General features: G+C 38.5%; 48 protein-coding genes and 1 tRNA gene (1 of these 49 running past the window's edge). 31 read left to right on the top strand and 18 right to left on the bottom strand.

Annotation, left to right across the window (positions count from 1 at the left end; all coding sequences use genetic code 11):
- A protein-coding gene (locus HRT55_RS00245; protein WP_291613031.1) for a VC0807 family protein crosses the window boundary here: on the top strand, nt 1-328 show its 3' portion. The gene continues 365 nt to the left of window position 1, outside the view; the window shows 328 of its 693 coding nt (coding positions 366-693); the start codon falls outside the window, past its left edge; it ends in the stop codon at nt 326-328.
- A 605-nt stretch (nt 329-933) separates the two neighbouring features.
- On the top strand, nt 934-1,662 hold the full coding sequence (locus HRT55_RS00240) for a hypothetical protein (protein ID WP_291617928.1): 729 nt from the start codon (nt 934-936) through the stop codon (nt 1,660-1,662).
- Nucleotides 1,663-1,871: 209 nt separating this feature from the next.
- Here HRT55_RS00240 and HRT55_RS00235 read toward each other — a convergent pair whose 3' ends face one another.
- From HRT55_RS00235 to HRT55_RS00225, 3 genes are all read right to left on the bottom strand, one after another.
- Nucleotides 1,872-2,405, bottom strand: a complete 534-nt coding sequence (locus HRT55_RS00235) for a hypothetical protein (RefSeq protein WP_291617927.1) — start codon at nt 2,403-2,405, stop codon at nt 1,872-1,874.
- A complete protein-coding gene (locus HRT55_RS00230) occupies nt 2,395-3,138 on the bottom strand; it encodes a DNA/RNA non-specific endonuclease (RefSeq protein WP_291613025.1) in 744 nt (247 codons plus the stop codon). The genes HRT55_RS00235 and HRT55_RS00230 overlap by 11 nt, the downstream gene beginning before the upstream one ends.
- A gap of 440 nt (nt 3,139-3,578) precedes the next feature.
- Nucleotides 3,579-4,886, bottom strand: a complete 1,308-nt coding sequence (locus HRT55_RS00225; protein ID WP_291617925.1) for a hypothetical protein — start codon at nt 4,884-4,886, stop codon at nt 3,579-3,581.
- Between the two features lie 316 nt (nt 4,887-5,202).
- Between HRT55_RS00225 and HRT55_RS00220 the strand changes: the two genes are divergently transcribed.
- The gene (locus tag HRT55_RS00220; RefSeq protein ID WP_291617923.1) at nt 5,203-7,356 is read left to right on the top strand and encodes a PKD domain-containing protein; all 2,154 of its coding nucleotides are present in this window, start codon (nt 5,203-5,205) and stop codon (nt 7,354-7,356) included.
- Between the two features lie 79 nt (nt 7,357-7,435).
- Here HRT55_RS00220 and HRT55_RS00215 read toward each other — a convergent pair whose 3' ends face one another.
- On the bottom strand, nt 7,436-7,819 hold the full coding sequence (locus HRT55_RS00215) for a hypothetical protein (protein WP_291617922.1): 384 nt from the start codon (nt 7,817-7,819) through the stop codon (nt 7,436-7,438).
- A gap of 529 nt (nt 7,820-8,348) precedes the next feature.
- Between HRT55_RS00215 and HRT55_RS00210 the strand changes: the two genes are divergently transcribed.
- Nucleotides 8,349-11,618, top strand: a complete 3,270-nt coding sequence (locus tag HRT55_RS00210) for a collagenase (RefSeq protein WP_291617919.1) — start codon at nt 8,349-8,351, stop codon at nt 11,616-11,618.
- Between the two features lie 149 nt (nt 11,619-11,767).
- Here the strand turns inward: HRT55_RS00210 and HRT55_RS00205 are convergent, their stop codons facing one another.
- Nucleotides 11,768-13,057 carry an SO_0444 family Cu/Zn efflux transporter gene (locus HRT55_RS00205; RefSeq protein ID WP_291617917.1) on the bottom strand — a complete coding sequence of 430 codons (1,290 nt, stop codon included), beginning with the start codon at nt 13,055-13,057 and terminating at the stop codon, nt 11,768-11,770.
- Complete coding sequence (zntR, locus tag HRT55_RS00200; protein WP_291617915.1) at nt 13,041-13,457, bottom strand: Zn(2+)-responsive transcriptional regulator; 417 nt, start codon at nt 13,455-13,457, stop codon at nt 13,041-13,043. The genes HRT55_RS00205 and zntR overlap by 17 nt, the downstream gene beginning before the upstream one ends.
- 426 nt (nt 13,458-13,883) lie before the next feature.
- Between zntR and HRT55_RS00195 the strand changes: the two genes are divergently transcribed.
- From HRT55_RS00195 to cydB, 4 genes are all read left to right on the top strand, one after another.
- The gene (locus HRT55_RS00195; protein WP_291617913.1) at nt 13,884-14,441 is read left to right on the top strand and encodes a phosphoribosyltransferase; all 558 of its coding nucleotides are present in this window, start codon (nt 13,884-13,886) and stop codon (nt 14,439-14,441) included.
- 372 nt (nt 14,442-14,813) lie between these two features.
- The gene (locus tag HRT55_RS00190) at nt 14,814-15,353 is read left to right on the top strand and encodes a MarR family transcriptional regulator (protein ID WP_291617911.1); all 540 of its coding nucleotides are present in this window, start codon (nt 14,814-14,816) and stop codon (nt 15,351-15,353) included.
- 169 nt (nt 15,354-15,522) lie between these two features.
- Complete coding sequence (locus tag HRT55_RS00185; protein ID WP_291617909.1) at nt 15,523-16,935, top strand: cytochrome ubiquinol oxidase subunit I; 1,413 nt, start codon at nt 15,523-15,525, stop codon at nt 16,933-16,935.
- A complete protein-coding gene (gene cydB, locus HRT55_RS00180; RefSeq protein ID WP_291617907.1) occupies nt 16,928-17,926 on the top strand; it encodes a cytochrome d ubiquinol oxidase subunit II in 999 nt (332 codons plus the stop codon). Before HRT55_RS00185 ends, cydB begins: the two co-directional genes overlap by 8 nt.
- A 166-nt stretch (nt 17,927-18,092) precedes the next feature.
- On the opposite strand, the gene HRT55_RS00175 is transcribed toward cydB, so the two are convergent.
- From HRT55_RS00175 to adhP, 5 genes are all read right to left on the bottom strand, one after another.
- Complete coding sequence (locus tag HRT55_RS00175; protein ID WP_291617906.1) at nt 18,093-18,566, bottom strand: FKBP-type peptidyl-prolyl cis-trans isomerase; 474 nt, start codon at nt 18,564-18,566, stop codon at nt 18,093-18,095.
- Between the two features lie 432 nt (nt 18,567-18,998).
- Entirely contained in the window at nt 18,999-19,994 is a 996-nt protein-coding gene (locus HRT55_RS00170; RefSeq protein ID WP_291617905.1) for a hypothetical protein, read from the bottom strand.
- A gap of 84 nt (nt 19,995-20,078) precedes the next feature.
- Nucleotides 20,079-20,798: a hypothetical protein gene (locus HRT55_RS00165; protein WP_291617904.1), complete on the bottom strand. Its 720-nt coding sequence runs from the start codon at nt 20,796-20,798 to the stop codon at nt 20,079-20,081.
- The gene (locus HRT55_RS00160) at nt 20,791-21,360 is read right to left on the bottom strand and encodes a sigma-70 family RNA polymerase sigma factor (protein WP_291617903.1); all 570 of its coding nucleotides are present in this window, start codon (nt 21,358-21,360) and stop codon (nt 20,791-20,793) included. The genes HRT55_RS00165 and HRT55_RS00160 overlap by 8 nt, the downstream gene beginning before the upstream one ends.
- Before the next feature lie 287 nt (nt 21,361-21,647).
- A complete protein-coding gene (gene adhP / locus HRT55_RS00155; protein ID WP_291617902.1) occupies nt 21,648-22,658 on the bottom strand; it encodes an alcohol dehydrogenase AdhP in 1,011 nt (336 codons plus the stop codon).
- A 267-nt stretch (nt 22,659-22,925) separates the two neighbouring features.
- Between adhP and HRT55_RS00150 the strand changes: the two genes are divergently transcribed.
- Nucleotides 22,926-23,001, top strand: a tRNA-Arg gene (locus tag HRT55_RS00150).
- A 185-nt stretch (nt 23,002-23,186) separates the two neighbouring features.
- Here HRT55_RS00150 and HRT55_RS00145 read toward each other — a convergent pair.
- A complete protein-coding gene (locus HRT55_RS00145) occupies nt 23,187-23,324 on the bottom strand; it encodes a hypothetical protein (protein ID WP_291612995.1) in 138 nt (45 codons plus the stop codon).
- Between the two features lie 137 nt (nt 23,325-23,461).
- A complete protein-coding gene (locus HRT55_RS00140) occupies nt 23,462-25,810 on the bottom strand; it encodes a CHASE domain-containing protein (RefSeq protein WP_291617901.1) in 2,349 nt (782 codons plus the stop codon).
- A 212-nt stretch (nt 25,811-26,022) separates the two neighbouring features.
- On the opposite strand from HRT55_RS00140, the gene tkt reads away from it, so the two are divergent.
- The 5 genes from tkt (at nt 26,023) to HRT55_RS00115 (ending at nt 33,126) form a co-directional block, all read left to right on the top strand.
- Nucleotides 26,023-28,011, top strand: a complete 1,989-nt coding sequence (tkt, locus tag HRT55_RS00135; protein ID WP_291617899.1) for a transketolase — start codon at nt 26,023-26,025, stop codon at nt 28,009-28,011.
- Between the two features lie 177 nt (nt 28,012-28,188).
- A complete protein-coding gene (epd, locus tag HRT55_RS00130) occupies nt 28,189-29,208 on the top strand; it encodes an erythrose-4-phosphate dehydrogenase (protein ID WP_291617897.1) in 1,020 nt (339 codons plus the stop codon).
- Nucleotides 29,209-29,337: 129 nt separating this feature from the next.
- On the top strand, nt 29,338-30,516 hold the full coding sequence (locus tag HRT55_RS00125; RefSeq protein WP_291617896.1) for a phosphoglycerate kinase: 1,179 nt from the start codon (nt 29,338-29,340) through the stop codon (nt 30,514-30,516).
- Between the two features lie 532 nt (nt 30,517-31,048).
- Entirely contained in the window at nt 31,049-32,113 is a 1,065-nt protein-coding gene (gene fba / locus HRT55_RS00120) for a class II fructose-bisphosphate aldolase (protein WP_291617895.1), read from the top strand.
- A 128-nt stretch (nt 32,114-32,241) separates the two neighbouring features.
- Nucleotides 32,242-33,126, top strand: coding sequence for a YdiY family protein (locus HRT55_RS00115; RefSeq protein ID WP_291617894.1), 885 nt, complete (start codon nt 32,242-32,244; stop codon nt 33,124-33,126).
- A gap of 46 nt (nt 33,127-33,172) precedes the next feature.
- Here HRT55_RS00115 and HRT55_RS00110 read toward each other — a convergent pair whose 3' ends face one another.
- Nucleotides 33,173-33,766: a hypothetical protein gene (locus tag HRT55_RS00110; RefSeq protein WP_291617892.1), complete on the bottom strand. Its 594-nt coding sequence runs from the start codon at nt 33,764-33,766 to the stop codon at nt 33,173-33,175.
- A 534-nt stretch (nt 33,767-34,300) separates the two neighbouring features.
- On the opposite strand from HRT55_RS00110, the gene HRT55_RS00105 reads away from it, so the two are divergent.
- From HRT55_RS00105 to HRT55_RS00080, 6 genes are all read left to right on the top strand, one after another.
- The gene (locus tag HRT55_RS00105) at nt 34,301-34,489 is read left to right on the top strand and encodes a hypothetical protein (protein ID WP_291617890.1); all 189 of its coding nucleotides are present in this window, start codon (nt 34,301-34,303) and stop codon (nt 34,487-34,489) included.
- 513 nt (nt 34,490-35,002) lie between these two features.
- Entirely contained in the window at nt 35,003-35,683 is a 681-nt protein-coding gene (locus HRT55_RS00100) for a hypothetical protein (RefSeq protein WP_291617888.1), read from the top strand.
- 437 nt (nt 35,684-36,120) lie between these two features.
- Nucleotides 36,121-37,626, top strand: coding sequence for a hypothetical protein (locus tag HRT55_RS00095; protein WP_291617886.1), 1,506 nt, complete (start codon nt 36,121-36,123; stop codon nt 37,624-37,626).
- Nucleotides 37,627-37,819: 193 nt separating this feature from the next.
- Nucleotides 37,820-39,499: an energy-dependent translational throttle protein EttA gene (ettA, locus tag HRT55_RS00090; protein ID WP_291617884.1), complete on the top strand. Its 1,680-nt coding sequence runs from the start codon at nt 37,820-37,822 to the stop codon at nt 39,497-39,499.
- A gap of 198 nt (nt 39,500-39,697) precedes the next feature.
- Nucleotides 39,698-40,060 carry a PilZ domain-containing protein gene (locus HRT55_RS00085; protein ID WP_291615073.1) on the top strand — a complete coding sequence of 121 codons (363 nt, stop codon included), beginning with the start codon at nt 39,698-39,700 and terminating at the stop codon, nt 40,058-40,060.
- A gap of 70 nt (nt 40,061-40,130) precedes the next feature.
- Nucleotides 40,131-40,628, top strand: a complete 498-nt coding sequence (locus HRT55_RS00080; protein ID WP_291617882.1) for an ACT domain-containing protein — start codon at nt 40,131-40,133, stop codon at nt 40,626-40,628.
- A 171-nt stretch (nt 40,629-40,799) separates the two neighbouring features.
- On the opposite strand, the gene HRT55_RS00075 is transcribed toward HRT55_RS00080, so the two are convergent.
- Both HRT55_RS00075 and HRT55_RS00070 read right to left on the bottom strand, forming a co-directional pair.
- Nucleotides 40,800-42,734 carry an ATP-dependent DNA helicase gene (locus HRT55_RS00075; protein WP_291617880.1) on the bottom strand — a complete coding sequence of 645 codons (1,935 nt, stop codon included), beginning with the start codon at nt 42,732-42,734 and terminating at the stop codon, nt 40,800-40,802.
- Nucleotides 42,735-42,789: 55 nt separating this feature from the next.
- Complete coding sequence (locus HRT55_RS00070) at nt 42,790-43,110, bottom strand: hypothetical protein (RefSeq protein ID WP_291617878.1); 321 nt, start codon at nt 43,108-43,110, stop codon at nt 42,790-42,792.
- 578 nt (nt 43,111-43,688) lie between these two features.
- Here HRT55_RS00070 and hisG point away from each other — a divergent pair.
- The 11 genes from hisG to HRT55_RS00015 all read left to right on the top strand — a co-directional run bounded on the left by hisG (nt 43,689) and on the right by HRT55_RS00015 (nt 53,096).
- Entirely contained in the window at nt 43,689-44,591 is a 903-nt protein-coding gene (gene hisG / locus HRT55_RS00065) for an ATP phosphoribosyltransferase (protein ID WP_291617876.1), read from the top strand.
- A gap of 169 nt (nt 44,592-44,760) precedes the next feature.
- On the top strand, nt 44,761-46,065 hold the full coding sequence (hisD, locus tag HRT55_RS00060; RefSeq protein WP_291617874.1) for a histidinol dehydrogenase: 1,305 nt from the start codon (nt 44,761-44,763) through the stop codon (nt 46,063-46,065).
- Nucleotides 46,066-46,067: 2 nt separating this feature from the next.
- Nucleotides 46,068-47,204 (top strand): histidinol-phosphate transaminase, encoded by a 1,137-nt coding sequence (gene hisC, locus HRT55_RS00055; protein WP_291617872.1) that lies wholly within the window; start codon nt 46,068-46,070, stop codon nt 47,202-47,204.
- 35 nt (nt 47,205-47,239) lie between these two features.
- Nucleotides 47,240-48,325: a bifunctional histidinol-phosphatase/imidazoleglycerol-phosphate dehydratase HisB gene (gene hisB, locus HRT55_RS00050; RefSeq protein ID WP_291617870.1), complete on the top strand. Its 1,086-nt coding sequence runs from the start codon at nt 47,240-47,242 to the stop codon at nt 48,323-48,325.
- Nucleotides 48,325-48,990, top strand: a complete 666-nt coding sequence (gene hisH, locus HRT55_RS00045) for an imidazole glycerol phosphate synthase subunit HisH (protein ID WP_291617868.1) — start codon at nt 48,325-48,327, stop codon at nt 48,988-48,990. The genes hisB and hisH overlap by 1 nt, the downstream gene beginning before the upstream one ends.
- Nucleotides 48,987-49,754: a 1-(5-phosphoribosyl)-5-[(5-phosphoribosylamino)methylideneamino]imidazole-4-carboxamide isomerase gene (gene hisA, locus HRT55_RS00040; RefSeq protein ID WP_291617866.1), complete on the top strand. Its 768-nt coding sequence runs from the start codon at nt 48,987-48,989 to the stop codon at nt 49,752-49,754. Before hisH ends, hisA begins: the two co-directional genes overlap by 4 nt.
- A complete protein-coding gene (gene hisF, locus HRT55_RS00035; protein WP_291617865.1) occupies nt 49,748-50,536 on the top strand; it encodes an imidazole glycerol phosphate synthase subunit HisF in 789 nt (262 codons plus the stop codon). The genes hisA and hisF overlap by 7 nt, the downstream gene beginning before the upstream one ends.
- Nucleotides 50,530-51,150 carry a bifunctional phosphoribosyl-AMP cyclohydrolase/phosphoribosyl-ATP diphosphatase HisIE gene (hisIE, locus tag HRT55_RS00030; RefSeq protein ID WP_291617864.1) on the top strand — a complete coding sequence of 207 codons (621 nt, stop codon included), beginning with the start codon at nt 50,530-50,532 and terminating at the stop codon, nt 51,148-51,150. Before hisF ends, hisIE begins: the two co-directional genes overlap by 7 nt.
- 125 nt (nt 51,151-51,275) lie before the next feature.
- A complete protein-coding gene (locus HRT55_RS00025; protein ID WP_291617863.1) occupies nt 51,276-52,166 on the top strand; it encodes a hypothetical protein in 891 nt (296 codons plus the stop codon).
- Nucleotides 52,167-52,309: 143 nt separating this feature from the next.
- Entirely contained in the window at nt 52,310-52,606 is a 297-nt protein-coding gene (locus HRT55_RS00020) for a DUF6559 family protein (RefSeq protein ID WP_291615099.1), read from the top strand.
- Nucleotides 52,607-52,622: 16 nt separating this feature from the next.
- Nucleotides 52,623-53,096, top strand: coding sequence for a GNAT family N-acetyltransferase (locus HRT55_RS00015; RefSeq protein WP_291617861.1), 474 nt, complete (start codon nt 52,623-52,625; stop codon nt 53,094-53,096).
- A gap of 95 nt (nt 53,097-53,191) precedes the next feature.
- Here the strand turns inward: HRT55_RS00015 and adk are convergent, their stop codons facing one another.
- The gene (gene adk, locus HRT55_RS00010; protein ID WP_291615103.1) at nt 53,192-53,836 is read right to left on the bottom strand and encodes an adenylate kinase; all 645 of its coding nucleotides are present in this window, start codon (nt 53,834-53,836) and stop codon (nt 53,192-53,194) included.
- Between the two features lie 253 nt (nt 53,837-54,089).
- The gene (htpG, locus tag HRT55_RS00005) at nt 54,090-56,051 is read right to left on the bottom strand and encodes a molecular chaperone HtpG (protein WP_291617859.1); all 1,962 of its coding nucleotides are present in this window, start codon (nt 56,049-56,051) and stop codon (nt 54,090-54,092) included.
- Nucleotides 56,052-57,671: the final 1,620 nt, after the last annotated feature.

Below are 57,671 nucleotides of genomic sequence, written 5' to 3'. Positions count from 1 at the left end.
AATGTTGAAGGTCGAACTGATATATGAAAAACTTTGTGCATCAGGGAAGACTGAGCTATTTAAAGCTAAAATAGGATTTGCTAATAAGTTATTGGCATTAACGTTTATCTTTTCAGCCGTAATGAATTATGTATTAGCAAAGTGGCTTGTAACGAGTCCTGCTGGGACAGTTTCTTTTAATGAAGAACTAGGTCATATGACCTTAATGAGTTATCCCATCATTGCAATACCATCAATGATAATGCTTGGTGGCCTTATGTTTTATGTTAGCAAGGTAATAAATAATTTAACTGGTTATAAATTTGCTGATTTATTGGTAGAACAATAAATCAGTTGCAGTAAGTAATTTAGAAGGGAAATAATACAAAGAGGAAATTACGGGAAGCTTCCTCTTTGATGTGACTTTTATTATTGGTTATAGACAGAGCACCGGCTATGATAAGACACCGCTTAATTGCGGTTTTTTATTCCTGAAATTTACTCATGGCTACAAAAGTATAACGATTAACGGTGAGTGTCCTTATTCTCAAGCTTCGCCCTCGCCGTCAGCTACTAAAACAAACGCGCCTAAACCATAAAAACCAACAAAATCAACAGACCACGCACAACCACCTTCCTATCTTCATATTTAATTTTTAGTCTTTTATTGCGTAATGATGTGTGTCATAGTCAATTAACGGTTAATAAATAGTTAACTATTGGTTAAATAAAAGCCTTGTTGCTTATTATCTATTGAGGTAATTCACCAAGTAAATAGGCCATTTGTTATGTTAAGCCTGTAATAAATGTGTTGCTCATTTGGCAAAAGTTATTATGGGCCAAAAATTTTCACAGCAATGATGTCGTTACTTTTTTGTTATGCAGCGAAGCTGAAAAAATAACGACAGGTATGAAAAAATTAAATGTTATTAATCTAAAATAAGGAAGTTCATCATGGATAATACTCAATACCGTCAGTTTCTAAATAACCCTGTTACTTTTCTCAATGGTGGCCCGGTTAGCCGTTTAAGAATAAATGTAACCACGCCTGGTGTACCGTTTCGCAACACCATAAAATCCACTGAAAATTTTAACGGCAGTGTGCCAACATCTTTTCAGTATTCTGACTCCCGAGTCACACCTATATCTCTTCGTTATGACAATACCGGAATTGCGCCAACCAGCGCGTTATGGGCGCAAACAACTCGCCCCCCCGCCGGAAACTTTGTTAATGATCGCGCTTATTATTTACAATGGAGTGCAGATCAGGCTTATGCCATTGAATTAAAGCATGAAGCACAACTGTTCTTTACCGCTCAGGTGGACGGTTGCGGCATTCTTGTTTTTGAAACGCCACAGAAACTCATTATTGTCCATCACAACATTCAAGTTGCAGCAGCAGGCCAGAGTTTTCTGCAGTCGGTGTTTGAGTCACAAGGAAATTACCGAGCTCGTGATAGAAATAACCGTTTTGATGCTCGGGCCAGAGCACTACAGGATCTTTCCGCGCACATCATTGCCAATAACCCAGGCATCACCGGTGGTACCTCGTTAGATGCCCGCCAATACATGGCAACTGGCCATGCTGCTAGTGTCTTTGGTATTAAGCGTGGCGGACGCTGGCGCATCTATGTAAACAGTAAAACTGGCGCTAATTACCGCACTAAATTAATGTACGGCTAATTAAAATAGAGTAATAACAGGCTGGTGAAATTGCGGACATAGATAAGTAAGCCTGATAAGCCCATAACCGGTACCTAAAAATGCCAGTTATGGGAGAATACATCAGTTCTTATGTAATGCCCTATTCAGCTTTTATCCAGATATTTCATTCAGACTTAAGCTACTTTTTTATCTAGTTCGCTTTCCTTGTTATATCGAAAAAATTGCAGCTATTTGGACCCGGCTATTAACTTAGGCCTTTGAGCAAAAAACTCAATTGTACTGACGATTTGGTTAATTCCTTTTGAACCTCCGGCCATTAACGCGCCCATGGTGAAAAGCTCAAAAACGTCAAACATAATTATTTGCACCGCCGAGGCGTCATCGAAGTCGAACATACCTGTAAAAATTCTAATGCCAACTACAGCCATTAAGACACCCAAACTAAACCCTACCCATGCCGTTTTTCGAGCAGTATCTGCTTTATAAAAGCTTAATTTAGCTATCTCCAACTTATCACCCATAGCCAGGGATATGTCGTTTTCTACTTTAGCTCTACCCGGTGCTCTATATAAGATGACATATAGCTCAACCACCCGCTCAACGATTAAGGATAAGAATAGTAGCCTCAAAAGCAGTAGAAAAAAGTCTTTTGGCGTTTCAAAACCTATCCAGACAAGACCGTGTCCAAAATCTAAAAAATGTGAAGCTGCTGACAATAGAACAATAATGAATATGCTCAACCAAAGTGACTTATGATACATATGCTTTGCACCCCTTATTATATTTAAACTTTTTGCCAAATTTTACTTCCAACGAATTGAGAAGTGATTTAATTTCTTCATATTCCACACGTGCAATTAATTGCTCTATGCCCACGGCATAGTGCTGAAGTTTTGAAGCTCGTGCATCGTTGGCATTTGGAACAATCCAAGCAGAGAAGTATTTTTGACTTTTATATTCACCTACTAATACCCTCCAAAAATAATCAGGCGTTCTAATACCATGACTATTAACGAATAAATCATTCCTACTATCAGTCCCCCAAATTACGCCACCATAATTAACAACATCAAAGCTATCTCTGTAGCATTCAACTAACTCTTCAGTTCTTTTCCATGCTCCGCGATTCAACTGCAAAGTTTGCGGCAGTACATTTGCCATAAAATTTGCTTCCTTTAATGCGGCCTTGTCGAAATCAAAATGGTTCGCAGCGGCTAGTTGAGCTCTGTGGTATTTAGATTCAAAATCGTTGTAGTGGCTATAGGCTTCACGTGATAATTGCTGACAAGATTGAGGTAAGCTCGGGTCATCATAAAAAGAATTATATTTAGTCTTATTCCCCTTGTCTTCAGATGCCACATAGTAGAATGCAATTGAAGCTCTTTCCTTACAATCAACCCAGAGCTTGTAATGAGTATATTGCTGTTCAACTAGAGCTTGAGCGTTGGTTATATAAAGTGTCGGTATGAGAAAAAATAGCGTTAAAATACGCAACGTTACTTCCTTGTGGTTAATATTATTAAATTGTTAAATCTTTGTACTATCAACGTTTAAAAGAGTCAACCAAATACTGATTGATGTTTGCTAACTTACCTTCTAACTTTATGTATTGGGTGCAAGAAGCTAAATAGGCAAGCCATAATAATTTAATGGCAATATAGATAAATATTATGAGAGACATCTTAAGAAAGGCTGAAGCATGATTTATTTTGATGTCTATATAGCTATAGATATATTCCACTTTATGCCGTGAGTTAACAGCATAAAGTGGAATGTATTGAGTAATACCTTGGCTCTTATTTAGCTGTGAATTAGCCTTTATCAAAATAACCTCCCCCCTTAAATACGGGGAAAACGGCCTTGAATCTATTTATGATTAAATTCAAAGACTGTCTAAAAGATTTATTCTAAAATAGGCAGTTACACAGAATTCTTTACTGGATGCCACCCCAAATTACTTTCATGGCATCCGCTACGGTTGCAGAGCCTTCATCACCATCATGCTCTCGAGTAAGACTTACTTTGATAGTTTCCCCCTTTTGTACTTGCATAGCCGCAAGAGATACCCATTGGCCACCTATGCTATTTTGATCTTTAGTGACTACTAAGTTATTAGTTCCGGTTGAAATAACATATTCAGCCGAGCCATCTCGGTTATATGAAGAGCCGCTTGACTTGGTATTAGTCCACCAAGCATAAACATGGTATGTACCCGTTTGATCAACCGTTGTACTCCAGCTAGTATTTTCACCTTCGCTGTTAGTATATCGAGACTTACTAAGCCCTTTAGATGGGAAGTTATCTACCGCACCTGAGTTGCTCCAGTCATTAGACTCATAATATCCTTTATAATCAAAATCAATTAACACAGCTGCCGGGGAGCAAGGGAAAGTAGCAACATTGTCATTACAAAAATAATTAGTCATAAAGGTATTAATGTTATCTGCCATATTATCGCTAAAGTACTCTCTTTGACTTTCTGAAAAGCGAATATTGCTACCTATCTCAAATTGAATAGCATCTAGACCTAATAAATTATGACTACCATTATGTTTTAGGGTAGTACCGCCACTTAAAGCACCTTCAGGCGTTGGATCGGAAGTAGTCGGAATATGTGAATTTTCAGGTTCAACCGTAAAGCCTTGCTGGGATAATAAACCAAAGAAGCCATTACCACCGACAATCGAATCCCAACCATGTTCAGCGACCAAGTTTTGCACCGAGATTCCATTTCGGGTTCCTCGAATAATTTTATCTGGTTGCAGTGCTTGACCATGAATATCTAATAAGACTCCCTTGCCGAACTTTTGTTTTATTTCCTTAATATATTCAACAACTTTACTTTGATAGCTATCATAATAAAGCTGTGCAGCTTGGCTTTCATAAGCTTGATGTTCTGGGCGGTTAGCATCAATATATTTACGATGAAACTCAGCTGTGACGATATAAGGGATACCACCATATTTTTGTTCATATTTAGCTTGAATATCTTGGGCGATACCTTTAGTCCAGCTATCTTTTACCGTATTAAAGTCTTCAACCGTAACCCCTTGCATATTCGTACCGGTTCTAATACTGACATTATCTGGCTGTGAACTACCACCGTGCGGCGCAGTAATGAGTACAGGGATAGTACCCTGAGTGAAAGAAACTAAGTTTTCACTTTCGCCATAGACTTGAGCACATGTAATAGACAGAACAAAGGAATAACAACATTTAAAAAGAGTATTTTTTTTTATCATTTTTTTATCTCCAGTATGTTTTTTGTTGCCTAAAAAAAAGACAGACCATAAATAAGAACATAGCGAAATAGAGCAAGCAATTAACAAACCTTATCAAGGTCATACCTAAAGGTTATGAGGAATCAAGATTTAAGTACTGCTGAGTTGTAATCAAGCAACGATACTTTTTGTCTTCAAATAATTTTTATACATATTACGGTAACGTTAATAAAATGTGATCACAATGTTAATTTAGTACTATAGTTTATTTGGTTTTAATCGAGCATTGGGTAGGAGAGGTACCAATGCTAACTCAAAAAATGTGAAAGGAACTTAAATGAAAACATTATTTACCACACTTGGGCTATGTCTTTTTGTTAGTAATTCTGTCGTTGCTAATGAAGTCTCCCCTACAAGCAACACCCCCGTAATTATTGCTGATCATAAATCTGCAGATGTAAATTTTAACCCTAACCAATCGACTCAGTTATCAATAAATGCCGAGAATTCAGCTGAAAGAGTGCAAGAATTTACCATTGAAAGCGCAGGGGCAAGTTTTATTAAGGTGCACTTTAAGGTATTTAATATACCCAATGGTGCTTATGTATTAGTGTCGAGCCAAGATGGTAGTGAAGTTTATCGTTATGATAATGCAACAAATACCCCAAGAACTTTTAATACCTTAAAAGGTGAAAATGGCACTGTGCAATTTTCAGCAATGTCTGTATTTGGTGAAAAAGCGCTGGTTAAGCTTGTACTTCCCGTGAATGTACAGTGGTTGCCTTCACATCAATTAGTGATTGATAGCTATAAAGCAGGTACTGAAAATGATTTGCCAACAAATGACTCTGAATTAATTAATAGCCTGCAAGTGCAAGGTAATATCGATATGTCATCAGATATTGGCATTGAATCAACGTGTGGTGTTAATGAACGTAAAGATGTGCAATGTTGGGCATCAAGTAACCCGATAGAGTATGAACGTACCCGCCCTGTTGCCCGTTTATTAATGGCTGGTAGTGGTTTATGTACTGGTTGGCGCGTTGGCTCAGGCAATCATTTATTCACTAACAACCATTGTTTAGATAATGAAGCAAGATTGCAAGATACTGAAATATGGTTTAATTACCAACATACCTCTTGTGACGGCAGTACGCTAGATTCTGTTGTAAAAGTCACCGGTCAATCTCTACTTAAAACAGACTACAACCTAGATTACGCATTGTTTACAGTTAATAACTTCGCCAGTATTGCCGGTTTTGGTTACTTTGGCCTCGATGTCAGAAGCCCAGCCCAAGGCGAGCTCATTTATATTCCTCAGCATGGCTCAGGTAATCCGAAAGAATTGTCTATTCAAAGCGATCAAAACAGTGGTGGTTTATGCCAAATAGATGTGGTTTCTGCCAATGGTCGAGCTACAGGTACAGATACTGGGTATTTCTGTGACACTATTGGTGGCTCTTCAGGTTCACCTGTACTGGCAAGCAGTTCAAATAATGTAATTGCCTTACATCACTTTGGTGGCTGTGAAAACCAAGGGGTAAGAATTGATAAAATATGGCCACAAGTTGCCAGTATTTTTGGTAATACAGTGCCTGTTGGTGATAACGGCGGCGGTGGTACTAATCAGCCACCAGTGGCAATTATTTCTAAAAACTGTACTGAGTTAACTTGTAATTTTGATGGCGCTGGCTCTTCAGATACCGACGGTTCAATTACTGATTACCAATGGAACTTTGGTGATGGTAGTTCAGCGTTTGGCGATCAAGTGCAACATACTTTCAGCAGTAGTGGTACTTATAATGTATCACTAACTGTGGCTGATAATGGTGGCGCAACCAATACTGACACACTTGCAGTTGCCGTAAACACTAGTGGTAATGGCGGTTTAACATCAGGTATTGTCTTATCAAGCCTTGCCGGCGCAAAAGATTATGAGCAAGTATTTTATATTGATACCACACAAGTAAATACTCGTGTTGATGTACAACTAAGTGGCGGTACAGGAGATGCTGATCTTTATGTGAAAAAAGGTACTATCCCCACCAAAAGTGATTATGATTGTCGTCCGTTTGTTGGTGGCAATAATGAAAGCTGTGATGTGCAGTTAGCCAGTGCTGGCAGAGTATATATTAAGTTGATTGGCTACAGTGCTTATAGCGGCGCTTCGCTAGTTGCCACTAATACGGTCTCTACGCCTAGTGATTTTCCAAAAACGGGCTTAGCCGCAACAACAGGAAACTGGCTACAATACACTTATACCGCACAAACAGCTGAAACCGTAACGGTTAACACTGCTGGTGGTAGTGGTGATGCCGATTTATATACCAGTAAAACCGGTCAACCTACAACAAATAGTTATAGTTGTCGTCCCTATAAAAGCGGCAACAATGAAACTTGTTCAGTGCAATTAGGCGCTGGTGAAACCGTCTATATTGGGTTAAAAGCTTATTCGAGCTTTTCAGGTGTTACGCTAAACGCACAGCCATAGAATATTTAAGGTTCATATAAAAATCCCTAAACAAAGTTAGGGATTTTTATTATCAACGGTAATAGTTAACAGCAATTGTTTAGTTCGCCCCTGTTGGTGGCGGTGGTGCATTTTTTTTCTGATTGTTGGCTACTTCTTCATGGCCATGGGCTTGAGGTGTAGTGTAACGACCATCTTTTGATTTATTTGAGCTAATAGGCGGTGGTGGCGCGTTTCTTACATAGCTATTTTCATCCACCAAAGGCGTTTTTTGCTCAGACTTAGTATCACTCGCTAAGGTCACTGGTTTAGTTTCATTACTCAATGAAGCCGGTTGCTCTTTTACCTGCAGAACTTCAGCTTTCTCTTGAGATGGGCGTTGCTGGGTTTTCGCCGAATCGACGTCATCACCTAAAAAACTATAACTAAAGGCAACAACGATACCCGCTATTAAAGCAGCCGTTAATAATGTTGTTTTATTCATATTTAACTCACAAAAATGTATATTGAATACAATAAAGGTAACATACCCTAAAAGAAAATAACAAGGTGATATTGTTTGAAATTTCATCAGTCGAGTTACTTTCAACCTAGAAAACCCCCTCGAACATGCCAACAAGTTAACTAGAAGTTAATTAATTTAACATTTTTTCAATATTTACCATAATTAAAATATTGATGTTTTATTGTTTGTATACATACAGATAGTATTAAAAACAACCGTTTTATCTAAGATTCCCCCGCTAATACTATTAAAAAACCATGCTTATTTAGTGTACAAAACATACTTTCTACAATATATTGCATACAATTATGTTTCAAAATTGTTACATAAACATTTTTCCTTATTCATCAATGATGGAAATACCGGGAAAGATGTTACCAATGCAATGCTAGCGCTTTTCTAGCGAGAAGAGTCACTAAGACTTAACTAAAGAGTAACTTCAAAAAGTAAAATAAATAATAAAATAGGAGGGGGTTGCATAGCCTTACTCCATAAAATGGGAAGACACATGTCAAATTCTGTTAAAAATAAATTACTCGCCGTTGCCACGGTACTTGGTGCCTTAGCATCAACTACCGCCAGCGCAAATGCACCGGTTCAATGTGGTAGCACAACCACATCAGGCGGGGCACTAGCAATAAACCAAACACAATGTATATCAGGAAACGGTTTATACTTTTATATTGATGTTGATGCTAATAATACCGCATTAGAAATTAAAACGTCAGGTGGCACAGGTGAAGCTGACATCTTAGTTAGCGATTATAGCTGGGCAACAAGCTCTAACTACAATCAACGTACAAATAACGCTGGTACTGAAGAAACAGTTGCTGTTACTGCACACACCGGTCGTTTATATGTCAGTGTTTTTGGTATCCATGAACAAGTTACCTTAAATGTTAGAGATGTTAATGCTGGTGGTACTGATCCTGGTACAGGCAACGGCAATACCACACCCAGTATGTGTGGCGCAAATACGTTAGCTGGCTATGACTTAACATTAGAGTCACAAGAATGTATTTCAGGCAACGGTCAGTATTTTTACATCGATGTTGAAACTGATAATACGCCACTAGTAATCGAAACTAAAAATGGCTCAGGTCAAGCTGACATTTATGTAAACACCGGTAATTGGGCTACTCGCAGTGGCAATATTGCTTCTTCAGTAAGTGATGGCACCAACGAAACATTAAAAATAACGGCTAATGCTGGGCGCTTATATATTAGTGTGTTTGGGCTTAATCAAGAAGTGAGCTTTAAAGTTAGCGCTGATAACGGCACTGGCACTAACCCGGATCCTGGTACAGGTACCGGTGATATTCCAACATTACCAGCAAACCCTGGTATGTGTGGCGCTGAAACACCGGTAGAAGGCAGATTAAACTTCAACCAAGTTGAATGTGTTAATGTTGCCGGAACTGCTTCTTACGCTATTTATGTACCAGCAGACAATATTAATATGGTTGTTTCAACTGGCGGTGGTACTGGTGAATTTGATTTATTAGTTAGCCAACAAGGTTGGGCTACTTCAACAAGTTATGATCACATATCAAATAATGTTGGCACTAGCGAATCTATTAGCTTTACGGCTGCAAAAGGCTGGTTATATGTATCTCTTGATAGTGGTACTGCTACTGAAGTGAGTGTGTTGGTAGCGATGGATCCAAAAGATATTCCTACTACAGGTGGTGGTTCAACCATTCCTGATGATGGCTTCCCAACAGATGCTACGCGCTTTATTGGTTTAAATGGTGCAGCTTTAGTTGAACGTATTGCTTTAACACATCCACAAAATGTTAGCCCTGTTTATAACATGAGCGGACCTGACGCTACAGCACTGTTCTCTGAAGCAAACATGATAGCTATCGCTAATGCAATTAGTAGTCGTGCGCCATCTTATACCGGTGAAGATACTACGGGTTTAGAAGCGTTATTTTACTTCTTCCGTGGTGCCTTTTACGTACAATATGCTCACCCAACTGATGTAGGTGAATATGCTCCAGTAGTAAAAGCGACGATTAAAACAGCTTTACGTACTTTCTTTAATAATGGTAGTACTTGGCTTGCCAGTGATACTAATGGTAGCGTATTAAAAGAAGCGTTAATCACTGTTGATTCTGCAGGTTTAGGTGCTGATTTTAACGATGTTACTATACGTGTATTGAACGAATATAATGCTGACTGGGCATCAAGCTTCAACATGAACGCTGCAGCTAATTCAATATTCACCACAATATTCCGCGCTCAGTGGGATGCTGACATGCGTGCATTGTATGCAACTGACCATACGGTACTAACCGCACTAAATAACTTCCAAGCAAGTAAACGTCATTTAATTGGAACTGATGCTGATTATGTATTAAATAACGCTGCTCGTGAACTTTCTCGTTTGTATCACATTCCAGAAATGGAAGCGCAAGTGAAAGTATTAGTGAAAGGTATTTTAGATAGCACCAACAAAAATGATAATACTAAAAGTATCTGGATAGCTGTAGCAAGCATGGCTGATTACTACGATCGAGCCAACTGTGGTTATTATGATATTTGTGGTTTTGCTTATACTTTAGAGGCTGAAACATTAACCTTTAACTACAAGTGTTCTGAAAGCTTAAAAATTCGTGCGCAAGGTTTGTATAACGACCAAGCAGCATGGATCTGTCAAGTTTTAGGTAACCAAGAAACTAACTTCCATACACTGTTAGGCACCAACTACCAACCTGTTGCCCAAGATAATAACGCTGCATTAGAGTTAGTTATTTTTGACTCTTCTGATGACTATAAAACTTATGCTGGTCAATTCTTCGGTATTAATACCAACAATGGTGGTATGTACTTAGAAGGCGCGCCAATTAATACCAAAAACCAAGCACGTTTCATTGCTTATGAAGCCGAGTGGATTCGTCCTGAATTCCACGTATGGAATTTACAACATGAATACGTACATTATTTAGATGGTCGTTTCGATTTGTTTGGTGACTTCCAACTAGGTATGTCAGTAAACACTGTTTGGTGGTCTGAAGGTTTGGGTGAGTATATCTCTCAAGGTGACGGTAATGACTATGCTATTTCTGTCGGTAAATCTCAGGAAGTTGCATTATCTGAAATATTTAAAAATGATTATAACTCAGGCCAAACACGTATTTACCGTTGGGGTTATTTAGCGGTTCGTTTCATGTTTGAAAATCATAAAAATGACGTTAATCAAATATTAAACTTAACACGTAGTGGTCAATATCCTGAATACCAAGTCTTTATGGATAGCATAGGCACATCTTACGATGCAGAGTTCAATGATTGGTTAGTAAACGGCGTAGTATTAGGCACTAGCAATATTGTTGAAATTGGTCCTAATGATACTGACTCTGCTGCTTCTGGCACTGCTGGTAACTGGGCAGGTGAGCCGGTAACAATCAGTACTGATTTCTCTCCTTGTATTGTTGATATTCCAGCAAATAAACATGATGAAATAAATAATGGTGTAACGACTAGCCAAGTTGTTGAATGTATCAATTCTTCAGGCGGTAGAGCATCTTTCATTATTCGTAACGATGGTAACTTAGCTACTCGCTTTAAGTTAACAACATCTGGCGGCTGGGGTAATGCTGACATCATGTTTAAAGCTGATGGTTGGCCTACAGCACAAGACAACAACGGTTATGCTAATGGTGATGGTAATTTTGATAGTTTAATTGTTGAATTAGACCCTACTGTTTACTGGCATTATATTACCCTTGATGGTGAATTTGGCGGTGTTAAGCTAACTATTACTGAGCAGTAATTACTTTTTAATTACGCTTATTAGTAACTTAGTTTTCATCTTAATTGTTCAATGACTTAGTCCATTAACTGAGTCATTGAACTTTATAGCCATTCAGCAAAAAGCAGCTAATAATAGCTGCTTTTTTATTGAGTTGAGGTTACTTACTTTTATGTACTTAGCAATTCCTTTTTGGCCATGAACTTTAATACCAACAACCTCATCAGCAGTAATACAAGAATCAAGGCGAAAGATTGTGATAACCAATTGGGTAACACTTCATGGTGTTCTCCTAACATAGGCGCCACTTCAATGTCGTAATGCTCCACTAGGAAATCAGTTAAAAAGCCAAACATAATAGCGACACCGATGACGCCAGTTAAATATGAAGCAACCGCGCGTTTACCCAACTCACTTGCTACCACACCCAAAGTGGCGATATTCGTAGCGGGACCTGCCAGCATAAATACCAACACCGCCCCGGGAGAAACGCCAGACAATAATAACCCTGCAGCAATGGGTGTTGATGCCGTAGCACAAACATACATAGGGATAGAGATTAAAATCACCACTATCATGGCTAAGATGCCACTGCCCCATTGGCTAAAGAAGCTTATCGGTACATAAGTTTGCACAATAGCTGCAAATCCTAAACCAATTAAAAGCCAAACCGCGGTATCACTTAGCAGCTTGGTACAGCTAAAAGCCACCGCTTGTTTTAGCTTAGCAAAAGCCGACACTTGAGTAGACTCATCTTTAGCTACCTTTGTACTGCAACAACTATCTGTCGATGCTTTGATTTTCTCTGGTTGAGGCTCTTGCGGTAATGCTAGTTTGCTTACTAACTTATCCTCGCCTGCACAGCATGAGGTTTTAGTTACCACTGTAGGTTTAGCACAGCAACTTGCTTGCTCATTAGTTGCAGCTATTGTAATTTCAGACTTTACTTCTTTACCTGCACAACAAGACATATCATTCTTTCCAGCCTTATTTTCTATTTTCTTATCAGTTTTCTTATCTGTTTGAGTATTGGTTTTGGCTTCATGCTGAACTAGCTCATCTTTGCTATCACGGCCTACCAACACACCAGCAACAATTGCACTGGTTACCGCGGCAATTGGTCTAATAATCGCCATAAAAGGGCCAAGTAACACATAAGATACCGAGATAGAGTCTATGCCTGTCTCAGGTGTAGAAACGAGAAATGCAGTCGTTGCACTTTTAGAAGCACCCGCACGCCTCAACCCTAAAGCAGCAGGGATAACACCACATGAACAAAGTGGCATAGGTGCACCAATTAGTGCTGCTTTTATTGTGGTAAGCAGGCCATCACTGCCTAAGTGTTTATTGAGGAAATCCTTTGGAAGATAGACATTGATTATGCCCGCGATCAATAAACCTAACATCAACCAAGGAGCAGAAAGGACAAATAACTCCCAAAAATTACTTATTAATAGCATCGACATTCTCCAGTGCAGATAAAATGGAACAGTGGGTCGCTTCTTCTTCGCCGCCACAACAAGCTGCAACTAATAATTCCAGTGAGCCTTTAAAACACTGCAGCTCAGCTATTTTATCATTTACTTGGGTAAGCTTTTGCTCGGTGAATGACTTTACATCCGCACAACTATGACTGGCTTTATCAATTTTAATCGATAACAAGCCATTGATTTCATTTAAACTAAAACCTACACCTTTCGCACGTATAATAAACTGCATGACTCGTAATGCTTCTTCATTATATAAACGGTAACCATTATCTGCACGACTGGTTGCGGCTAATAGTTTATGTTTTTCATAATACCTTAGCGTATCTGTCGATACCGATAACTTTTCTGCCAGTTCACCAATTCTATACATGATATATCCCTTATTTAACGATTTACCGCGACCACTTAACTAATATATTACATCATAAAGCTTGGAGTATACTCCAAGGTCAAACAGAAATTTAACACATTAGCTGTTTAATCAATTTATTGCCTTATAAAGGTAGGCCACACATGAGTAAAAACTGCCTAGGAATTTCATCCGCTACCTAGGGTTAACGAAGAAATCCATAGGACAAATATACCCGAAATACCCTCCCCTCAAACATCACTAGTATTATCTTTAACCGTCTGCCTTTCCCCCCTGCCCTAAAGCTCACTCTTATGCATTTGTTAATAAGGCATAATTTCGCTTCTGCATTTTTGCCATATTTTAATCTTGGTAATCGGTACACTATTTGCCAGAGTCAGGTTATAATTAGCGCTTATTAATTTTTCAACAAAGGTTTCCTCGGCAATGGAAAAACGTTTTATTACCGCACAAGAATTATTAGAAGATTCTTTTCGTGTAGCCGCCAAAGTATTTGAAGATGGCTTTCGCCCACAATTTATCGTTGGTATCTGGCGTGGTGGTGCACCTATTGGTATCGCTGTGCAAGAATACTTCGACTTTAAAGGTGTAGAAACTGATCATATTGCCGTTCGTACTTCGTCTTATTATGGTATCAACCAGCAAAGTAAAGAAATTAAAGTTCACGGCCTGCATTACATTATCGAAAATGCTAACGCCAGCGATGGTCTATTAATTGTTGATGACGTATTTGATTCAGGTCGAAGCATCGAAGCCTTAATTAAGCAGTTAAAGAAAAATATGCGTAACAACATGCCACTGGATGTGCGTACTGCTTGCCCTTGGTATAAACCGCAAAATTCAAAAGTAGACTTTGCCCCTGATTACTTTATTCATACCTCTGATGAATGGTTAGTGTTCCCACACGAATTATCGGGGTTAACACCTGATGAAATCATTAATGGTAAAAAAGACTTAGTAAATATTCAGGATTTATTAGTCTAGTTTAAAACCTACTAATCTCTTGTTAAAAGCATGTCATTTAGACATGTTTTTTTTTGCCTGAAAGAATACTAAATCGAGTTTTAACTACTAAATTTTATTCCTTATTTTTAAAGCTCATTCATTTTTAGCCATTATCACTATTTTTCGATCTATTAAAACCCTTCCCCTGTAATACTGACAATGTTAGTTAACACTTAATAGACTCTATAGATTAACAATATATAACAAATACTTATAAAAATACTTTCTTTTCATATAATTATATTTATTACTTACCAAAAAAATTCCTCACAAAATAAAACCAATTAATCCTTGATCTATATCAACATAAGTTTAAACTTTCAGAAATTACTGAAACTTCAGAACACATATATGATACTTACTTCAAAAATAGAATCTTTCGTTATGCATTGTGGCGAAATGGGCAGCCGTTGGGGCTTTAATCGCACTGTTGGCCAAATGTATGGCTTACTAATTATTCTTGAAAAGCCGCTTAGTGCGATACAAATATCTGAAGCGCTAAAGATCTCTCGCGGCAATGTCAGCATGGGCATTAAGGAGCTGCAATCCTGGCGTTTAGTGCAGGTTCAGCATAAACCTAAAGACAGAAAAGAGTATTACTCTCCTGCGGGTTCTATTTGGGAGATGGCAACTCGGGTATTTGAAGAGCGCCGTAAACGCGAAGTAGATCCAACACTGTCACTACTGCGCGATAACTTATTAAATGAGCCCGCTAATCAACAAGAAGAATATGCACAAAAACAGATGCATGAAATTCATGACTTGCTAGAAACTATCACTCATTGGGCAGGAGAATTACAAAGCATGAGCCCTGATAATCTTAATACGCTGATGAAACTAGGCTCTGGCGTAAGCAAAATACTCAATTTTAAAGATAAATTAATTAATTAACTAATCAAGTAACGGTTAAGCATAAGCTAAACCATTTTTCATGTGCTTTTTTTACTTTCTGCTTTATTTAATGAATTACTGAATTACTGAATTATTAACTTACTAAACTTTCTCAATTTACAGACCGCTTATTACCGCCTGTGTAAGTAATAAGCTAACGGAGTCTATTATGCTTGAAACCCTAATGCTGTCCCGCATTCAATTTGCCGCCAATATAAGTTTTCATATTCTTTTTCCAGCAATCACCATAGCGTTAAGTTGGTTTTTGTTTTTTTTCAAATTACGCTTTGATCAAACCGGTGAACCCGTATGGATGCGCGCCTATCGATTTTGGGTGAAAATATTTGCTCTTACCTTTGCCATTGGTGTAGTTACCGGCATTACCATGTCATTTCAGTTTGGTACTAACTGGCCCAAGTTTATGGAAACCGTTGGTAATATTGCCGGCCCCTTATTGGGCTACGAAGTATTAACCGCCTTTTTTCTCGAAGCAGGTTTTCTTGGTGTTATGTTATTTGGCATAAAAAGAGTTTCCGCTAGAGTACATACTTTATCTACCTTAATTGTCGCCATAGGTACTACCTTGTCCGCTTTTTGGATTTTGGCGCTTAACTCTTGGATGCACACTCCACAAGGTCATGAAATGCGTGATGGTGTTGCTTTCCCAGTAGATTGGTTAGCGATTATTTTTAACCCGTCATTTCCTTATCGTTTATCACATATGGTTATTGCCTCTGGCTTAACCGCCGCCTTTTTAATCGCCGGCATTAGCGCTTACAGATTACTTAAGGGTGATGATAAACAAGCGCCTAAACTTACCTTAAAAATCGCCTTAACTGTCGCTATGGTTTTAACACCGGTACAAATTTTTCTTGGCGATTTACACGGTTTGAATACACTTGAACATCAACCACAAAAAATTGCCGCTATGGAAGGTATTTGGCATACCGAAAAAGGTGCGCCACTGTTACTTTTCGCCATACCTGATGAAGAACAAAGAACCAATCACTTTGAAATAGCCATACCCAAAATGGCCAGTTTCATTTTAACCCATGATTTTGATGGCGAAATAAAAGGTTTAAACGAATTTGAAGGTAACCACCCACCCGTAGCACCAGTATTTTTTGCGTTTCGTATTATGGTTGGCATTGGTATGTTAATGCTAACCGTCTCTTGGTTTAGCCGAATACAGCTTTGGCGCGATAAACCTTTGCCAACATGGTTATTAAGAGTATTGGTTGCCATGAGTTTCTCTGGCTGGGTAGCAACATTAGCCGGCTGGTATGTTACTGAAATAGGCAGGCAGCCTTGGTTAGTTACCGGTATTTTAACCGTCAAAGATGCCGCTACCACGATAGCATCAGGTAATGTCGCTTTATCTCTCGCCATGTACCTCACTTTATATGCAGTGTTAATGACCGCGTATTTACACACACTATTTACCATGGCAAGACGTGCGGTTGAAATTGAAGAAATCACCGATGATGAGAAAGTTAAACCTGTGCTTCATACCACAATACAGACAGCAATAGCTCACTCAGCAAACCAGTCACCGAATACTAAGGAGAATGATAATGTTTGAAGCTAATTCACTGGCCGTAATATTTGTTGCGCTAATGGGCTTTTCGATATTGTTGTACGCCATATTAGATGGCTTTGATTTAGGTGTTGGTATATTGCTACCACTTTCACAAAAAGATGATAGCGATACCATGATTGCTTCTATTGGCCCTTTTTGGGATGCCAATGAAACCTGGCTTGTCTTGGCTATTGGCTTGTTGTTAATTGCTTTTCCATCAGCCCATAGCCACATTTTTAAAGAGCTCTATTTACCCACGGCGGTATTATTAATTAGCTTGGTGCTACGCGGGGTCGCTTTTGATTTCAGAGCCAAAGCAGCATTTAGCCATAAACCAACCTGGAACAAGGTATTTAAAGTCGGTTCATTACTTGCGGCCATGAGCCAAGGTTATATGCTGGGCATGTATGTTATGAGCTTTGAAGACTCGCTAGCAGCTTATGCCTTTAGCTTACTCAGCGCATTAGGTGTTGCTGCTGCCTATGCCTATATTGGTGCATGTTGGCTGATCATGAAAACCGAAGGCGCATTACAAGTACAAGCAGTTCGATGGGCTAAACAGGCTGGGCTTATTTGTTTTATCGGCATAGTGGCCGTTTCAGCGGTAAATCCATTAATTAACCCTGATGTTTTTGCTAAATGGTTTGCTTGGCCAACCACGCTATACATATTGCCTTTACCACTATTGTGTTTTGCCTTGTTTGTTTACAGCTTATTAGAGTTAAAAAAATTACCAGCGATAAATGATAAAGGCTGTTGGCGACCTTTTGTTGCTGCTGTTGTTATATTTACTTTATGCTTTTTTGGTTTAGCCTTTAGTTTTTTCCCTTATATAGTACCGGGTAAATTAACCATTTGGGAAACCGCAGCAGCGCCCGAATCTTTAAGCTTTTTATTATGGGGAGTAATCATAGTAGTGCCCGTTATCTTCAGCTATACCGTCTTCTCATACCGGGTGTTCTGGGGAAAAGTACGAGAATTGAGATACTATTAACAAAGATGTTATTTAATGAGGTAGTTAATAAAGTGACTAATGAGATAACTGATTAAGTAGCTAATAGCTAACGAATTGGCTGCTTAATTAACTCTCAATTTGGCAATAAAAAAGCCCGTTTAGTAAGACTAAACGGGCTTTTTTATTGTTTTTTAAAGTTTTTGGCTTAGTTTATTGCCAATAACTCAACATCAAAAACTAATAATGCACCTGGGCCTATTTTGCCCGCCGGCTTATTACGGTAGCCTAAGTTTGATGGAATATAAAAGCGTGTTTTCTCACCCACAACCATAAGCTGAACACCTTCAGTCCAACCTTTAATCACTTGATTTAAGCCAAAGCTAATTGGCGCGCCTCGATCAACAGAACTATCAAATACACTGCCATCAAGTAAAGTACCATGGTAATGCACTTTAACTTTCGACGAAGCGCTTGGGTGTTCAGTGCCATCGCCCTGAGTTAGCACTTTATATTGTAAGCCAGAAGCCGTTTCTATTACCCCTTCCTCACTTTTATTAGCCGCTAAAAACTCACTGCCTAATTTTATATTAACTTGAGCCGCTGCTTTATTGCTCTTTTGACGCATAATGAAGAACACAAAAAGTCCAATAACAATGGCTAGTAATAAAAACTTACTCATTTAGTAACACCCTTAAAATTTGCTTACTTGAAAAAAGGCATACTACTTAATTCCTTGCTAACTTACTAGCGCAAAGCCTTTAAGCTGCTGTATTATCCGTTTCTTTAGTAATAATATTAATAACGGCACTATAAGCATTATCGCCATACAACACCGATGAACTGTACATTTACACAGTACTCATTGATTATCATTTTAGAAAGTTTTGCTGAGGTCTAAAAGTTAATTTAAAGGCTATTAAAAGATAATTAAACGGTAATAAGTGAATAATTGAAGCATATCTATTTTATTCCATATAAAAAGCCATAAATAGCGCATATTCATTACGCTATTTATGGCTTGAAAATTCACAGTAACTTAAATGGTCTTGGCTAGATTACGCTTAACTTAGCTGCCGCAAAGCTTAATTACCTTAGAGTTTAGCTAGCTTAATTAGAACTGGTACTGCTCGGCTTTAGCTAATAGTTTTTTAGCGGTTAGTTTACTGTTAGCACAAGCATTAATATCTTTTTTACTAAATACTAATATTTGATCTTTATAACCACGACTCTGCTTATTACCCGCATCTTTAATAATTAAACTAACATGCTCTTTATTAGGTATTGCTTGTAAGCCATTACCGTATAGGCATAGCGTTTCCACTAGGCTGTTATTAAGTGCAGAAAAGTGTGCTGCTCTTGCTTTGTCTTGCGCAAGTTTTTGCTGTTGTCGCTGTTTATTTAATTGAGTGACCTTTTGTTCAAGCTGTTTTTTATTGTTATTCAAAGCAATACGCTCTACTTTAAGCTTATTGAGCTCTGCAGTTAACTCAACCTGAGCACTTTTTTCTGCACGATGTAGCTGGTATTCAATATCTTTTTGTTGGCGAGCAACATCACGCATTTCATAGGCAATTTCACGCTCTTCACTACGCAACTCTCTAGCCCCTTCTCGTTGTTGCTCAAAAATTTCAATCACGCGTTCAAATTCATCTTCATGATCTTCAAAATCAATGACAAAGTCTTCATTAGCAAAAACAATTCTGTCAACAGCACTTACTGGTGCAACAGGGGCTAAAGCTGCTATTCGAGCTTTTGGCGCTACCATTTGAAAAAACTGACGATGTGAAGAGCCACCATGAGCAGAGTTGATGGTAAAAATAGCACCTTGCCCCTGTAAATAAACACTATCGATTGAGCGAATCAAGGACTGACGTGAATTCTGCGACGTTTTTGCCGATGACATCATGATGTCATTCATAATATTTAATTGCTTGTGCAAATTATCATAGTTCTTATCTGCTGCTTGTGCGCCAAAGGCTAGTAGTAAAGCTGATCCGAGCAGTGCAACCTTTGCTGTTATTTTAGACTTAGCTTTAGTAGGCGATTTTACCTTAGCTACTGAGCCTCGCGTTTGTGCTTTTACCATTAAGCTTGTTAATTTCATCATAAGTTTTCCCCTCTAAGGATAGTCTCGGTATTTTCTTAATTTAGTTGATTTAGTTGATTTGCTAATAATTCACTTTTTAACAACTTAGCCTTTGTAGTTAATTGGCTTAGCCGAGTTAGTCTGTGTATTGCCATCTTGCGCTAAGCCAAGCTTTTGAAAACCAATTTCACGTTCAAGTTGCTGAAATTTAATTTTCTGAGTTAACTGTTCATCTTTTCGCTGGGCATTAATAAAGCTGATAAAGTCACTGATATCTTCTTTACGTTCTTTTCTCGAGGCACCAATCACATAACTGGCTAAAGCGAGATTATTACTCTGCTGCTGCGTGCTCATATCGGCACGATAATTAGCTAACATAACTTGTTGCTCAGCGGCAAATTCGCGCAGTTTAAGGTTTATCAAAGTTTCGATATCAACTTTATTGTTCCTGCTTGACTGATTGATTGACTGACTAGCCAATTGTGCAGTGACTTTTTGTTGAACTTGTTGCTCAATTAAGGCCGTAACTTGTTGAGAAAATGCTTGTTGATCAAGTTCTTTACCCTGTATAAAGCTCATTACCACAGTAATAGCAAAAGCCGAACACGCCATGGATAACGCCGGCACACCAAACCACATACCCCAGTTAATAGCTTTACCCTGACTGCTTTTACCGGTTGAAAAGTGCTGTTCAAATGCTTGCGCTCTGTGCCAATCAGGCACGTCTTGCTCTATTTCAACACTTGCTTGCTCGGCAATACTTTCGCTAAATAATGCTCTATCATCTTTACTCATTTGAGCATTAGCTGATTTTTGCTCAGACATACTCCACCTCTTCTTTTCCTACTAACTCATTGCTTAAGTGCGATTTTAATTTTTCGAGTGCGCTATATAATTGCGACTTTGCCGTATTGGTTGATATGCCAAGTTGCTGACTGATATCTTCAAAAGTACACTGCTGAAAAAACTTTAACTCCACTACCAGCTTTTGCTTTACCGGTAAATGCTGCATTGCTTGTATTAGCGCACTGCTTTGTTGCTTTAAAAACAAGTCCTTTTCTAGACATACCGATTGCTCGTCTTCTTGCTCTGCCACATCGTCAAGTGATTGCATCGGCCGCTTGCGTCGGTAAAACTCAAGGCAGCGGTAATGAGCAATTTTAAACAGCCAACTTTTAAAGGGGCACTCTCCTCTAAATTTCGATAAATTACGAAATAATGCGATGAAAACATCCTGCATTAAGTCCATAGCATCTGCGGGGTTATTCACCATACGTAAAGCGTAGTTATAGATGTTTTTCTCATAACGCTTTACCAATGTTAACCAGGCTGATTTCTTTCCTTGTAACGCTTGCGCTATGAGCGTTTCATCGCTTCTTTCAAACACACAGGCTCCTATTATTTGTTATTAGCATTTTAGTTAGGTAACTCGCTAACATAAGCTTCATTGTTATATAAAGTAGAGGTTGAAGGGTAAATAGTTTGAAATTATTTAATTTAAATTTTTATCTCTTATAATACTTAGGGTATTAAGACCTTACATATCAATAAAACAAAGGTTAATCAGCCAAATACAAAAAAGCCCTGCACTGCAAGTAACAGTAAAGGGCTTATAACAATATGAAGAAATTAGCGGGTATTAATAAAAATCAGCTAAACATCTAACAAGCAATATTAAAACTTCATCACCACACGACCGGTAATATCACCATTAATCATATCGTCAAAAATCTCATTGATATCTTCAAGGGATTTTTCAATGGTTATGGCCTTAACTTTGCCTCTCGCAGCAAAATCTAAACACTCAACTAAATCTTTGCGTGTACCAACAATGGAGCCGATCACACTCACACCATTGAGTACGGTATCAAAAATAGGCAACGGCATATCTTCCGGCGGTAGTCCTACTAAAACACACTTACCACCACGGCGAATGACTTTATAACTCTGCTCAAAGCCACTTTTACTCACCGCGGTACAGATACTGGCGTGCACACCTCCGGTTTCTTCAAGTACTCGAGCGACTACATCATCAAGCTTAAAATCTAAACAAAGCGACGCGCCAAGCTTTTTAGCAAGCTGCAGCTTCTCAGTCCCCGTATCAACGGCAATAACATTTAAGCCCATGGCCACAGCATATTGTACCGCTAAGTGCCCTAAACCACCGATACCAAAAATAGCAACCCACTCACCTGGCTTTGCCGTAGAAACTTTCAACGCTTTATAGGTAGTAACGCCAGCGCAAAACAAGGGTGCAGCATCGACATAATCAATAGCATCTGGAATTTTCACCACATAATCGCCATGGGCTTTACAATATTCTGCATAGCTACCATCAACCGAGTAACCAGAATTTTGTTGTGATAAACATAAATTTTCATCACCACTTAAACAGTAGTCACAATAACCACAAGCACTATAAAGCCATGGAATTCCGACACGGTCGCCAACTTTCAAATGTTTAACTTGCTCACCTATTTCGACGATTTCACCAACACCTTCGTGACCCGGGATTAGTGGCATTTTCGGTTTAACCGGCCAATCACCATGACAGGCGTGCAAGTCAGTATGACAGACACCACAGGCATGTATTTTAACCAAAACCTCTTGGCTAGCAATACGTGGTATATCTCGCTGTTGAATTTCAAGACGGGCTTTAAACTGATGAATAACTGCTGCTTTCATAAGAGAATTCCTTTCACATTATTATCACTGAAGTAGTTTTGCTGAAATAGCTATCACCGAGATAGTTATCGATGAGTTATCAGCAATTCATTGTAAAACTCCTGTCTTATAAAAAGACGATACAGATCAATGAAAGTACATAAAACGCTCATGTTCTGCGAGGAGGCTACCTTTGAATAATAAGGAGTAAGTTAAAGAAGAAAAAAATTTAATAAAAACATTAACAAAGCATAAGAAATATGAGTAAAATAGCGACCCTAGCACTATGTCTCCATAGTTTAACTGGATAAAACTGCGGCCTCCTAAGCCGCTGCTCTGGGTTCGAGTCCCGGTGGAGACGCCAGCTATACAATTTATTGCCCCCGCGAATAAGCATTTATCGCTTTATTAGCAACACAGCCGTAAACCTCGTGTGCACTACATGATATCTAAAAAATAATATCTAAAAACGAAAAAAGCCCCAGCACTGTGTTTAAACCAGCGGTGGAGCTTAAATTTTCCTTGGCAATTAAATGACTAGTGATTTAGCTACTCATCAGATTGCGTTATTTCTACATCCATGTCATCAGCGACTGAGTTACCACTCAGCATTGCACTAACAGCCATGATTAATACAGCAAATATCACAGTTGTTAACTTAAACCCTCGCGAGGATGAATTATTCATTGTTTTACCTATATAACGGCCTGCTTGATTTATTGTTAATTTGTACTATTTATGAGCAGGTGCAACGACACTAAACCATTACTTTTTTATTTACAAGTATTTTCTTTAGTTAAAGAATTAATTAAATAAGAAACAAATTAATCAATGATATCAAATGTTAAACCTTGCTGCGCTTCTTGTTGCTCTATTGACGAAATAATCACTCTAATTGAAGCGCTTAAGACGCCAGCACCAGAGCTTAGCGCCGCTAAAGTTGTATCACCTCCTAACAAGTGACTATATTTAACCGCCATGGCCATTGTCGTACTATTAGCGGCTAATTCATCATGATTTTGCTGAGCAAATACTTGCTCGCTCACATTGACCATTGCCGCATTTTGAGACGTTATGGTAAAAAACAAACTAGCGTCTGCAAGCTTGTGTTTATGCAACTTAATAGATAAACGTAAATCATCTGATTTCAGTAGCTTATGGGCACTATCAACTATGGCATGTAATAATTTTTGAATATAGAGTTCATCACTGTTGATATAATGAGGCACACTGTCATCAATCAGGAAAAAAATTGATTTACCTTCGTAAGCATTACTGGCTTTAAATACCGATTCAGTGCGCTGTAAAAAGCCATAAAAATCAAAACAGTCTGCTTTGGCAATGATCTTACCTGATTCGATATCAGATAAGTCCATCATGGTATCTAACAATAAAGCAACATTACTACCCGCATGGCTTATACCTGTCACCTGCTTGTTATTGATACCTTTTTTCTTTAATTGCTCAACACATGCTTTCATGGCGAGTAATGGCAAACGTAACTCTTGATTTAAGGTCTGTAAAAAATTACTTTTAGCTAAACTTTTTTTATCTGAGCTTTCTTTCGCTAGAATAAGCGCTCGGGTTTTAATATCAACTTGCTGACCGAGCTCACTTGAATAGGCAGCCATCATCAATACCAGCATTTGAAATAATAAAGCACCAAACGTACCCGCAATAAGCACAGCCCATGCTTGCCAGCTCTTAGCTTGACTAAACCAAGGTTGCTTTTCTGCGATATTAATTTGCCAATGTCGAGAAAACACCTCCATATTAATGGTTTCAGTATACCTATTGGCCGTAGGCAACGCCTGTCCAAATAAAGTAAAGGTTTGCTGACTTGAGACATCTTGAATAAAAAAGCTAACCTCTTGCTCTCTTTGCCTTGCTAACTGGTGAAAAAAATCATCGAATTGCACCACGGCCACGACAAAACCTAATAACTTATCTGCTTTGATTATCGACAGCTTATTTTGCCCAGTAAGCTTTGCCGCTTTGTTATCTTCTGATAGTGAAAAAATAGCATTACTAAATAGCATGCCTGGCCTAGCCTGTTCATCTTGCACTAAGGAAATGGGTGCGCTGGCAATGACCTGTTCACTATCAATAACTTTTTGCATGGACAGTACATGCTGGGGGTTACTATAAACATCTAGACCTAAAGCAGCCTGATTACCCTGTTGTGGGTATATATAATACAAGGGAGCATATTGGCTACGAGGTTGAGCTAAAGTCATTTTTCCATTGGCGAGACGCTCTCTAATTTGAAAGTTTTTCTGCAGCATAACTGAACTTTTCTGTTCAAATTTTTCTCGCTGATTAAAAGCTACAATCGGTGCCCACTCTAACGCCCTGACACTCGAATTTTGGTTGAAAACACTTTCACTAAACAAGTTAAATTCAGATAATGATACGTAGTCGCTGGCTTTGAAGAAGGCCGAAAGGCTATTAATTTGGTTAACTACGCCAGTCACTTCAGCAAGTATCAAGCGCTCTATATCTACTTTTGATTGTTTGAACAGTGCCTCTCTATAGCTTTGTTGTTCATACTGAGAGGTTTTCAACAATAATAAAATAGCCAAACAACCTAAAACTGAAGTAAAGCTAACAAAAAGTCGTTTCGTTAATTTGAGTTGTTCGGCGTTTTTTGCCAGTAACAATAAGGGAATAAAAAATACCGCCACCAGCATGCTTGCCGACCAAGTATTAATAAAGGTATAGAAAAAAGTACCTTGCATCACTTGGTTATCAAGCATTGAAATAACTAACACCGCGCTGGCTGAGACTAAGCTGGCAATGGGGCCAATGCGCAGTAAAAAGAAGAATAAGTGCTTTCTAGATATTAACCACTTTTTATAATGAACAAAGCGAAAAACCAGTTGTTTAGTCCAGAATCCCTGCAAAATAATAGCGAGCAAGGCTATGCTCATCACCGCGATATTGGCATCAAAATGAAAATAATAATTCAGGCCAAATGCCAATATTGGCGTGACCAGTAATACCGCAATAAGTGGCGTGATGCCCCAAATAAGCAGTAAACCGCTAACAAGTGCCGCTGAGGGGCCGACAAAGTTTACCAGCGATTGCGGATTGATAAGCCATACCGCGCCAAAACAAGTAGCAAGGTATAAGATGGCAGATATAAAAAAACGCGGTAAATGAAGTTGCATCATAGGATATTATTCAAGAGTGGCAGAGTTAATCCGTTAATTTATTGTAAATATTGATATAAGTTTCAACCGATATTAGCACTATAGTGAATGAATAATTAACCGCGATACAAAATAATATAAAAAATAGCATAATATAATTTGCGCTACGTGCTGTGGTGAGCGAAAATACGCGCAATTTTTATTCTTTCAAGACTATAAGATCTGGAGCTATTATGTCATCGCGTCAAGAGCTAGCAAATGCTATCCGTGTATTAAGTATGGATGCCGTACAAAAAGCAAAATCAGGACACCCTGGTGCCCCAATGGGTATGGCAGATATTGCCGAAGTATTATGGCGTGATTTTTTAAAGCATAACCCAACCGATCCTAACTGGGCCGACCGCGATCGTTTTATTTTATCAAACGGCCATGGCTCGATGCTTATTTATTCTTTATTACATTTATCGGGTTACGATTTATCTATTGAAGATTTGAAAAACTTCCGTCAATTGCACTCAAAAACCCCTGGTCACCCAGAATACGGTTACACCCCAGGTGTTGAAACAACCACAGGTCCATTAGGCGCGGGTATTGCCAATGCTGTTGGTATGGCGATTGCTGAAAAAACTTTAGCTGCACAATTTAACCGTGAAGACCACGATATTGTTGACCATTTCACTTATTGCTTCTTGGGCGATGGTTGTTTAATGGAAGGTCTATCACATGAGTCTTGTTCACTTGCCGGCACTTTAGGTTTAGGTAAGTTAATCGCTTTTTGGGATGACAACGGTATTTCTATCGATGGTGAAGTTGAAGGTTGGTTTACCGACAATACTCCTGCCCGTTTCGAAGCGTACGGCTGGCATGTTATTTCTATTGATGGTCATGACCCACAAGCAATCACTCACGCTATTGAAGCCGCTAAATTAGTGACTGACAAGCCAAGCATGATTTGTTGTAAAACTATCATTGGTTTTGGCTCACCAAATAAATCAGGTACTCATAATTGTCACGGCGCACCATTAGGTGATGAAGAAATTGCCGCAACACGTGAATTCTTAAACTGGTCACATGAACCTTTTGATATTCCAAGTGACGTATACGCACAATGGAATAGAAAAGAAAAAGGCCAAGCAAGCCAAGTTAGCTGGGATGAAAAGTTTTCCGCTTATAAAGTAGCGCACCCTGAACTTGCTAGTGAATATGAACGTCGTGTGATTAAAGGTGAATTACCGGCTGAATTTGAAGAAAAAGCTAACGCTTTTATTCAACAGTGTCACGAAAGTAGTGAGAACATTGCGACGCGTAAAGCATCACAAAATGCTATCGAAGCTTTTGGTAGTGTATTACCTGAAATGTTAGGTGGTTCAGCTGATTTAGCCGGCTCTAACCTAACCTTATGGTCTGGCTCTAAAGGTATTGAAACTGACCCTGCTGGTAACTACATTTTCTACGGCGTGCGTGAATTTGGCATGAGTAGTATTATGAATGGTATTTCATTGCACGGCGGTTTTGTAAACTACGGCGCAACTTTCATGATGTTTATGGAATATGCACGTAATGCGATACGTATGTCGGCATTGATGGGCATTCAAAATATCTTTGTATATACCCATGACTCTATTGGTCAAGGTGAAGATGGTCCTACACATCAGCCTATTGAGCAATTAACCAACTTAAGAACTACGCCAAACTTAACGACATGGCGCCCATGTGACGCGACTGAGTCGGCTGTTGCTTGGAAAGCTGCTGTGCAAAGCCAAAAAGCGCCAACCGCTTTAATCTTTTCACGCCAAGGTTTACCGGCAATGACTCGTACCCAAGAGCAAGTAAGTGCTATTGAAAAAGGTGCTTATGTACTTGTTGATTGTGCTGGCACACCTGATGTTATTTTAATGGCAACAGGCTCTGAAGTTGCTTTAGCGGTTAACGCGGCAACAGCATTAACTGAGCAAGGTAAAAAAGTACGAGTTGTTTCTATGCCATCAACGAATGTTTTTGATAAGCAAAGCAGCGAGTATAAAGAAGCTATTTTACCTATGAGCGTAACCAAGCGTGTTGCTATTGAAGCGGCACATGTTGATTTTTGGGCTAAATACGTAGGTCTTAGTGGTGCGGTTGTTGGTATGACTACCTTTGGTGAGTCGGCTCCGGGTAATGTATTACTTGAGCACTTTGGCTTCACAGTAGACAATGTTGTGAACACTGTAAACAAGCTATAACTAGCTAATGTAAGTAAATAAAACAGCCATAAGTATTCAATAATACTTATGGCTGCACTTATACCAGTACTTATATTTATTACCTCTAAACAGTTACCACATAAACTAGCGTTTCATTACCACTAAGTTACCGTTTAGGTTATCGTATAAAATCATCAGTAAAAATATAGTAGTATTATGACAATAAGAATTGCCATTAATGGCTTTGGCCGTATCGGGCGCAGTGTAGTAAGAGCACTTTATGAAAATGGCAAAACAGACCAATTCACCCTTGTTTCGATTAATGAATTAGCTCCTTCTTCCGGCATAGCTCACCTATTAAAATACGATAGTACCCATGGCCGATTTCCTTTCGATGTAAGCCAAAACGATAATCAATTGGTTATTGATGGCGATGAAGTCACCTTAACCCATATCAGTAGCTTAAATAGCCTACCTTGGCAGCAACAAGATATTGATATTGTATTTGATTGTACCGGTAAGTATGGCAGTCAAGCTGACGGTTTAAATCATATTAACCGCGGCGCTAAAAAAGTTTTATTCTCGCATCCTGGTAGCCAAGACATTGACGCCACCATCATCTATGGTATTAATCATAAAACCTTAAGTTCAGATGATCGTATTGTCTCAAATGGCTCTTGTACTACTAACTGCATAGTGCCAGTGATTAAGGTCATTGATGAAGCCTTTGGCGTAGAAAGTGGCACCATTACTACTATTCATTCATCAATGCATGATCAACAAGTTATTGATGCTTACCATAAAGACTTACGTCGCTCTCGTGCGGCTAGTCAATCAATCATACCGGTAGATACTAAACTGGCTGCGGGTATTGAACGAATATTGCCAAAATTTAAAGGTCGCTTTGAGGCCATTGCCGTACGGGTACCAACACTCAATGTTACCGCCATGGACTTAAGTATTACAGTAAATAATGATGTCAGCATTGACGACATCAACCAAGCAATAATATCCGCTAGCAAGGAACAAGATTTATCAGGCATTTTAGCTTATACCGAAGAGCCTTTGGTGTCGGTCGATTTTAACCATGACCCACACTCTTGCATTGTTGATGGTAATCAAACCCGTGTTAGCCACAAGCGCTTAGTTAAAATGCTTATTTGGTGTGACAACGAATGGGGCTTTGCTAATCGTATGTTAGATACTGCGATGGCAATGTACCAAGCGCGAAATTAACAAATTATTAAAGAAAAGTGCCTTAAATAAAAGGTGACTTTTTTAAAAATCATTAGTAAACAATATTAATAAGACAATATTTTTCAAGATATTGAATATCATTTACAGACAGTAAAAATAGGAGACACTATGTCTATTATCAAAATGGCTGATCTAACATTAGCTAATCAGCGCGTGTTAATTCGTGAAGACTTAAATGTACCGGTAACCGATGGTAAAATCACTTCAGATGCCCGTTTACGTGCGGCACTACCGACATTAAAGCTTGCTTTAGAGTCAGGTGCAAAAGTGATGGTAATGTCACATTTAGGTCGTCCTACTGAAGGTGAGCCTGAAGACAAATTTTCATTAAAGCCTGTTACTGATTATTTAAGTGCCGCGTTAAATTACCCAGTACGTTTAGTCACTGACTACCTAGACGGTGTTGAAGTTTCTGTTGGTGAGTTAGTGGTATTTGAAAACATCCGCTTTAATGTTGGCGAAAAGAAAAATGATGATGCCCTAGCTAAGAAATTAGCGGCATTATGTGATGTATTTGTTATGGATGCTTTTGGCACCGCTCATCGCGCCCATGCAAGTACTCACGGCGTAGCAAAATTTGCTGATACAGCTTGTGCTGGCCCATTACTTACTGGTGAATTAGAGGCTTTAGGTAAAGCTTTAGACAATCCAGCTCGTCCATTTGTTGCTATTGTTGGTGGTTCTAAAGTATCCACTAAATTGACTGTACTTGACTCTTTAGCTGGCATTGTTGATCAGCTTATCGTCGGTGGTGGCATCGCCAATACTTTTATTGCCGCTGAAGGCCATAATGTCGGCAAGTCATTATATGAAGTCGATTTGGTTGCAGAAGCAACACGTTTAACAAAAGAAGCGCAAGTCAATAATGGTAGTATTCCTGTGCCTACTGATGTAGTTGTTGCCACTGAATTTTCTCCTACGGCATCAGCGACATTAAAACCAGTTAATGAAGTCACTGCTGATGAAATGATATTTGATATAGGTCCTGAGACAGCAAAAGCATTAACTGAAATTATTGCTAACGCGGGTACTATAGTTTGGAATGGACCTGTTGGCGTATTTGAATTTGATCAGTTCGGTGAAGGCACTAAAGTGATTGCCCAAGCAATTGCCGATAGCTCAGCGTTCTCAATTGCAGGTGGTGGTGATACCTTAGCTGCTGTTGATAAATATGGTATTGCCGATAAAATCTCTTATATCTCTACCGGTGGTGGTGCTTTCTTAGAGTTCCTAGAAGGTAAGAAATTACCCGCGGTAGAAATACTAGAGCAACGCGCTAAAGCATAGTATTTTTTATTACTCATAGTTGCTTATGCATAATTACTTAAGCATAGTTACTTCTAAAAGTAAGTTACACATAGCTACTTATTAAAAGTTACTCTATCACCGTTAACTCTTAGCAAGCTGTAGAAATATAAACGAGCACCTTATTTAAGCTGCTCGTTTTTTTATGTTCAATGTACGTTCTAGCCCAATAACAAAAAGTAAAACCAACGCAAATAACAAGATAAACGAAAGTTATTTGAGCAAATGGCCCTCAAAACGAAATCAAATCAGAATAAACCGAAACTATAACGAAACTTCTTGCTATAATAGTGTAGTAAACTTACCATCACAAAATATAAAATTGTACTAAAACAGCCTTGGTTACAAATAAATCTTGTAATATTCGAACAAAATACAGCTTTAATAACCATTACCGCTAAAAAGACAACTTAAACAAATTTATTCTGTAAGATAAGCGGTCTATTTGCTATAATTCCGTTATCAAAATAAAAACTTTCAACCTTAGCAACAAAACTTATCTAGGAGTAAGTAAATGGCTTTAATTTCAATGCGCCAAATGCTCGATCATGCGGCAGAATTTGAATACGGTATTCCAGCATTTAACGTCAATAATTTAGAGCAAGTACGTGCAATCATGCTTGCCGCTAGTGATACTGATAGCCCTGTTATCATGCAAGCATCTGCTGGTGCAAGAAAATACGCTGGCGCACCTTTTTTACGCCACTTAATTTTAGCGGCTATTGAAGAGTTTCCAAATATCCCAGTAGTTATGCACCAAGATCACGGTACTTCTCCTACTATTTGTCAACGCTCTATCCAACTAGGTTTTTCATCAGTAATGATGGATGGCTCATTAATGGATGACGGTAAAACACCAAGTAGTTATGAGTACAATGTTGAAGTAACTCGTCGCACTGTTGAAATGGCACACGCTTGTGGTGTTTCTGTTGAAGGTGAATTAGGTTGCTTAGGCTCTCTTGAAACTGGCATGGCTGGTGAAGAAGACGGCGTTGGTGCAGAAGGTATTTTAACAAAAGAACAAATGTTAACTGACCCTGAAGAAGCTGCTGACTTTGTCAACAAAACTCAAGTAGATGCGCTGGCAATTGCTTGTGGTACTTCTCATGGTGCTTATAAATTTACTCGTCCACCTACAGACGATATTTTAGCGATTGACCGCATTAAAGCAATTCACCAACGTATACCACATACTCACTTAGTAATGCACGGCTCTTCATCAGTTCCACAAGAATGGTTGGCTGTTATTAACGAATTTGGCGGAAAAATACCTGAGACTTATGGTGTACCTGTTGCGCAAATTCAACAAGGCATTAAACATGGTGTACGTAAAATCAATATAGATACTGATTTACGCCTTGCTTCTACTGGTGCTGTTCGTCGATTTTTAGCACAGAATCCAAGTGAATTTGATCCTCGTAAATTTTTACAAGTATCAACTAATGCTATGTATGACATTTGTAAAGCGCGTTATGAAGCATTTAACACTGCCGGTAATGCTAGTAAAATCAAGCCAATAAGTCTTGATGGCATGTTCGACCGTTACCAACGCGGCGAGTTAAAAGCTATCATTAAGTAACCTTACTGATACAAACTAGTTACATAAAAAGGGCCTCGGCCCTTTTTTTATGCTCGAAATAAATAAGCGACTTAGGTATAATCATTTAATATATCAACGCTCCACTTTTAGTAAGTAATTAGTTCAAGATGTTTAATCGCTTTATTCTCCTCCCCATTTTCGTCCTTTATTGTGCCTTACCCATACGATCTCACGCTCAAGAGCAAACAACAGAGTCCAGCTCAGCTGATGCCTCAGACATACTGTTTAGTCTTGAAAAAGCAGATGAGTCACAACAGCCCTCGTCGGGCACGTTATTTACCGCCTCGGCCCAACTTGGTTTCCTCTATTTAACGGGTAATACCCGCAGTGCCGATATTAAAACGGGCTTAGATCTACGTTTTGAAAGGGGTTTGTGGCGCAGTTTCTTTGTTTTTGATTTACTGGTAAAAAAAACAGAAACTGAAACACAAATTAGCGACGATGAACTTCGCAAAGAATTAGAAACAACAGATCAAAAGTGGAGTATTTCTTCACAAACTAACTACACGCTTGATGCAACTAACCAAAACTACATCTATGGTAGTGTATTTTATGAAGAAAACCGTTTTTCTGGTTTTGACTCGCAAGCTTCTGTATCGACTGGTTGGGGACGTCGCTGGTTTGAAAATAAAACTGCAAGTTTTGATGCCGATATTGGTCCTGGTTTTAAAAGGGATGTAACCCAAGTTACCACAGAAGAAATGACAGCAGGCCTGACAAGTAAAACGGAAGACACACTAATTTTACAGGCACAAGCACTTTATATAAGGCATATAAATGAGCACATTGAATTTAAACAATCCTTTACAGTTAAACATGCCATCGAAGTAGGACAAAACAGCATTTACAAAGCCGAAAGTTCAATTACCAGTAAATTGATTGATTCACTACAGCTTAAGGTCAACTTTGTCATCGATTACAATTCCAAGGTAGATGATGATAAAGAAAATTTAAATACTGAAACATCTGTGGTACTTATTTATAGTTTTTAGTTCTGATTTATAAGCAAGCTGCTAAGGCGTTAGTGACAAAGCAGCTTCAGCTTACTGGCTCAAATAAGTGCTGCTCAAATGAATGCTGCTTAAACTTATGCAAATCATTGGATAAAAGTTCAACGCTTTGTTCATCAATCATATAAGTAAAAGTACATGTGCCGGCTTCACTAAATTCATAGCAGACACTTAAAAATGGCTTTCCTTGCTTCGAGTTAAATAAACCAAACTTAAAAGTAACGCCATTCATCCACTCTGAAACATACTCATTTACCGGCTCAATGGTTAAGTAATTTTCAGGCATAAGTTGCGCTTGCCAATGACGGTATTTATTAATGGCAAACTCAACTTCATCGACTTCAGACTCATTTATCCATAAAGGATAAACCACCGTAGAGCTCAGCTGCCCCGTATTAAACACTGAACTATCACCCTGCGCGGCATACAATAAGGTGCTGCCTGAAACCAAACCTGTTTGAGCCACTTTTAAGCTCGCTTGCTGGTTAAGATAGTGATCGGTATTAGCACTGTATTCAGAAAATTCCACTTGTGTATCAGCGTGACTTTCGGTGTAGGCACCAATTGAGCCACAGCCTGTTAACGACAAAATAGTGATGATAAAAGCTATGTTCGTTTTCATTTTATTCTTAAGATTATTTGTGATTTATAGCCAAATAGAGCTGAGCTGAGAAATGTACAGTTACAATCAACTAAGTGCTGGTATTGAAAGTCATTCTATCTAGACTAAGTAAAACAACTGTTGAGAATCGTAAACTTGACGTTAAGAACTGTAATTGAACAGGTGCCTATCTGACAGTAAGTACATGACATGTTTTTTTAAAATAAAGCTCACAAATAAAACATTGAGTTCTTACCTATTTTAAATAAAATAAATTAATCTCAGCTATATTATATTTTTCAAGCCGATATAAATAAAATAACTGGAATACCAAGAAATCATTAATGAATAATATAAGCTAGTTTTAATATTCCCAATATCAGTACATTGCAATCCTAATATTGGGATTTAGTTACGACTTCACTAACACCTCACTTCCTAAGTAGTTGTTATTTATATGAAAAAATAGTGGCGCAGAAGTGGCGTTACATAACGCAGGATAGGGTTAATGAATATTTAACTCATGAATTGGCAAACAACAGTGAAGGAATTATTATGAAATTGACTAAAGCACCTTTTAGCAAAATGGCTCTAGCGTTATTACTTTCGGTAAGTGGTATGTTACTTAGTTTGTCAGCTCTCGCCATCGCCACAGGCCACGTTAATCATGAACTGCATACCATTGAAGTTGATGATAAAATTACCGAGATTAAAGGGCCTGTATTATTGGTGCAGAGACCATAATTAAAATGTTATCTCATATCGAATACAGTGCTGAGATTTTAGACGAACTGAACCTCTCAAACATCAATAAGCATTCGATGTAAAAAAAAGATAAAAAACTTTATCTCTAACATAGCTTTGGCAACGCAAAATGTCAGCTTAAATTAAGTAGCTACTTTGCGCCAAGCCCATCACAAAGTATCTATATGTGTTACACCTAAAAGTAACTCTCCTGCTTCGACTTGCATCTAAAACAAAAACCCTCTCAATCACATTTGCTTGCCATCCCCCTTTAACCTAAAATATCGACAAATTAACTTCCCTAAAAATAATAAGGCACTTAAATGGCTCAGCCGTTACCAGATAAATTCATCATGTCGATGAACCGCGTTTCGAAGATTGTTGCACCGAAACGCACGCTGTTAGACTGAGTTTCATACCAAAACTGATTGATAATTTATTAAAGACCATCAATTAATTTTATTACATGATCAAAAATAATATTGAAATATCCTAGCAAAGGACATGCTTATAATGATAAAAAAAATCCTACCCCCCCTAATATTAATGATACTTTTAAGTTGTAATTCATCAGGTGATGAGCACATCGAAACTCCAACTGTCGAACCTTACAAAATCGTTATTGCTTTTTATGATTCGTCATATAAATCTTCAGCATATTCTCAAGGCTCTGATAACGCAGATAGCTACTTAAGCTGGATTTACTTTGAGAATAACGGCTACAACGTTTGGCCATCAGATATTACAGAGGTCATTTATAACCTACCAACAATAGTAGGCACTGAAATCATCCCAGATATAAATGGTGAACCAAGAGTAATAGCAAAAGATAATGATGGGACAGTCACAGATTCCCCTCCTTATAGTTGCTGGCTGAATGGTAAGCTTATTTTGAAAGAGGAAGTGGCTGAAAGTTGCTCCGCACAGATGTCCGCACAAGGTCTAGCTAACTTCACATTTTCAGCGGATGACACATTTCAAATTGATTTAGACATTTACACTTTTTATAAAAAATTTGAGGGATACAACGCTCTTTCGGAAGATATAATAATGCCTATATCTGTAAACTTTGAAGATTACTTTTCTTCCGACCAAATAATATACTTATGTATAGACATAGCCACTTCAGAAGTTAAACAAACCATTGATGTCGAATTTGTCCCTGAAGTGCGAGTTATCTGTAATAAAAAATAGGAACTGTTACTGTTCAAGAAAGTTAATTGAAGCAAGGTCTATTTTCGAAAGAAAACGGTCCTATAAATTAGCTTTTTTAGCATCTATCAAGAACCTACTTGTAACAAAGCTTAAAACTAACTCAATCACATTTGCTTGCATTGCCCCTTTAACCTAAAATATCGACAATATAATTATCCCTTCAAAATAATAAGGTTTCTACATGGCTCAGCCGTTACCAGATAAATTCATCATGTCGATGAACCGCGTTTCTAAAATAGTCCCACCAAAACGCACGCGCTTGGACTGAGAACACGCCTTCAACAGTTCACTTAACTATCACCATTTAATAGCTAAACTTCAATAATAATTTCAATGAATTAACTATTTTGATATCATTTAGCAGTACTTAAAGCTCACTAAAAATGTAAAAGTATTATTCAAGGAAGGATAAATAATTGAATTTTCATATCTCCACTTTTAAGCCACTTCTATTATTATGTTTAGCTCTCATCCTATCCGCCTGTGGTGGAAGTGACTCAAATAAAGCACCTAGCATCACCTTAAAGGGTGAGTATGTTGTTACTGAATATAGTGACATCACCATTGCCGCTGAAGCTGTAGACACTGATGGCGAAATAACCAATTACCAATGGCAGCAAACATCAGGACTTAACGTTGAACTACTGGAAATAGCATCAAGTACATTATATTTTACCGCACCTAACGTAAGTGAAGAGCAACAACTTACTTTTGAACTTACCGTTACCGATAACAATAATGCATCAACCACGAAAGAAGTAGTTGTTCGCCTGCAGTTTCTGATAGGAGACATTGAAGATATAGTTTTTACTGATGATGAGTTTAAGCGATGTGTTTTTGATAATGCATTAGCGCACAACTGGCACTTAGCTACTGAGTTTACCGAATTAGCCTGCACAACGAGAGGTGCTAATATTGAAACAACAGATGAATTGTCGGCATTTGTAAACCTGACTTACTTATATCTAGCAGGCTATAGTCTAAAAGACATAGACTTGAGTGCACAAACTCGACTGACTGACTTATCTTTACCGTCAAGCCAATTAACAGCCATCGATTTAAATGCGCAAACACAACTAACAAACCTAGATTTATCTTGGAATAAACTAACTCAAATAGACTTAAGTGCACAAACACAACTGACTAACTTAGATTTACTTTTTAATGAACTAACATACATTGACTTAAGTGCGCAAAAGCAACTAACGAACTTAGCTTTGGGCTTCAATGAACTAGTAGACATCGATTTAAGTGCACAAACGAAACTAACGAATTTAGATTTATTTAGCAATCAACTGACCTCCATTAACCTAATTGAACAAACGCAACTGACTGATTTATCTTTATCTCATAATAAACTAACAGACATTAATTTAAGTGCACAAACACAATTGACTTACTTAAAATCAGGTAGCAATGGACTAACATCCATCACCTTAAGTACGCAAACGCAACTAACTTACTTAAATTTATCAGAGAATGAGCTACAATTACTCGACTTGAGTGTACAAACAGAACTGACTTACTTAGATTTACGTTTTAATGAAATAACAGATATTGACTTAAGTGCACAAACACAACTGACTGACTTGGATTTAGGTGTTAATGAACTAACATCCATCGACTTAAGTGCACAAACGCAACTGACTGACTTGGATTTAGTGGCTAATAAACTAACATCTATTGACTTAAGTGCACAAACGCAACTGACTGATTTATCTTTATCCTCGAATGAACTAACATCCATCGACTTAAGTACACAAACGCAACTGACTGATTTATTTTTATCCTCGAATGAACTAACATCAATCGACTTAAGTGCACAAACACAACTAACCTACTTAAATATAGGTAAAAACTCACTTACGTCTGCAGCCAAGCAGTATCTATCCAGTTTGACTGGCGTAATAGTCGACTATTAATGTTAGTCCAAGTAAAATTTGGCTTTAACTATAAACCTAAAAGGAGCTTGACTGACATGAAGCTGCGGTTTATTTTAGGCTTATCTCCTGTTACCTTAATTCATTTCAATAAAAGACAAGTTTGTTTTGCTAATCCCCTTAGAATTGCCCTAAAATAACTGCAATTAAAATCTTTCTATATAAAGGTATCTACATGGCTCAGCCGTTACCAGACAAGTTCATTATGTCGATGAATCGCGTTTCTAAAATAGTCCCACCAAAACGCACAATTTTAAAAGACATCTCCCTATCTTTTTTTCCTGGCGCTAAAATCGGTGTATTAGGTTTAAACGGCTCAGGTAAATCTACCCTGTTGCGTATTATGGCTGGTGTTGATAAAGAGTTTGAAGGTGAAGCAGTTGCCTTAGCCGGAACTAAAATTGGTTATTTACCACAAGAGCCTCAACTTGACGAAAGCCAAACAGTTCGAGAAGCGGTTGAAGAAGCGGTATCGACAGTTAAAAATGCTTTAGCACGTTTAGACCAAGTCTATAACGAATACGCTGAAGAAGATGCTGATTTTGATAAGCTAGCAAAAGAACAAGGTGAGTTAGAAGATATTATTAATGCTAATGATGGTCATAATATTGATAACGTATTAGAACGTGCCGCTGATGCCTTACGTTTACCACCTTGGGATCAAAAGATTGCCGTACTAAGTGGTGGTGAACGCCGTCGTGTCGCCCTGTGTCGTTTATTACTAGAAAAACCAGACATGTTGCTACTTGATGAACCAACCAACCATTTAGATGCTGAATCTGTTGCTTGGTTAGAGCGTTTCTTACATGACTACCCTGGCACTGTGGTAGCAATCACCCATGATAGATACTTCTTAGATAATGTTGCTGGTTGGATATTAGAGCTGGATAGAGGCCACGGAATCCCTTATGAAGGCAACTACACTTCATGGTTAGAGCAAAAAGATGCTCGTCTTGAACGAGAAGGAAAAACCGAAAGTGCGCTACAAAAAACCATCAAGCAAGAACTTGAATGGGTTCGTTCAAATCCGAAAGCGCGTCAGTCTAAAAGCAAAGCCCGTATGGCTCGCTTTGAAGAGCTTAACAGCCAAGAACACCAAAAACGTAATGAAACCAATGAACTTTACATCCCACCGGGACCTCGCCTTGGTGATAAAGTTTTAGATGTTGTTAACTTAACAAAATCGTTTGGCGATAGAGTTTTAATAGATGATTTAAGTTTTAGCGTGCCTAAGGGCGCGATTGTTGGCATTATTGGCCCAAATGGCGCCGGTAAATCGACACTATTTAAAATGATGACTGGGGCTGAAAAACCCGATTCAGGTGAAATAACCTTAGGTGATACGGTAAAACTGGCCAGTGTTGATCAATTCCGTGATGATATGGATAACAGCAAAACCGTTTACCAAGAAATATCTCAAGGCCATGAAATTTTACAAATAGGCACTTATGAAATTCCAAGTCGTGCTTATGTCAGCCGTTTTAACTTTAAAGGCACAGATCAACAAAAAATCATCGGCCAATTATCAGGTGGCGAACGTAACCGTGTTCATTTAGCTAAGTTAGTACAAACAGGCGGTAACGTCTTGTTACTGGATGAGCCGACCAATGATTTAGATATTGAAACACTACGAGCCCTAGAAGAAGCCCTATTAGAATTCCCTGGTTGTGCCATGGTTATCTCTCATGACCGTTGGTTCCTTGACCGTATTGCCACTCATATCTTAGATTACCGTGACGAAGGAAAAATCAACTTTTATGAAGGTAACTTTACTGATTATGAAGCTTGGTTGAGGAAAACTTTAGGCCCTGCAGCAACAGAGCCACACAGAATTAAGTACAAGAAAATAGGTTAATCACTAAATAAAACTAGCGGTTACTAACACCTTAGTAATGTTGTGGTGATTAGTGCTCTATTTAACCAATGAAAAGCCAGTTAAAATTTTGATTTTAACTGGCTTTTTTGTGCTCAGTAACTTTTTACTTTTTAATAAAATGGGGCTATGCTAAGGACACACGACAGCATATTTTATTAGTCAAATTGGAAAATATACATGGAAAATAGACGACAATTTACCCGCATTTTATTTTCAATTAAAGCGGAAATAGACATTGAAGGTAACATCTACCCGGTATCGATTCATGATATATCGCTTAATGGTGCCTTAGTTACTGCCATTGACAGTGAACAATCATTAAAAGGTAAACTTGGCACTTTACATTTTTTATTGTCAGATAAAGAATCAGAAGTAACCATGAACATTGCTGTTGTCCACGTAGAAGACCATGAGACTGGCTTGCAATGTAATGCCATAGATATAGACAGTGTTACTCACTTACGCCGCTTGGTTGAACTCAACTTAGGGGATAGTGAACAGCTTAATAAAGAGTTGAGTCAACTATCACGTTTAAATTAAAGTCTTAAGTTAACAATGTAAATTAATAAAAATTATCCCGCTATTCTACCCAGACCTTTTAGGAGTTTTAATGAATCATCTAGTTATCTCTTGTATCGGCCCAGATCAAACCGGCCTAGTAGACACCCTTTCTAAAATCATTGCCAAGCATCAAGGTAATTGGCAAGTGAGTAGCTTGCATCATTTATCCGGCTTTTTCGCCGGCGTTATTGAAGTAGCTGTAGTAAGTGAAAATACTGAAAAACTCATCAGTGAATTAAAAGCCATTAATGGTTTAAATTGCCAAATTGAAATGGCAGAGCCTAACTTACCTCAAGTTGTTAGTAATTTAGTACTCGAAATTACCGCGAATGATAGAGCGGGCATAGTACAAGAAGTTTCTTCGGTTATTCACCATCAAAGTGGTAACTTAATCAAATTAGTAAGCTCACAAGATAGTGCAGCTTATAGCGGCCAAGATATTTTTAAAGCGAAAGTAGATATCGCCATTGCTGATAAGTCTATTGATGATCTTATCCATGCCTTAGAGCAAATTGCTGATGATTTGATGGTAGATATTTCTCGCTAGTATTGATTTACAGTGTTTATTAGTAATATATCTTAACGATAAAACTAAGCTTTTACTTTAATATTAACTTTATCGTTAGCTTTAAAAAATGCAAATAAAAAACGAGTGCCATCGGCACTCGTTTTTTGTAGCTGCTGCACTGTAGCGACTCTTAGTGGATAAGTGATGACCTTAAGATAAATTCTCTAAGAACTGCGCCGCTTTATTAATATCTCGACTGCGTTTCATATCAGGTAAGCTTTTTAAAAAAGTTTCACCATAAGGCTTGTTTACCAGCCTGTCATCACAAATAACCATCACCCCGCGATCACTGATATCTCGAATAAGTCGCCCTACTCCCTGCTTTAAAGAAATTACCGCCTGTGGTAATTGAATTTGTGTAAAAGGCTCGCCGCCTTGTCGTCTAACATCTTCACAGCGTGCTTGTAGCAGCGGATCATCCGGTGAAGCAAAAGGTAATTTATCTATAATTACACAAGTGAGTTTATCGCCTCGTACATCAATACCTTCCCAAAAACTTGCCGTAGCCAATAACACGGCACTGTCTTGTTCAATAAATTGTTCTAGCAACTTACGCTTGGCCATTTGCCCCTGTACTAATAATGTATTATCAATGCTTTCAGCTAGAATTTCAGCCACCTGATGCATGACCCTATAACTGGTAAAGAGCATAAAACAAGCACCTTTACTGGCTTTAATCAGTGGTTGTGCCAACTCCGCTAATTTCAACGCGCGATTTTTATCATTTGCCTGGGGTAAGTAACGAGGCACGACGAGTTGAGATTGAGCATGATAATCAAATGGGCTACCAAGCAGCAGTTGCTTAGCATCTTGTAAGCCTAAATGCTGGGCAAAGTGATTAAAGCTATTATCAACAGCAAGCGTTGCTGAAGTGAATATCCAACCAGCGCCAGACTCTTTAACCACAGCACTAAACTTATCACTTACCGTTAACGGCGTTTGATGCAATACCACACTGCGCGGTGTAGTTTCATACCAAAAACTCATACCATAAGCTTCAACATTGGCCATCACCTCATATTGCGCTAATAAATTCACCGCTCGGTCAAAGCAATTATCAATGGCTTCGTTCCTTGAAACACAAAGCTTTATCACTTGATATAAGAAATCTAAATCTATTTTTAAGTTAGCAAATTTTTGCTGAAATTGAGCTTGTTTATACTTTTCTCGCCAATTACCACGCTCGGGATCATAATTAAATAACAAGCGAAATTCTTGGCAGGTCTTTTGTAATTTTTCAGCAGCCAAACCTAGCTGTTTAACATCACTCAAACTGCTACGGTGTACTTGTAATACGTCGGTGCACAAATCAACCAGTTGCTTACTAGAAAATGCTTCACCAAAATACTCACTGGCAATATCGCCTATTTGATGAGCCTCATCAAATATCATCACCTGTGCTTTGGGGATAAGCTCACCAAAGCCGGTATCTTTTAAGGCCAGATCAGCAAAAAACAGATGATGATTCACGACAATAATATCGGCATCACTGGCTTTTTTCCGCGCTCTAACTAAGTGGCATGTTTCATAGTCAGGACAATCTCTTGCCAAACAGTTATCCAAGGTACTGGTAACAAATGGAAAGATAGTCGAGTTTTCACTAACATTAACCAATTCACCAATATCGCCACTTTGTGTACCATTTGCCCAGGTTTTTACCTTAACCAAGTCTTGCAACATTTGTGCATCCAGTTGACCACGGCTATCTTGGTATTGCGCTAAACGGTAGTTACATAAGTAGTTGGCACGACCTTTTAATAAAGCCACTTGCGCATTACTGGCTAATGCCTTTTTAATTAAAGGTATATCTTTATGAAATAGCTGTTCTTGCAGGTTTTTAGTGCCGGTTGATACGACTATTTTTTTAGGTTTTTTTGGGTCTAACGCTAAAAAGGCAGGGATCAAATAAGCAAAGGTTTTTCCTGTACCCGTACCTGCTTCAACGATAAGCGATGATTGCTGGTCAATTGCCTCGGCAACATCAAGTGCCATATCTGTTTGCGCTTGGCGAGGTGAGAAGCCTTTAATGGCTTTAGCTAAAATGCCTTCTTGAGCAAAGGCTTGGCTAACTTTGGATGCTGTCATTTAAAACGAAAAGGCATGAATTGAAATTTATGATGAGAGTATACTTAACTAAAGCCTAGGCATAAAGATCTAAGTGTTTATCATTATTTTTATCGGTATTTCCCCCCAGCTCGGAATCATTATCCTTCAGCGCTAAACTTGAGTCCTTATCAGTATTAGTACTATTTTCACTTTCTTCTTTGCCATCAGCCTCTTGTTGACTGTTATGATATTGGTCTTCTTCACTAGTGAAGTAATATTCATGGTTTTCAAGGTGATTAGGGTCTTGGTTTAACTTACTGTTAGCGGCCTCTTTCAACAGTGCTTTAACCTTTAAGCTTGCCGGCTTAATGGGTACAGGGACTATGCGTGTTAATTGAGTTGTAAAAATATCCATCTTTAGTTCCTACACTGTTTCATGTTACGAAGCTGTTAACTATTCACCCTATTATCGGCAAAAAAGAAATTAGCTTTAACTTTTTACTTAGGACTGATGCTATTTAAAAGTCTAGAGTAATAACTTTAACCCTGCTGTATATAACAAAAAGGAATAAAAATCTTGTATTTATTACTTGCAGCTATCTTATTTAAGCAGTAGTGTAAATAACAGCTAAAGAAATCATCAATTTTAAGCTGTTCATTTAATTTTACAACAGCACGAAAAATTAGCCATAACTAGTCAAGAATTTAACTGAGAATTTAACAATGTTTATTAACCTGAATCGCCGACATCACCATCATCATAGCAATTAGCCCATTCAGCGTTAGTAACAAAAACACTGCAGGGCAAAGGCCTTTCAGTGGACTTAAGTAAACATTTATACAAGCAATAGAAAAGCTTTTATAACAATAAAATGTCATTACTAAACCCCCGAAAGAGTCTTTACTCTCTCGGGGGTTTTTCGCATTTTAGCGCATTAGAAATTGTATATACATGACGAATTTTAAGATTAAGACACCATAGGAATTATCAATATGAGTACATCAGAGCCACGTTTACGCATTGCCATGCAAAAGTCAGGACGCCTTAGTGAAGAAACCCAAAAATTACTAAAGCGCTGCGGATTAAAAATTAATCTTAGCGACCGTCGTTTACTTGCCCACGTTAGTAACATGCCTATTGATATTATGCGCGTGCGCAGTAGTGATATTCCAGGTCTGGTTATGGACGGTGTTTGTGATTTAGGTATTGTTGGTGATAATACCCTCGAAGAAGAAGAGTTAGATCGCCAATTAAAAGGTAATAAGTCTGAATACATTCGCACTACCACATTAGATTTTGGCGCTTGTCGCTTCTCAATTGCGATGCCGGAAGAATTTGAATACACAGGATTAGATTGTTTAAACGGCTTACGTTTTGCCACAACTTATCCGCACTTATTAAATCGTTTTGCTAAAGCTAATGGCATTAATGTCGAGTTTTGCTTACTTAAAGGCTCAGTTGAAGTAGCACCTCGCGTAGGTTTAGCTGACGGTATTTGTGACTTAGTTTCTACCGGCGCAACACTTGAAGCTAATGGCTTAAAAGAAGTGGCTGAAGTTTTCCGTTCAAAAGCGTCACTAATCCAACGAGCTGACGCTTTAGGTGAAGAAAAACAAGCTATTTTAGATACCTTATTACCACGCATTCACGGTGTAATTAAAGCAAAAGAAAGCAAATACATCATGTTGCACGCACCAAAAGATAAAGTAGCACAAGTCAGCAAGTTAATGCCAGGCACAGAAACACCCACTGTTTTACCACTTGCAGGGCGTGACGACATGGTTGCTGTGCATGTAGTCGCAACAGAAACATTCTTTTGGGAAACCATGGAGCAATTAAAAGCCTTAGGTTGTCACTCCATCTTAGTGATGCCTATTGAAAAGATGATGGGCTAAATTAACTTACCTCATTGCTAGTAGATGTAAGCTCAGCATCGGAAGTACTCACTGACTAACGTCAGCTCCGTGCTCCCTCTTTGCACTTACACCAACTAGCGGCGAGCTAAAGTAAATTATTTTTTACTTATAAAGAAACACATCCTCGAAGTATTAGGAACAAGTAATTATGATTAATCAACTAATCAATTGGCAAGAACTGTCAGAGCAGCAAAAAAAAACCGCCCTTGCACGACCTGCAATAGCAGATAGCGCCTTGTTATCAACACAAGTTGCCAACATTATAGCGCAAGTTAAAAATCAAGGTGATAAAGCTATATATGCTTTAACTGAGCAATTTGATGGTATCGCGCTTAGTACATTGTCAGTGAGCGCTGAGCAAGTTGCGCAAGCCAAGTTAGCCTTATCAGCTAAGCGCTTAAAAGCAATAAACACCGCTTACCAACAAATTAGAGCATTTCATAGTGCACAACAGCCAACGGATATAACGGTTGAAACGACCCCTGGTGTTAAGTGCACCTTAAAAACTGAAGCGATAGAAAGTGTCGGTTTATATATTCCTGCTGGCTCGGCGCCCTTGCCTTCAACGGTATTAATGTTAGGTATACCGGCGCAACTTACCGGTTGCAAACGTACCGCTCTGGTTTGTCCGCCTGATAAAAATGGCCAATTAGCCAATGAAGTATTAGTGGCTGCTGATCTTTGTGGTATTAGTGAAATCTACACGGTTGGTGGCGCCCAAGCGATTGCCGCACTTGCTTATGGTACACAAACAATAGCGGCGGTAAATAAAGTATTTGGCCCTGGTAACCGCTATGTTACCGAAGCAAAAACCCAACTATCACAACAAGTGGCGGGTTTTGCTATTGATATGCCCGCTGGCCCTTCCGAAGTATTAGTTATTGCTGATGAGCAAGCAAATCCGGCCTTTATTGCCGCAGATTTATTATCACAAGCAGAGCACGGGATTGACAGCCAAGTGATACTACTCAGTGATAGTGAAGCTTTAATCACACAAGTAGCAGATCAATTAGAAAAGCAAGTAGTGACATTGTCTCGACGTAAAATAGCCGAGCAAGCGTTAACCCAGTCTCGATTGATTTTAACCAAAGACTTAACTCAAGCGGTGCAAGTGTCGAATGAATACGGACCAGAGCACTTAATCATTCAAACTGAAGATGCTCCAACCTTGTTAAACAGTTTACGTAATGCCGGTTCAATTTTTGTCGGCGCTTACACGCCAGAATCTGCCGGTGATTACGCCAGCGGCACTAACCACGTATTACCCACTTATGGTTATTCAAAGGTGATATCAAGTTTATCTCTTGCTGATTTTTCTCGTCGTTATACCGTGCAAGAGATAACTAAATCAGGTTTGGCTAGTTTAGCTGAATGTATTATCGAGCTAACGGATGCTGAAGGTTTAGATGCACACCAGCGTGCTGTCACTATTCGTTTGGAAGAAGGTTCGTAACGATGGCTGACCTAAAGATAAATAAAGGTAAAAACAATCAAACTTTAACGACCGCAGAGCAATTAGCACGGACAGAGTTAATTGATATGGTGCCTTATCAATCTGCACGACGTCTATTTTCTAGCGCTGATGCCCAAGACGATAAAATATGGCTGAACGCAAATGAAGCGCCAGGTAGTGGTCAATATCAGTTATCGGCGACAAATATCAATCGCTACCCTGATTTTCAGCCCGATAGCTTAATCTCCGCCTATAGCGAATATTCTGGCTTAGCAAAAGATAAAATTCTGGCAACTCGAGGTGCCGATGAAGGTATAGAGCTGATCATTCGCAGTTTTTGTAAAGCATACCAAGACAGTATTTTAATATGCCCACCAACTTACGGTATGTACGCTATTAGTGCAGAAAACCATGGTGCAGCGGTTGTTAAAGTACCGCTCAACTCTGCTGATTTCACCCTAGATTTAGAGGGTTTACAGCAGCAAGTAGGTAAGGTGAAAGTGGTGTTTTTATGCTCTCCAGGCAACCCAACGGGGAATTTATTACCGCAAGAGCAAATTATTGCTGCAATAAAGCTATTTAAAGATACTGCCATGGTGGTGGTTGATGAAGCATATATAGAATTTAGTCCTGAGTATTCATCGGCAACATTATTGCAAGACTTTGACAATGTCATTGTACTAAGAACCTTATCTAAAGCCTTTGCTTTAGCGGGTCTTCGTTGTGGCTTTACCTTAGCAAATAATGACGTAATAACCTTGTTAACTAAAGTTATTGCACCCTACCCTATTTCTGCGCCAGTAGCCGGAATAGCAAGTGCAGCATTAACAACAGGCTTAGGTAAAATGACCAAGCAAGTTCAAGCAAGTAATACTCTGCGTGAACAACTAAATCAATGGTTAACAAAGCAATCTTGGTGTAAGCAAGTCTTTGCTAGTGATGCCAACTTTGTCCTTTTTCGCTGCCAAAGTGAGCAAGATAAAGCCAATATATTTGATCTTTTAGTTAAAAATAATATCTTGATTCGAGATCAATCTAAACAAATACAGCTGGAAAATTGCTTACGCATTAGCATTGGCAGTGCGCAAGAAATAACAAAACTTCAGCAAACTTTATTAACCCAATTGTCAGCCCACTAAGGCCAGTCAACAGCAAACATATTGAAGAGCATTTTATGAGTAATACCCAAGAGAAGATATTATTTATCGACCGTGACGGCACTTTAGTTGAAGAGCCAGTTATCGATAAGCAACTTGATAGCTTAGAAAAACTAGTCTTTGAACCCAATGTCATTATTGAGCTACTAAAATTACAAGCTAAAGGCTTTAAACTCGTGATGGTGTCGAATCAAGATGGCTTAGGCACCACTAGTTTCCCAAAAAGCGATTTTGATTTACCTCATAATAAGATGATGGATATCTTCAGCTCTCAAGGTATAAACTTTCAAGACGTACTACTTTGCCCTCACTTTGATGAAGATAACTGTAACTGCCGTAAACCCAAATTGGGTTTAGTAAGTGATTACTTACAACAAGGTAGGGTAGATTTTACCAATTCATATGTTATTGGCGACAGAGAAACAGATATGGGGCTTGCCGCTAACATGGGTATCGTTGGCATCAAGTACAATCGAGACACATTGAATTGGTCACAAGTGAGCGAACAAATTATTAATCAGTTAGAGCAGCCAAGAATAGCAACGGTAACTCGCACAACCAAAGAAACTGACATCACAGTAACCGTTAATTTAGATAAAGCTGGCAGTAGTAAAATAGATACCGGCTTAGGTTTTTTTGACCACATGTTAGATCAAATAGCGACCCACGGTGGCTTTAACTTGGATTGTAAAGTGAGCGGTGATTATCACATTGATGACCATCACAGTGTTGAAGATACCGCACTTGCATTAGGCCAAGCGTTAAAACAAGCTTTAGGTAATAAACGGGGTATTAATCGTTTTGGTTTTGTCATACCTATGGATGAATGTCGAGCAGAATGTACAATCGATCTTTCTGGCCGCCCTTGGTTAGAATTTGATGCCGATTTTACCAGTGATAAAGTTGGTACTATGTCAACACAAATGGTCGGACACTTTTTCCGTTCATTAGCCGACTCAATGTTAATTACTTTACATTTATCAACCAGTAAAGGAAATTGCCACCACCAGGTAGAAAGCTTATTCAAAGTGTTTGGCCGTGCGTTAGGTCAAGCGATTAAAGTTGATGGTGATGCTATGCCAAGCTCGAAAGGCACTTTGTAATGGCAGAGATAAAGACAGTAACAAAGAATGTAATAGTAGATACTGGTTGTGCAAATTTAGCCTCGGTTAAGTTTGCCGTTGAGCGGTTAGGTTATAAGGTTACTATCACTGATGATATTGAGCTAATCCAACAAGCTGATAAAGTAATACTCCCCGGTGTTGGCAGTGCTAAGCACGCCATGGCTAATATCAAAGCTAAAAACTTAGTAACTGTATTACAAAACCTCACTCAGCCAGTACTTGGCTTTTGTTTAGGCATGCAGTTAATGACAGAGTCTTCTACCGAAGGTAATAAGTCCTCAACTGCTGATAACAATGCTAATACAGTGCCTTGTTTGAACTTAATTCCAACCAAGATTGAGCCGTTGAAGGCACAAGATAAACGTTTACCACATATGGGCTGGAATACATTGACCCAAGTATCAGACCACCCTATTTTCAACGGTATTACGACAGGTGATTACTTTTACTTTGTCCACAGTTTTGCCGCACCTATCAGTGAGTACACCATTGCCAGTTGTGAATATGGCAGTACTTTCTCAGCAGCAATAGCTAAAGATAACTTTATTGGCTGTCAATTCCACCCTGAGCGCTCAAGCGCTTTAGGCAGTAAAATCATTCAAAACTTTTTAGAATTAGAGCCACAGGAGCTTGTGAAATTATGATGATTCCCGCAATTGATTTGATTAATGGCCAAGTTGTGCGTTTGTATCAGGGCGACTATAACCAAAAAACTAATTACCAATATACCGTACAAGAGCGTCAACAGTCTTATGCTAAAGCAGGTGCTACTATTATGCACTTTGTTGATTTAGATGGCGCAAAAGACAGCACCAAGCGTCAATTAGCTACGTTAAAAACTGTTGTTAAACATCCATCGATGATCATACAAGTGGGTGGTGGTATACGTTGTGAAGACGATGTAAAGCAACTGCTAGAACTAGGTGCTGATCGTGTTGTTATTGGCAGTTTAGCTATTAAACAACCTGAACTAGTCACGCAATGGCTTAAAACCTACGGCTGTGAAAAAATTGTTTTAGCGCTAGATATTAAAATAGATGCCCAAGGTAATAAAACTCTGCCAACTCATGGTTGGATTGAAGACAGTGGTGTTAACCTAGAAGAGTTACTGGCTCAATATCAAGATGCAGGCATTAAACACGTGTTATGTACCGACATTAGTAAAGATGGCACCTTAACTGGTACTAATGTTGATTTATACACAGAGGTTTGTGCCAAGTACCCAGAAATTGACTGGCAAGCATCGGGCGGCATTGGCAGCTTGGGCGATATTAAAGCGTTAATTCCAACGGGTGTCAGCGGCGTTATTTTGGGTCGTTCGTTACTTGAAGGTAAGTTTACCCTTGAAGAAGCAATTGCTTGTTGGCCTACAGCTAAAGAAGCTATAAGGGAGAAAAGCCCATGTTAGCTAGAAGAGTTATTCCCTGTCTCGATGTAAGAGATGGCAAGGTAGTAAAAGGCGTGCAATTTCGCAATCATGAAATCATTGGTGACATAGTACCCTTAGCGCAGAAATATGCAGAAGCTGGTGCGGATGAATTAGTATTTTATGATATTACCGCAAGCAGTGATGGTCGTGTGGTTGATAAAAGCTGGGTAACGCGTATTGCTGAAGTTATTGATATTCCATTTTGTGTTGCTGGTGGTATTAAAAGTGAAGCTGATGCGAAAGAAATATTGATGATGGGTGCAGATAAAATTAGCATTAACTCTCCTGCCTTACGAGATCCTGAGCTTATCACCCGCTTAGCCGATGTTTTTGGTCAACAATGTATTGTTGTTGGTGTAGATAGCTTTTATAACAAAGAGGCTAATAATGGCAAAGGTGAATACCAAGTTTATCAATTTACTGGTGACGAGAAACGTACACAAAAAACAGGCTGGACTACCTTTGACTGGATTGAAAGAGTCGTCAGCCTAGGAGCAGGTGAAATAGTGTTAAACTGCATGAACCAAGATGGTGTACGTCAAGGTTATGATATCGAACAATTAAAGCAAGCAAGAGCGGTATGCAAGGTACCTTTAATTGCCTCAGGTGGTGCAGGTACTATGAAACATTTTAGTGATATTTACCAACAAGCAGATGTCGATGGCGCACTGGCTGCTTCTGTTTTTCATAAAGGAGTTATTGCCATTAAAGATTTAAAGACTTATTTAAAAGAGCAACGTATAGAGGTGAGACCATGTTAGTAAACAAAGACAATATTAATGAGTTAGCATGGCAAAAAATGAATGACCTCATTCCTGCCATTATTCAACACGCGGCAACTGGTGCAGTATTAATGCAAGGTTATATGAACCAAGCCTCATTAGCCGCAACCCTAGAAACAGGTAAAGCAACTTTTTTCAGTCGTTCAAAACAAGCGCTATGGGTGAAAGGCGAAACCTCGGGTAACTTTTTAAACGTTAAACAAATATTAACAGATTGCGATAATGACAGTTTACTTATTGCTTGTTTGCCTATCGGTCCAAGTTGTCACTTAGGCACAGAGTCGTGCTTTCCTGAACAAAAATTAACTCAGCAAAACTTTCTCAGTGAACTAGAACAAGTTATTGATAGTCGGAGAAATGATGATCCAAAAGAGAGTTATACCGCGCACTTATTCTCTCGTGGCACCACTAAAATGGCACAAAAAGTTGGTGAAGAAGGCGTTGAAGTTGCACTTGCTGCTGTTGCTGAAACAAAAGAAGATTTATTAGGTGAATGTGCCGACTTGTTTTATCACACCTTAGTATTACTCGCAGATCAAAAAATTGAACTCAGTGAGGTTATGGCCGTATTACAACAACGACATAACAAATAGCGCTACATTTCATTATTGGAAGCTCTCACCCTACTTTGCTAAATATTTGTATCCTTGTTATCTTGAATTAGACAGGGATGCATTTAACCCCAGTGAAGTAGTTTAAAATATGATGGCGTTCTTTTATGGCAAAGCTTTCTACAGCAACAGGCACTAAAACATTAACTACAGTGCTGCTTATCCTTACACTGATAAGTATTAGCTCGAATGCTCTCGCCCGTCAGCATAGTGTGCTTATTTATATACGTGATGATGTCTACATTGATTACCAGAGATTTGTTACTGATAAAGATATCAGCTCAATAGATAACTTCTCCGGTAAAAATATCCGCCGCGACGTGGTCGACATGATTATTGCCCAACAGGCACTCAAACTTGGTGGCTTTAGCCATAGTTTCAGTTACGCCCCAGGTAAAGTTAACTTTCGTAATACTAAAATGTTACAAAACGGTCAACTTTTAATAAGTTTTGATTCCTACTGGCAACAAGATGCATTACCCCTTGCCGACAAGGTTTATATCTCTGACCCAGTAATAAGAAATGGCGAGTATATCGCGGGAATTTATACTAGCCCGAAAAACACGAAAACCTTAGCGATTAAGGAACTCAGTGACCTTGCTGAGCTAACGGCGGTATCAACACCCAAATGGCGTACTGACTGGAAAACACTTCAGAAACTCCCGATTAAAAGCCTTACTAGAGACGATTCTTGGTTATCTATGGTACGTATGGTCGATATCCAGTGGATAGACTTCATTTTGATGCCCTTTAACTCAACCCCTGATCAAAGCTTTGTTATGAATAAAGTTCACCTAGTGCCCGTTAAAAATATTGGCGTGGTACTTAAAGACTCTCGTCATTTTGTCATAAGTAAGAAGCACCCGGAGGGAAAGGAAGCTTATATCGCGATTAATAAAGGCTTAAAAATACTACGGCAGCGTGGCGCCATTGTGAAAGCGTATCAACAAGCCGGATTTTTTGTTGATCGCAATAAAGTCAAAATAATCAATCCCTGAGTTCTTATCGATTTTATTCGATACATGGTGTAAAATGCTGTCCAATAAAACGGCTCGATTAATTACTGAAGCTAAATCATTTTCATTATAATGAGCCGTTATTTATCTAAGACACCATAAGAAGTCCCTGCTAAGGAATAGCCATGTTTAAGCGTAGAGCAATAAAAAAATACGGAAACCAACTATTACCTAAGCTACAGAAGCGTTATGGTGAACAGACTTTTTATAATGCTAGCCAAGTCAGAGCAACGATATATCAATGCAATTTCAATCCAACGTACTTGCCGCTAGGATATTTACTCTTTCTTGATGCTTGTGCACTAAATAAAGTCGTCTCTATTGAATTCCCTGAATTATGCATAAAAAAGTATAAAGAAGAAATTAAAGATTACCTTGATGAACGCAAGTATTATGGTTACCTAAAACTACTAAGTATTTAACGGCCCTAAACTCACTATGACGATAAAAACAACCTGGCAAACCAAAGCATTTACTGAGCTATCGCTGAATCAATTATATGATGTACTGAAGTTGCGCATTGATGTTTTTGTCGTTGAACAAACTTGTTTTTATCCTGATTTAGACGGCGACAAAAACCTGCTTGACCGACACCCTCAAACTCTACATTTATTAGGTTATCAAGCAGAGCAACTAGTTGCTTATCTGCGCATTCTGCCTAAAGGCCAAAACTATGCAAACAATATCAGTATCGGCAGAGTGGTTATTGCCAATCAAGCCAGAGGCGGCGGTTTAGGCCACGAATTAATGACAGAAGCGCTATCGCTTTGTCAGCAACATTACCCTAACGAAGAGATCAAGATCTCTGCCCAACAACATTTAAAGTCATACTACCAAAAACATGGTTTCACTCAGATATCAGCTATGTACTTAGAAGATGACATTCCTCACATTGCTATGCTCAGAAACTAAGCAATAATTTAATGGAATTGGTATTCGTTACGCCAGACATAAAAAACTCGCCTTGGCGAGTTTTTTCACTTAAATAGCTAGAGAATAACTAGATATTAAGCAAGCTGAGCTGATAATAACTGATTAACTTTTTCAACAGCTTGCGTGCCATCAATAGTTAAATAACTACAGTTACCCGCCTTAGCTTCAGCTTGGTAAAAGTCTACTAGTGGCTTAGTTTGATCGTGATAAATAGATAAACGTTTACGTACGGTCGCCTCCTCATCATCTGGACGAATAGATAAATCATCACCGGTTACATCATCTTTACCGGCTACTTTTGGCGGATTGAAAACAAGGTGATAAACACGACCAGAGCCAGAATGAACACGACGGCCAGCCATACGCTCAACAATCACTTCATCAGGCACATCAAATTCAAGTACGTGATCAACAGAGATACCGCTTTCTTTCATGGCATCTGCTTGTGGAATGGTACGAGGGAAACCGTCAAGTAAAAATCCTGCTTTACAATCGTCTTGTGCGACACGTTCTTTAACTAAGCCGATGATCAAATCATCAGAAACTAATTGCCCAGCATCCATAACAGCTTTAGCTTTATTGCCTAGTTCAGAGCCCGCTTTAATTGCAGCACGCAGCATATCGCCTGTTGAAATTTGTGGAATACCAAATTTAGCCATTAAAAATTGTGCTTGTGTGCCTTTACCAGCGCCTGGAGCACCTAATAAAACAATGCGCATATTATATAACCTTAAATTAATAGTTGATGTATTAAGTAAATATTACCTTTATTCAATGCTGATGAACTGTGTCTGATCAGACAAAAGTAATATTTCTTCGCTTTATAATAAAGCCGCAGACACTATACAAGCTAGCTTATGTGCAAACAAGTAGAGAAAGGAGGATTGAACAAAAAAGGAGGTGTTTCATGCATGAAACACCTCCTTTTTGAGACTAAAGTATTACCTAAAGCTTACCTTGCGATAAAAATACTTACTTAGTTAGGCTTAACATTAATTTATTTAAGCGAGCAACGAAGCTAGCTGGATCTTTTAAGCTACCACGTTCTGCTAACATAGCTTGGTCAAACAAGACTTCGATCCACTGACCAAATTTATCATCATCTTGCTCATCGGCAACATGTTTAATAAGCTCATGCTCACCATTGATTTCAAAGATAGGTAAAGCATCAGGTACCTCTTGACCAACCGATGCCATTAACTTAGCCATTTGGCTACTCATGTCATTATCATCAGCTACGATACAAGCAGGAGAATCAGTAAGACGTTGAGAAAGTTTAACATCTTTAACCTTTCCTTCTAAACTATCTTTAATGCGCTTAACAACAGAGTCATACTCTTTCTCAAGCTTCTCTTGTGCTTCTTTAGTTTCAGCGTCATCCATATCACCCAGATCTAACCCGCCTTGAGTAACCGACTGTAATTGCTTACTATCAAACTCTGTTAAATGGCTTACTAACCATTCATCAATACGGTCAGACATTAACAATACTTCAATGCCTTTTTTACGGAATACTTCTAAATGCGGGCTACTTTTAGCCGCTTCAAAACTATCGGCAACAACATAATAAATCTTATCTTGGCCTTCTTTCATGCGTTCAATGTAAGTAGCAAGTGACACATTTTGAGCCGCTACATTGTCATTAGTTGAAGAAAATCGTAATAAACCAGCAACCTGATCTTTATTTGCTTGGTCCTCAGAAGGGCCTTCTTTTAATACCTGACCAAACTCATCCCAAAATCCTTGGTATTTTTCCGCATCTTTTTTAGCTAATTTTTCAAGCATTTTCAATACGCGTTTAGTACAGCCCTTACGAATCGCTTGGCTAATCTTGTTATCTTGTAATATTTCACGAGAAACGTTTAATGGTAAATCATTTGAATCTAATAAACCTTTGACGAAACGTAAGTAGGTTGGCATGAACTGCTCAGCATCATCCATAATAAATACGCGCTGAACAAACAGCTTAAGACCATGTTGCTTTTCGCGGTTATACATATCAAATGGTGCTTTAGTCGGAATATATAGCAATGAAGTGTATTCGGTCTTGCCTTCAACTTTATTATGTTCCCATAAAAGTGGGTCGCCAAAATCATGAGAAACGTGCTTATAAAACTCTTTGTATTCTTCTTCAGTAATATCAGATTTTTCACGTGTCCATAATGCAGTCGCTTTATTTACTGGTTCCCATAATGCAGGAATAGCATCAACCGCTTCGACAGCAGGTCTTGTTACATTATCTTTTTCATCAGTTACTTCTGCTACAGCTTCTACAGCTGGAACTTCAGCAGTTAACATCTCTACTGATACTGAGATATGATCTGAGTACTTAGTAACAATAGACTTTAAACGCCAGTCATTTGCGAATTCTGATTCATCGTCTTTTAAATGAAGGATGATATCAGTACCACGATTAGTCTTCTCAATTTTAGCCGTGGTGAATTCACCTTCACCTGCACTTACCCACTCAACACCTTCACTAGCATTGTCACCCGCTTTACGGGTACGCACGGTTACTTTATCTGCAACGATAAACGAAGAGTAAAAACCAACGCCGAATTGGCCGATAAGTTGCGAGTCAGATGCTTGATCACCTGATAATTGAGAGAAGAACTCAGCAGTACCTGATTTAGCAATAGTACCTAAATGCTCAATAACTTCATCAACGTTCATGCCGATACCGTTATCAGAAATTGTTAATGTGTTATTTTCTTTATTACAGCTAACACGAACACGAAGCTCACCATCGTTTTCGTACAATGCATTATCTGATAATGCTTTAAAACGAAGCTTGTCTGCCGCATCAGCGGCATTAGAGACTAACTCACGCAAAAATATTTCTTTATTTGAATAGAGTGAGTGGATCATTAATTGTAGTATTTTGGCGTTGTCCGATGCAAACGCATGATTTTGTACTTGATTAGTTTCTGACATCTAAAATATCTCCGGTGAAAATTATTAATCTACTTTTAAAAAGTTGTTAGAAACTATGTGGGGTTTAGGATATAAAATTCAAGGGAGATCTAGATAATGACTGATAATTGACAGTAATGAGTACACATGGATAGAGAAATTTTATCAATATAGCGGCAGTAGAAGACTAACTGGCTATTTATTAACAAAAGCCGACGAAAGTTAACTACAACTAAGTATTGACTAATAATTCTTCAATCAAACTAAAGAAAATAAGATAGGATGCCGGAGTAGGTTTCCCTACTCCGGACAAATATACTCGTGAGATATAATTGACAGATCAGATCTTAGCACAAAGTATTTTGTTATTAATTAACCACTAAGGGAGTAAGTTACAATTAATAACATAGCAACAATACCTTATGGTGCGTATAAAACATACAGCCATTTTCTACTATAATATTACCATTGGGCATAGATAAGTTACTTTATCACATTGATATAATAATTCACAAATGATACATAAGTATTCACTTAAACTGTAAAGTAATTAACGAATTATGTCGTGCTAACAAGTGATGGGTGCCAGAGCAAGAAACCTGCTCTGGCTGAGTATACTTATAGAAGGGTGATTGACAGATCAGATCTACTAAAAGTATGTTGCTATTGATTTGTTTTACCGGGAGTAATTTACAAATAAGTAACCTCTGCATACTACTACCCAACATGTATAATGTATACAATCATTTTTTACCATAATAGTACTTAATTAGATAAGTAGACATTACGGTGTGTCTAGCCAAATTATTATATTATTAGCTATACTTATTGCCATCGCTATAAATCTAGAACGTAGCCGACTGACTATAAAAATACTAAGTGATAATGACATTACACAGCATATAGAAAACACAGAAGCCTAAGCTACAGGTTTCTATTCTTTATTGGAGAATTTACTAACGAGTGAAGTTTATCCATACCCCGCTACGTTCTCATATGATCTTACCTTTAACATAAGCCCCGAGCATCTGCTTAATTACGTTGACGTAAATGGATGTAACTTATTAGACAATACAGGAGTATATTGTCCTGGTGGAAATAAGAAGGCACACCTTATGCAGATAACGACTGGATTTTAATTTAAGCCATACAGCAAAAATCCCGTTACTTTCGTAACGGGCTTCTCATATACAGAAGTACAAATTAGACGTTTAGCAAGGTTCTACTCTCACATAAAGGGAATAACACCCATACGATTACCATCTACGCAGCAACTGCGTTTTACTGCTGAAGCGCCGCGGCATTGGGGCTGAATGGAATCCGGTGGGGCCACATCGTGATGGGAGCTACACAAAAATAATTCTATAGCAGACAGCAAAGAGCCCGACTCTTTTGAATAGGGCTTCTCGTGTGGCGAAGCACAAATTAGAAGTTTAGCAACGTCGCCTACGCTCACATGGGCTTAGTTGCAACATAAGTCACACTACTCTCGGTGCAACTTCTTTATCAAATCCCAGACAGAAAAAAGCCCGTTACCACTGTAACGGGCTTCTCGTGTGCCTAAGCACAAATTAGAAGTTTAGCAATGTCCTACTCTCACATGGGAACTCCCACACTACCATCGGCGCAACTGCGTTTCAC

The organism is Colwellia sp. (genome assembly GCF_013214175.1).
In the GTDB taxonomy this organism is placed as follows: Bacteria; Pseudomonadota; Gammaproteobacteria; order Enterobacterales; family Alteromonadaceae; genus Colwellia.
This window is presented reverse-complemented; position numbering and strand designations above follow the sequence as displayed.

Bases quoted from the DNA above. Each gene is read 5' to 3' on its own strand.
- HRT55_RS00240 (WP_291617928.1), top strand. From the start codon at position 934: ATGGATAATACTCAATACCGTCAGTTTCTAAATAACCCTGTTACTTTT.
- HRT55_RS00235 (WP_291617927.1), bottom strand. From the start codon at position 2,405: ATGTATCATAAGTCACTTTGGTTGAGCATATTCATTATTGTTCTATTG.
- HRT55_RS00225 (WP_291617925.1), bottom strand. From the start codon at position 4,886: ATGATAAAAAAAAATACTCTTTTTAAATGTTGTTATTCCTTTGTTCTG.
- HRT55_RS00220 (WP_291617923.1), top strand. From the start codon at position 5,203: ATGAAAACATTATTTACCACACTTGGGCTATGTCTTTTTGTTAGTAAT.
- HRT55_RS00215 (WP_291617922.1), bottom strand. From the start codon at position 7,819: ATGAATAAAACAACATTATTAACGGCTGCTTTAATAGCGGGTATCGTT.
- HRT55_RS00210 (WP_291617919.1), top strand. From the start codon at position 8,349: ATGTCAAATTCTGTTAAAAATAAATTACTCGCCGTTGCCACGGTACTT.
- HRT55_RS00205 (WP_291617917.1), bottom strand. From the start codon at position 13,057: ATGCTATTAATAAGTAATTTTTGGGAGTTATTTGTCCTTTCTGCTCCT.
- zntR (WP_291617915.1), bottom strand. From the start codon at position 13,457: ATGTATAGAATTGGTGAACTGGCAGAAAAGTTATCGGTATCGACAGAT.
- HRT55_RS00195 (WP_291617913.1), top strand. From the start codon at position 13,884: ATGGAAAAACGTTTTATTACCGCACAAGAATTATTAGAAGATTCTTTT.
- HRT55_RS00190 (WP_291617911.1), top strand. From the start codon at position 14,814: ATGATACTTACTTCAAAAATAGAATCTTTCGTTATGCATTGTGGCGAA.
- HRT55_RS00185 (WP_291617909.1), top strand. From the start codon at position 15,523: ATGCTTGAAACCCTAATGCTGTCCCGCATTCAATTTGCCGCCAATATA.
- cydB (WP_291617907.1), top strand. From the start codon at position 16,928: ATGTTTGAAGCTAATTCACTGGCCGTAATATTTGTTGCGCTAATGGGC.
- HRT55_RS00175 (WP_291617906.1), bottom strand. From the start codon at position 18,566: ATGAGTAAGTTTTTATTACTAGCCATTGTTATTGGACTTTTTGTGTTC.
- HRT55_RS00170 (WP_291617905.1), bottom strand. From the start codon at position 19,994: ATGATGAAATTAACAAGCTTAATGGTAAAAGCACAAACGCGAGGCTCA.
- HRT55_RS00165 (WP_291617904.1), bottom strand. From the start codon at position 20,798: ATGTCTGAGCAAAAATCAGCTAATGCTCAAATGAGTAAAGATGATAGA.
- adhP (WP_291617902.1), bottom strand. From the start codon at position 22,658: ATGAAAGCAGCAGTTATTCATCAGTTTAAAGCCCGTCTTGAAATTCAA.
- HRT55_RS00145 (WP_291612995.1), bottom strand. From the start codon at position 23,324: ATGAATAATTCATCCTCGCGAGGGTTTAAGTTAACAACTGTGATATTT.
- HRT55_RS00140 (WP_291617901.1), bottom strand. From the start codon at position 25,810: ATGATGCAACTTCATTTACCGCGTTTTTTTATATCTGCCATCTTATAC.
- tkt (WP_291617899.1), top strand. From the start codon at position 26,023: ATGTCATCGCGTCAAGAGCTAGCAAATGCTATCCGTGTATTAAGTATG.
- epd (WP_291617897.1), top strand. From the start codon at position 28,189: ATGACAATAAGAATTGCCATTAATGGCTTTGGCCGTATCGGGCGCAGT.
- HRT55_RS00125 (WP_291617896.1), top strand. From the start codon at position 29,338: ATGTCTATTATCAAAATGGCTGATCTAACATTAGCTAATCAGCGCGTG.
- fba (WP_291617895.1), top strand. From the start codon at position 31,049: ATGGCTTTAATTTCAATGCGCCAAATGCTCGATCATGCGGCAGAATTT.
- HRT55_RS00115 (WP_291617894.1), top strand. From the start codon at position 32,242: ATGTTTAATCGCTTTATTCTCCTCCCCATTTTCGTCCTTTATTGTGCC.
- HRT55_RS00110 (WP_291617892.1), bottom strand. From the start codon at position 33,766: ATGAAAACGAACATAGCTTTTATCATCACTATTTTGTCGTTAACAGGC.
- HRT55_RS00105 (WP_291617890.1), top strand. From the start codon at position 34,301: ATGAAATTGACTAAAGCACCTTTTAGCAAAATGGCTCTAGCGTTATTA.
- HRT55_RS00100 (WP_291617888.1), top strand. From the start codon at position 35,003: ATGATAAAAAAAATCCTACCCCCCCTAATATTAATGATACTTTTAAGT.
- ettA (WP_291617884.1), top strand. From the start codon at position 37,820: ATGGCTCAGCCGTTACCAGACAAGTTCATTATGTCGATGAATCGCGTT.
- HRT55_RS00085 (WP_291615073.1), top strand. From the start codon at position 39,698: ATGGAAAATAGACGACAATTTACCCGCATTTTATTTTCAATTAAAGCG.
- HRT55_RS00080 (WP_291617882.1), top strand. From the start codon at position 40,131: ATGAATCATCTAGTTATCTCTTGTATCGGCCCAGATCAAACCGGCCTA.
- HRT55_RS00075 (WP_291617880.1), bottom strand. From the start codon at position 42,734: ATGACAGCATCCAAAGTTAGCCAAGCCTTTGCTCAAGAAGGCATTTTA.
- HRT55_RS00070 (WP_291617878.1), bottom strand. From the start codon at position 43,110: ATGGATATTTTTACAACTCAATTAACACGCATAGTCCCTGTACCCATT.
- hisG (WP_291617876.1), top strand. From the start codon at position 43,689: ATGAGTACATCAGAGCCACGTTTACGCATTGCCATGCAAAAGTCAGGA.
- hisD (WP_291617874.1), top strand. From the start codon at position 44,761: ATGATTAATCAACTAATCAATTGGCAAGAACTGTCAGAGCAGCAAAAA.
- hisC (WP_291617872.1), top strand. From the start codon at position 46,068: ATGGCTGACCTAAAGATAAATAAAGGTAAAAACAATCAAACTTTAACG.
- hisB (WP_291617870.1), top strand. From the start codon at position 47,240: ATGAGTAATACCCAAGAGAAGATATTATTTATCGACCGTGACGGCACT.
- hisH (WP_291617868.1), top strand. From the start codon at position 48,325: ATGGCAGAGATAAAGACAGTAACAAAGAATGTAATAGTAGATACTGGT.
- hisA (WP_291617866.1), top strand. From the start codon at position 48,987: ATGATGATTCCCGCAATTGATTTGATTAATGGCCAAGTTGTGCGTTTG.
- hisF (WP_291617865.1), top strand. From the start codon at position 49,748: ATGTTAGCTAGAAGAGTTATTCCCTGTCTCGATGTAAGAGATGGCAAG.
- hisIE (WP_291617864.1), top strand. From the start codon at position 50,530: ATGTTAGTAAACAAAGACAATATTAATGAGTTAGCATGGCAAAAAATG.
- HRT55_RS00025 (WP_291617863.1), top strand. From the start codon at position 51,276: ATGGCAAAGCTTTCTACAGCAACAGGCACTAAAACATTAACTACAGTG.
- HRT55_RS00020 (WP_291615099.1), top strand. From the start codon at position 52,310: ATGTTTAAGCGTAGAGCAATAAAAAAATACGGAAACCAACTATTACCT.
- HRT55_RS00015 (WP_291617861.1), top strand. From the start codon at position 52,623: ATGACGATAAAAACAACCTGGCAAACCAAAGCATTTACTGAGCTATCG.
- adk (WP_291615103.1), bottom strand. From the start codon at position 53,836: ATGCGCATTGTTTTATTAGGTGCTCCAGGCGCTGGTAAAGGCACACAA.
- htpG (WP_291617859.1), bottom strand. From the start codon at position 56,051: ATGTCAGAAACTAATCAAGTACAAAATCATGCGTTTGCATCGGACAAC.